44 protein-coding genes, 1 tRNA gene and 12 pseudogenes (1 of these 57 running past the window's edge) are annotated in these 57,671 nt (G+C 61.3%); 30 read left to right on the top strand and 27 right to left on the bottom strand.

Annotated elements, in window-relative coordinates:
* Together EOA75_RS34815 and EOA75_RS34820 are read right to left on the bottom strand one after the other, a co-directional pair.
* Nucleotides 1-211, bottom strand: a pseudogene (locus tag EOA75_RS34815) (multicopper oxidase family protein); the annotation flags it as partial.
* Nucleotides 212-471: 260 nt separating this feature from the next.
* Nucleotides 472-759: a multicopper oxidase domain-containing protein gene (locus EOA75_RS34820; protein WP_236473615.1), complete on the bottom strand. Its 288-nt coding sequence runs from the start codon at nucleotides 757-759 to the stop codon at nucleotides 472-474.
* A 482-nt stretch (nucleotides 760-1,241) separates the two neighbouring features.
* Here EOA75_RS34820 and EOA75_RS33865 point away from each other — a divergent pair, with 482 nt between their 5' ends.
* Entirely contained in the window at nucleotides 1,242-1,430 is a 189-nt protein-coding gene (locus tag EOA75_RS33865; protein ID WP_158302651.1) for a hypothetical protein, read from the top strand.
* A 152-nt stretch (nucleotides 1,431-1,582) separates the two neighbouring features.
* On the opposite strand, the gene EOA75_RS01635 is transcribed toward EOA75_RS33865, so the two are convergent.
* Nucleotides 1,583-1,804 carry a hypothetical protein gene (locus tag EOA75_RS01635; protein ID WP_127319836.1) on the bottom strand — a complete coding sequence of 74 codons (222 nt, stop codon included), beginning with the start codon at nucleotides 1,802-1,804 and terminating at the stop codon, nucleotides 1,583-1,585.
* Nucleotides 1,805-2,669: 865 nt separating this feature from the next.
* A complete protein-coding gene (locus EOA75_RS01640; protein ID WP_091600626.1) occupies nucleotides 2,670-3,599 on the bottom strand; it encodes a TauD/TfdA family dioxygenase in 930 nt (309 codons plus the stop codon).
* Nucleotides 3,600-4,210: 611 nt separating this feature from the next.
* On the opposite strand from EOA75_RS01640, the gene EOA75_RS01645 reads away from it, so the two are divergent.
* From EOA75_RS01645 to EOA75_RS01665, 5 genes and pseudogenes are all read left to right on the top strand, one after another.
* Nucleotides 4,211-4,468, top strand: coding sequence for a hypothetical protein (locus EOA75_RS01645; RefSeq protein WP_091600625.1), 258 nt, complete (start codon nucleotides 4,211-4,213; stop codon nucleotides 4,466-4,468).
* Between the two features lie 8 nt (nucleotides 4,469-4,476).
* Nucleotides 4,477-4,749, top strand: a pseudogene (locus EOA75_RS01650) (pyridoxal-phosphate dependent enzyme); the annotation flags it as partial.
* Between the two features lie 293 nt (nucleotides 4,750-5,042).
* Nucleotides 5,043-6,155 (top strand): TlpA disulfide reductase family protein, encoded by a 1,113-nt coding sequence (locus tag EOA75_RS01655; protein WP_126095612.1) that lies wholly within the window; start codon nucleotides 5,043-5,045, stop codon nucleotides 6,153-6,155.
* 356 nt (nucleotides 6,156-6,511) lie between these two features.
* Nucleotides 6,512-11,260 (top strand): glutamate synthase large subunit, encoded by a 4,749-nt coding sequence (gene gltB / locus EOA75_RS01660; RefSeq protein ID WP_127323440.1) that lies wholly within the window; start codon nucleotides 6,512-6,514, stop codon nucleotides 11,258-11,260.
* Between the two features lie 143 nt (nucleotides 11,261-11,403).
* Nucleotides 11,404-12,858 (top strand): glutamate synthase subunit beta, encoded by a 1,455-nt coding sequence (locus tag EOA75_RS01665; protein WP_023798073.1) that lies wholly within the window; start codon nucleotides 11,404-11,406, stop codon nucleotides 12,856-12,858.
* A gap of 15 nt (nucleotides 12,859-12,873) precedes the next feature.
* Here EOA75_RS01665 and EOA75_RS34825 read toward each other — a convergent pair.
* A pseudogene (locus EOA75_RS34825) lies at nucleotides 12,874-13,118 on the bottom strand (hypothetical protein); the annotation flags it as partial.
* A 276-nt stretch (nucleotides 13,119-13,394) separates the two neighbouring features.
* On the opposite strand from EOA75_RS34825, the gene EOA75_RS01675 reads away from it, so the two are divergent.
* Entirely contained in the window at nucleotides 13,395-13,991 is a 597-nt protein-coding gene (locus EOA75_RS01675; protein WP_091600473.1) for an omptin family outer membrane protease, read from the top strand.
* 377 nt (nucleotides 13,992-14,368) lie between these two features.
* Here the strand turns inward: EOA75_RS01675 and EOA75_RS01680 are convergent, their stop codons facing one another.
* On the bottom strand, nucleotides 14,369-14,677 hold the full coding sequence (locus EOA75_RS01680) for a helix-turn-helix domain-containing protein (RefSeq protein ID WP_236473435.1): 309 nt from the start codon (nucleotides 14,675-14,677) through the stop codon (nucleotides 14,369-14,371).
* Nucleotides 14,678-15,488: 811 nt separating this feature from the next.
* Between EOA75_RS01680 and EOA75_RS01690 the strand changes: the two are divergent.
* Nucleotides 15,489-16,310 (top strand): annotated as a pseudogene (locus EOA75_RS01690) (class I SAM-dependent methyltransferase); the annotation flags it as partial.
* A 440-nt stretch (nucleotides 16,311-16,750) separates the two neighbouring features.
* On the opposite strand, the gene EOA75_RS01695 reads toward EOA75_RS01690, so the two are convergent.
* The 11 genes and pseudogenes from EOA75_RS01695 to EOA75_RS01745 form a co-directional block, all read right to left on the bottom strand.
* The gene (locus EOA75_RS01695; RefSeq protein WP_127323441.1) at nucleotides 16,751-18,181 is read right to left on the bottom strand and encodes an FAD/NAD(P)-binding protein; all 1,431 of its coding nucleotides are present in this window, start codon (nucleotides 18,179-18,181) and stop codon (nucleotides 16,751-16,753) included.
* A pseudogene (ssuD, locus tag EOA75_RS01700) lies at nucleotides 18,178-19,353 on the bottom strand (FMNH2-dependent alkanesulfonate monooxygenase). Before ssuD ends, EOA75_RS01695 begins: the two are co-directional and overlap by 4 nt.
* 32 nt (nucleotides 19,354-19,385) lie before the next feature.
* On the bottom strand, nucleotides 19,386-20,633 hold the full coding sequence (locus EOA75_RS01705) for an SfnB family sulfur acquisition oxidoreductase (protein ID WP_095517101.1): 1,248 nt from the start codon (nucleotides 20,631-20,633) through the stop codon (nucleotides 19,386-19,388).
* Nucleotides 20,630-21,421: an ABC transporter ATP-binding protein gene (locus tag EOA75_RS01710; protein WP_091600476.1), complete on the bottom strand. Its 792-nt coding sequence runs from the start codon at nucleotides 21,419-21,421 to the stop codon at nucleotides 20,630-20,632. The genes EOA75_RS01705 and EOA75_RS01710 overlap by 4 nt, the downstream gene beginning before the upstream one ends.
* Nucleotides 21,422-21,487: 66 nt before the next feature.
* Nucleotides 21,488-22,819: an ABC transporter substrate-binding protein gene (locus EOA75_RS01715; RefSeq protein ID WP_091600477.1), complete on the bottom strand. Its 1,332-nt coding sequence runs from the start codon at nucleotides 22,817-22,819 to the stop codon at nucleotides 21,488-21,490.
* Nucleotides 22,820-22,872: 53 nt separating this feature from the next.
* Nucleotides 22,873-23,921: pseudogene (locus EOA75_RS01720) on the bottom strand (branched-chain amino acid ABC transporter permease).
* Nucleotides 23,922-23,924: 3 nt separating this feature from the next.
* Nucleotides 23,925-24,821 carry a branched-chain amino acid ABC transporter permease gene (locus tag EOA75_RS01725; protein ID WP_127318264.1) on the bottom strand — a complete coding sequence of 299 codons (897 nt, stop codon included), beginning with the start codon at nucleotides 24,819-24,821 and terminating at the stop codon, nucleotides 23,925-23,927.
* Nucleotides 24,821-25,655 (bottom strand): annotated as a pseudogene (locus EOA75_RS01730) (ABC transporter ATP-binding protein). The gene EOA75_RS01725 and the pseudogene EOA75_RS01730 overlap by 1 nt, the downstream one beginning before the upstream one ends.
* Nucleotides 25,656-25,777: 122 nt before the next feature.
* Nucleotides 25,778-26,878, bottom strand: a complete 1,101-nt coding sequence (gene sfnG, locus EOA75_RS01735; RefSeq protein WP_127323442.1) for a dimethylsulfone monooxygenase SfnG — start codon at nucleotides 26,876-26,878, stop codon at nucleotides 25,778-25,780.
* A 25-nt stretch (nucleotides 26,879-26,903) separates the two neighbouring features.
* Nucleotides 26,904-27,473, bottom strand: a complete 570-nt coding sequence (gene msuE / locus EOA75_RS01740) for an FMN reductase (RefSeq protein WP_236473434.1) — start codon at nucleotides 27,471-27,473, stop codon at nucleotides 26,904-26,906.
* 565 nt (nucleotides 27,474-28,038) lie between these two features.
* Nucleotides 28,039-28,536, bottom strand: coding sequence for an amidohydrolase family protein (locus tag EOA75_RS01745; RefSeq protein WP_342028483.1), 498 nt, complete (start codon nucleotides 28,534-28,536; stop codon nucleotides 28,039-28,041).
* Nucleotides 28,537-29,138: 602 nt separating this feature from the next.
* Between EOA75_RS01745 and EOA75_RS01750 the strand changes: the two genes are divergently transcribed.
* The 7 genes from EOA75_RS01750 to EOA75_RS01780 all read left to right on the top strand — a co-directional run bounded on the left by EOA75_RS01750 (nucleotide 29,139) and on the right by EOA75_RS01780 (nucleotide 38,148).
* On the top strand, nucleotides 29,139-31,286 hold the full coding sequence (locus EOA75_RS01750; RefSeq protein WP_091600481.1) for a S46 family peptidase: 2,148 nt from the start codon (nucleotides 29,139-29,141) through the stop codon (nucleotides 31,284-31,286).
* A gap of 1,437 nt (nucleotides 31,287-32,723) precedes the next feature.
* Nucleotides 32,724-32,918, top strand: a complete 195-nt coding sequence (gene yhhA, locus EOA75_RS01755; protein ID WP_127323443.1) for a YhhA family cyclophane-containing RiPP — start codon at nucleotides 32,724-32,726, stop codon at nucleotides 32,916-32,918.
* Complete coding sequence (gene yhhB / locus EOA75_RS01760) at nucleotides 32,915-35,134, top strand: cyclophane-forming radical SAM/SPASM peptide maturase YhhB (protein WP_127323444.1); 2,220 nt, start codon at nucleotides 32,915-32,917, stop codon at nucleotides 35,132-35,134. Before yhhA ends, yhhB begins: the two co-directional genes overlap by 4 nt.
* Nucleotides 35,061-36,056, top strand: coding sequence for a hypothetical protein (locus tag EOA75_RS01765; protein WP_127323445.1), 996 nt, complete (start codon nucleotides 35,061-35,063; stop codon nucleotides 36,054-36,056). The genes yhhB and EOA75_RS01765 overlap by 74 nt, the downstream gene beginning before the upstream one ends.
* An 88-nt stretch (nucleotides 36,057-36,144) precedes the next feature.
* The gene (locus tag EOA75_RS01770) at nucleotides 36,145-36,513 is read left to right on the top strand and encodes a GNAT family protein (protein WP_127323446.1); all 369 of its coding nucleotides are present in this window, start codon (nucleotides 36,145-36,147) and stop codon (nucleotides 36,511-36,513) included.
* On the top strand, nucleotides 36,513-37,076 hold the full coding sequence (locus EOA75_RS01775) for a hypothetical protein (protein ID WP_127323447.1): 564 nt from the start codon (nucleotides 36,513-36,515) through the stop codon (nucleotides 37,074-37,076). The genes EOA75_RS01770 and EOA75_RS01775 overlap by 1 nt, the downstream gene beginning before the upstream one ends.
* Nucleotides 37,042-38,148 carry a glycosyltransferase gene (locus EOA75_RS01780; RefSeq protein WP_127323448.1) on the top strand — a complete coding sequence of 369 codons (1,107 nt, stop codon included), beginning with the start codon at nucleotides 37,042-37,044 and terminating at the stop codon, nucleotides 38,146-38,148. Before EOA75_RS01775 ends, EOA75_RS01780 begins: the two co-directional genes overlap by 35 nt.
* A 163-nt stretch (nucleotides 38,149-38,311) precedes the next feature.
* Here the strand turns inward: EOA75_RS01780 and EOA75_RS01785 are convergent, their stop codons facing one another.
* Complete coding sequence (locus EOA75_RS01785; RefSeq protein WP_127323449.1) at nucleotides 38,312-39,220, bottom strand: ImmA/IrrE family metallo-endopeptidase; 909 nt, start codon at nucleotides 39,218-39,220, stop codon at nucleotides 38,312-38,314.
* On the bottom strand, nucleotides 39,220-39,546 hold the full coding sequence (locus EOA75_RS01790) for a helix-turn-helix transcriptional regulator (RefSeq protein ID WP_127323450.1): 327 nt from the start codon (nucleotides 39,544-39,546) through the stop codon (nucleotides 39,220-39,222). Before EOA75_RS01790 ends, EOA75_RS01785 begins: the two co-directional genes overlap by 1 nt.
* Nucleotides 39,547-39,700: 154 nt before the next feature.
* Here EOA75_RS01790 and EOA75_RS01795 point away from each other — a divergent pair.
* From EOA75_RS01795 to EOA75_RS01815, 5 genes and pseudogenes are all read left to right on the top strand, one after another.
* Nucleotides 39,701-39,921: pseudogene (locus tag EOA75_RS01795) on the top strand (DUF2188 domain-containing protein).
* 26 nt (nucleotides 39,922-39,947) lie between these two features.
* A complete protein-coding gene (locus EOA75_RS01800; RefSeq protein ID WP_120018640.1) occupies nucleotides 39,948-40,220 on the top strand; it encodes a multiubiquitin domain-containing protein in 273 nt (90 codons plus the stop codon).
* Nucleotides 40,195-41,370: a ThiF family adenylyltransferase gene (locus EOA75_RS01805; protein WP_127323451.1), complete on the top strand. Its 1,176-nt coding sequence runs from the start codon at nucleotides 40,195-40,197 to the stop codon at nucleotides 41,368-41,370. Before EOA75_RS01800 ends, EOA75_RS01805 begins: the two co-directional genes overlap by 26 nt.
* Complete coding sequence (locus tag EOA75_RS01810) at nucleotides 41,367-41,774, top strand: DUF6527 family protein (protein WP_127323452.1); 408 nt, start codon at nucleotides 41,367-41,369, stop codon at nucleotides 41,772-41,774. Before EOA75_RS01805 ends, EOA75_RS01810 begins: the two co-directional genes overlap by 4 nt.
* On the top strand, nucleotides 41,771-42,463 hold the full coding sequence (locus EOA75_RS01815; RefSeq protein ID WP_127323453.1) for a hypothetical protein: 693 nt from the start codon (nucleotides 41,771-41,773) through the stop codon (nucleotides 42,461-42,463). The genes EOA75_RS01810 and EOA75_RS01815 overlap by 4 nt, the downstream gene beginning before the upstream one ends.
* 38 nt (nucleotides 42,464-42,501) lie before the next feature.
* On the opposite strand, the gene EOA75_RS01820 is transcribed toward EOA75_RS01815, so the two are convergent.
* A complete protein-coding gene (locus tag EOA75_RS01820) occupies nucleotides 42,502-43,140 on the bottom strand; it encodes a poly-gamma-glutamate hydrolase family protein (protein WP_127323454.1) in 639 nt (212 codons plus the stop codon).
* Between the two features lie 192 nt (nucleotides 43,141-43,332).
* On the opposite strand from EOA75_RS01820, the gene EOA75_RS01825 reads away from it, so the two are divergent.
* The 8 genes from EOA75_RS01825 to EOA75_RS01860 all read left to right on the top strand — a co-directional run bounded on the left by EOA75_RS01825 (nucleotide 43,333) and on the right by EOA75_RS01860 (nucleotide 50,528).
* The gene (locus EOA75_RS01825; protein WP_127323455.1) at nucleotides 43,333-44,628 is read left to right on the top strand and encodes a DUF2130 domain-containing protein; all 1,296 of its coding nucleotides are present in this window, start codon (nucleotides 43,333-43,335) and stop codon (nucleotides 44,626-44,628) included.
* Between the two features lie 190 nt (nucleotides 44,629-44,818).
* Nucleotides 44,819-45,646 carry a DUF3800 domain-containing protein gene (locus tag EOA75_RS01830; protein ID WP_127323456.1) on the top strand — a complete coding sequence of 276 codons (828 nt, stop codon included), beginning with the start codon at nucleotides 44,819-44,821 and terminating at the stop codon, nucleotides 45,644-45,646.
* A 268-nt stretch (nucleotides 45,647-45,914) separates the two neighbouring features.
* A complete protein-coding gene (locus EOA75_RS01835; RefSeq protein ID WP_127323457.1) occupies nucleotides 45,915-46,397 on the top strand; it encodes a helix-turn-helix domain-containing protein in 483 nt (160 codons plus the stop codon).
* A gap of 6 nt (nucleotides 46,398-46,403) precedes the next feature.
* A tRNA-OTHER gene (locus EOA75_RS01840) sits at nucleotides 46,404-46,508 on the top strand.
* Nucleotides 46,509-46,653: 145 nt separating this feature from the next.
* On the top strand, nucleotides 46,654-47,856 hold the full coding sequence (locus EOA75_RS01845) for a toll/interleukin-1 receptor domain-containing protein (protein ID WP_127323458.1): 1,203 nt from the start codon (nucleotides 46,654-46,656) through the stop codon (nucleotides 47,854-47,856).
* 64 nt (nucleotides 47,857-47,920) lie between these two features.
* Complete coding sequence (locus EOA75_RS01850) at nucleotides 47,921-49,051, top strand: DUF4238 domain-containing protein (RefSeq protein ID WP_127323459.1); 1,131 nt, start codon at nucleotides 47,921-47,923, stop codon at nucleotides 49,049-49,051.
* Between the two features lie 191 nt (nucleotides 49,052-49,242).
* Complete coding sequence (locus tag EOA75_RS01855; RefSeq protein WP_023679075.1) at nucleotides 49,243-49,752, top strand: SLATT domain-containing protein; 510 nt, start codon at nucleotides 49,243-49,245, stop codon at nucleotides 49,750-49,752.
* Between the two features lie 38 nt (nucleotides 49,753-49,790).
* Nucleotides 49,791-50,528, top strand: coding sequence for a nucleotidyltransferase (locus tag EOA75_RS01860; protein WP_245466536.1), 738 nt, complete (start codon nucleotides 49,791-49,793; stop codon nucleotides 50,526-50,528).
* A gap of 384 nt (nucleotides 50,529-50,912) precedes the next feature.
* Here EOA75_RS01860 and EOA75_RS01865 read toward each other — a convergent pair whose 3' ends face one another.
* From EOA75_RS01865 to EOA75_RS34835, 5 genes and pseudogenes are all read right to left on the bottom strand, one after another.
* Nucleotides 50,913-51,620 (bottom strand): SMC-Scp complex subunit ScpB, encoded by a 708-nt coding sequence (locus EOA75_RS01865; RefSeq protein ID WP_127323461.1) that lies wholly within the window; start codon nucleotides 51,618-51,620, stop codon nucleotides 50,913-50,915.
* Nucleotides 51,621-51,625: 5 nt separating this feature from the next.
* The gene (locus tag EOA75_RS01870) at nucleotides 51,626-52,642 is read right to left on the bottom strand and encodes a DUF1403 family protein (protein ID WP_127323462.1); all 1,017 of its coding nucleotides are present in this window, start codon (nucleotides 52,640-52,642) and stop codon (nucleotides 51,626-51,628) included.
* A 253-nt stretch (nucleotides 52,643-52,895) separates the two neighbouring features.
* Nucleotides 52,896-53,243 (bottom strand): annotated as a pseudogene (locus EOA75_RS01875) (IS21 family transposase); the annotation flags it as partial.
* A gap of 133 nt (nucleotides 53,244-53,376) precedes the next feature.
* Nucleotides 53,377-53,517 carry a hypothetical protein gene (locus EOA75_RS34830; RefSeq protein ID WP_236473399.1) on the bottom strand — a complete coding sequence of 47 codons (141 nt, stop codon included), beginning with the start codon at nucleotides 53,515-53,517 and terminating at the stop codon, nucleotides 53,377-53,379.
* A 27-nt stretch (nucleotides 53,518-53,544) separates the two neighbouring features.
* A pseudogene (locus EOA75_RS34835) lies at nucleotides 53,545-53,682 on the bottom strand (hypothetical protein); the annotation flags it as partial.
* A gap of 63 nt (nucleotides 53,683-53,745) precedes the next feature.
* Between EOA75_RS34835 and istA the strand changes: the two are divergent.
* Nucleotides 53,746-55,147, top strand: a pseudogene (gene istA / locus EOA75_RS01885) (IS21 family transposase); the annotation flags it as partial.
* Nucleotides 55,148-55,163: 16 nt separating this feature from the next.
* Nucleotides 55,164-55,766 (top strand): annotated as a pseudogene (locus EOA75_RS01890) (ATP-binding protein); the annotation flags it as partial.
* 174 nt (nucleotides 55,767-55,940) lie between these two features.
* On the opposite strand, the gene EOA75_RS01895 reads toward EOA75_RS01890, so the two are convergent.
* Both EOA75_RS01895 and EOA75_RS01900 read right to left on the bottom strand, forming a co-directional pair.
* Nucleotides 55,941-56,177: a hypothetical protein gene (locus EOA75_RS01895; protein ID WP_091600251.1), complete on the bottom strand. Its 237-nt coding sequence runs from the start codon at nucleotides 56,175-56,177 to the stop codon at nucleotides 55,941-55,943.
* Between the two features lie 298 nt (nucleotides 56,178-56,475).
* Nucleotides 56,476-57,671: part of a KUP/HAK/KT family potassium transporter coding region (locus tag EOA75_RS01900; protein ID WP_206516952.1), annotated on the bottom strand (this coding region is incomplete at its 5' end). Its footprint extends 15 nt past the window's final position; the window shows 1,196 of its 1,211 annotated nt.

Genomic DNA, 57,671 nt, shown 5'->3' on the forward strand with positions numbered 1-57,671 from the left:
ACGCTGTATCGAGGTCCGGCTCCGGCAGCGGAATGGTCGGCAGGGTCAGCGGCCAATCAGGCACACGTGCCCTAAGCGGAGTGTCGGAATAAACAAGATCGACGAGCTCATATTCCAGCCCCTCGTAGAACTGGTCGAAGATCGAAAGCCGGCTGCCCGGCTTGCCCGTCATGTCGAGGATCAGATCGGTGCGCATTGCGGGACCCAGCACCACCCGCCTCCGGCGCGTGTGGCGTCACCGGCTGGCCGTCGAGCGCGATGACGGCCGGCCTGAAAACCCGTGAAGTCGGGACTGAAGATGCGTGCATTGGCGGCGTTGATCAGCCGCAGCCGGATGCGCTCGCCCTTTCTGACCGCAAAGGTATCCGGCACGCGGCCATTGATGGTAACCGTGTTGCCGACGCGGCCATTGTGGTGAATGTCGTGCCGGTTGCCGAAATCCTCGCTGATTGCGCCAGATTTCGTCAGCCCTCAGTCACCGAGCATCCAGGTCACCTCGCGATCGGCCCGCACCGCCTTCGGTTCCTCGATGATCAGCGGACCATAAAGTCCGCGCCCGACCTGTTCGAAGCTCCGCTGGTGCGGGTGATACCAGCAGATGCCGACGTCGACGGCGTCGAACTCGTAGACGAAGCGCTCGCCCGCTCCAATCGGCTTCTGCGTGAGGTGAGGCACGCCATCCATGGCATGTGGCACACGCACGCGATGCCAGTGCACGGTCGTTTTCTCGGCAAGGCCGTTCTCTACCTCGACCCGCACGCGCTCGCCCTGACGGACCCGGATTTCCGGGCCTGGAACGGGCCTTCGGCGCGCAATCGAGCCCGGTTCACCCGGCCCAATGGCGTCCACTTTGGGGGCGCATGCACTGCAGACCCGCTGGACCTGATCCGGGAGAGAATGGGCGCGGCGATTGGAATAGCTATGAAAGCGCATCGGACCGTGGAACTGCGCGCGCAGACTTTCGGAGGAAGGCTCGCTTTTAAGCGTTATCGTGCAACTCTGACCGTTCTTCGCCTTGGCGGGTGCCGCGGAAGAATCCCGGGTTCTGCGAGCGCTCCGAGAACACCTGCGGTCGATCCTGTACCACAATTTCGCGAAGCTCGATGCTCTCTACAAACGATGTCTTGGATTCTCACGCCCTTATTTCAGCACTTCGCTCGCTTGCCCGACTCGGCCGCGGTCAGCCTTCACCGCCAATTTTATTGGCGCAGCGACGTTCCTATCGGGTCAGGCGAGGCTTCTTGAACCTGCCGCTCTCTCGTTGCCCTGGCACGATTAATCGTCCTCTCAGTCTCGTCATTGGCGGAGTCGCTCCTGAGGCGCGCGCCGGCGAGTTCGAGGAGCGCGTGGCTATCTCCTCGGTCCAGCCGGATTCCGCTGCGCGCTCAGCCAATTCCTGGAAGGCCGATTCCAAGGCGAGCTGGCATTGAAGGCCGCGGTCCGGATGGTCGACTGGGCAGCTTGGTTCCACGATCGCAATGCTTGATCGCTTCATTGCAGGCCATGGGCTCTCGCCCTCTCCTTTTGCCACACGAGGCGCCAGCTCACGTGTTGTTGTTGGCGTGCGCCCCGGCAACCGCTTTCACCAGCCGCTCCGGCGATCCCGCGCGCTCCAGCTCCGCAAAGAATGATGCGGCGTGACGCTACCCAGCCGGTGCTTCTCGGCCAATTTGCACACATAGGGATAGTCGACCATGAAATCGGATCGAGGCGAGGCGTTGGACGTTTCAGTCTTGGTCTGAATGCCGCCGCCCACGAGCCGATCGGCCTTCTCGATGATTTGGCGCACCCTCGTTGTCGACAAGCCATGTTCCTGAGCCAGGTCGGCGAAACTCTTGCCCTTCAGAAAGCCGTCGACCAGGGCTATGTTCCTATCGACGGTCGGCTAAATCCCAGCAGGCGCGCAGTTTTCCAGCATCATTCCGTTTGTTCATCCGCTTGTCCGCGCCCCCTGCAAATCCTACCGGGCCAAATCGGTGCTTGGAAGACCCACTCATGTCATGGCCTCGGGAAAGTACCAGGCCGACGGTCATGTGAATACGAAAGATGCTGGCGATCACCATGATCGTTGGTGACCGCTGACCTCCCGAATGTCGGCTTCGACGGCACACCGGGAGCTCTCGGCAATGTTGAATAATTCCGTTTGAAGATGGTTGACTTCGTCGTCGAGGCTCGATCCATCAGGATCGGTATCGACGATTCTATATTTGAGGAACCCAAATTCGTTTGACTCGCGCAATTCGCTGTACGGCGTATCATCGCAAGCGCGGGATTGCGACATCCTGCGAAGTGCCCACGTTGCTGGAATCGATTTTGCGGAAGTAAAAAGGCCCCGGCGCTGGGTCGGCGCGCAGGGCCTTCAGGCATGTACGAGCTACCAGCATGTCCAGTTATGATCGTGCGCTATCATAATGAACAAACGGTGAATGATCGCTATCCGAGGTGCAGGGCGGGCGAGATGGTGGGGCGGTGGGGGACCTGTACCGCTGCAGCGGGGCCACGAGCAGCGACTCGAGCCATGCGCCACGCTGCAGGACCTCGATTTCGGGCCAAGCCTCGAGCCCGCAACTCGCCTTGCTTCTCGGAAATCATAAGGCTTTGTGGGGCGGTTAAGCAGCGCGATATGGCCGCGGCGATACGAAGTTTTCATCTTTACCCTGTTCAGACGGTCAGGCTGCCTTCGCCGCCGGCTTGGCTGCCTTGACACGGGTTATACTGCGGCGACCGTCGACGCCGATCGGAACGTCACCGTCAACCGTAGCGCGACGCACAACCCGGTGCTGGTCGCCATAGTCGTTGACCGCATAATGCTGGGTAGCACGGTTGTCCCAGATAGCGACGTCGCTTACTTGCCAGCGCCACCGCACGGTATTTTCCGGGGCAGTGACGTAGGACTGGAACACCTCGTAGAGTTTGGCGGAATCGCTCTTGGAAAGGCCGACGAGGCGCTGCACGAAATTGCCGAGCAGCAGCGACTTCTCCCCGGTTTCGGGATGGACGCGCACGACCGGATGCTCGGTCTCGTAGATCGTCGATGTGAAGACTTCCTCGAAGTGCCTCTTCTCTTCGGCTGTGGCGCGCGGGCGCACGGCTGCGTAGTCGTAGGCATTGCTATGAATAGCCCACAGATTGTCCGCCAATATTTTGAGCGGCGCCGGCAGATTCTCGTACGCGGCGTGCGTGTTGGACCAGATCGTGTCGCCCCCCGCCGCCGGAATGACGACGCCACGTAGGACCGAGAATTTCGGATAGGCATCGACGAAAGTCACATCGGTATGCCACTGGTCTGCCCTGCCACCGCCACGGCCGGAATCGAGATTGAGGATTGAGGCCGTGCCGGCTGCCGGCCCCTGCGTGGGATGAGGTACAAGGTTACCCAGACGCCGCGCGAACAATTCCTGCTCCGCATCGTCGAGGTGCTCCTGGCCGCGGAAGAAGATCACCTTGTGTTTTAGAAGAAGCTGGTTGATGGCTGCTATCGCTGCGTCCGAAAGGTCTCCGCCAAGGCGAACGCCTCTGATTTCAGCTCCGACACGGCTGGTCAGCGGTACAACGTCGGAGTCAAGAATGGTCCGGTTGACAAGGACTGGATTGCTCATGGGTTCTCCTGTTTGATCTTGAAAGGGATAGCAAGTCACATCCGGCCAGCGGATGTCCGCGCTGCGTTGAAAAGTCTCATCGCTAGTCGACAGAGCTATCGAACAGGATAATTGACGTAAACTATAGAAAGAATGTTCTAATTTAAACTGGCTCGACGAAAGAGCAGTCTCCGTTGCTCCGGTCTCGGTGTTGAGTTCTCTAAGGCTGCGCCACACCTTGGTCCCCACGCCGGCATATGATCTCATTGTGCAGCCCCGTGCTCGCACGCCCCGTACTGGCGAAACTAATTGCAAGCTGCTGCAACACGCCCCCCTGGCGGCCTGCACCGAAACGACGACAGGGGTGCATCTGATTAGCCGTGAACCCAGGTCTCAAAAACCATCCGGCGTGACGAGCGGACGCACCGCACGTGTGACACCCGCCTTGTGGGGCAGGGTTGCCTTTCTCAATCCCGGCGTTGGTCGACGTCCCAATGAGCAGCAAGCTATTATCGGCCGCCGAATCTTAGTGGCTTCGTCGAGAGCCTCAATCAACCAAGCGGCGAAAGCCTCGCTAGAGTCTCGCCCGCCTGTCGCTATGAAGCAGTTGCAGGCAGCGCTGCTTCAGGCGCATGAACTCGCCCGATGCAATGATTTCCGTTGCCCTGGGTCTTTCGAAGGGCACTGTTTCGATTCCCTTCTTCTTCGGCGCGCGGCTTGATGCCGACATACGGTTTCTTGACCTGCCGCCTGAACGGCTGCCGAAGCGGGTGCCCCGCCAGCGACCCCGACAATCCACTGTTCCGCAACTGCTGAAGAGCCGACTGCGCTCGCATCCCGATGCTGCGCAACGGCACTATGCCGACATTCTGGAGACCGCAGCCGCATGAGCCTCGAGATGTTCCGCCGACCGTCGACAAAGGCGTCCTCTCGCCTGCGTCCGCCATTTGCGTCAGTGCTCGATCTGATTGGGGAGACGCCGGTCGTCGAACTGAAGAGCTTCGATACCGGCAGGTGTCGTCTCTTCGTCAAGCTCGAAAGCCAGAATCCCGGCGGATCGATCAAGGATCGCATTGCGTTGTCGATGATCGTTAATGCCGAACAGCGTGGCCAGCTCGCGCGGGGCGGTACAATCATCGAAGCGACCGCTGGCAACACAGGGCTCGGCCTGACCTTCTGGCGGCACGAAGCGCGTGATCGCGTGTCCAAAAGCTGACAGCGTCAGACAAATGTCAGGTTCATTACAACCAACATCTGGGCACTGTCGAGGTTTTTCGAAGCAATGGGCGCTAACTGCGCGCTGAGCGCGTTGGCATGGTTTTTGAGACTGAGTGACTGTGACTGCACTCAATGGGGCAAGACGAGCGATCCGCTCCTCCCTGAACCCGTGTGCCGTCTCTGAGAGGAAACCAGCTCGTGCAGAAACCTTTGGAAATAGCTTTGGACCGCAACGTGGTATTGCAGATGGAGTCCCCGGCTCCTTCGATTAAAGTCGAGAACTGGCTGCGTGGCGAGCCCCTCACCAGCTTTGAGCCCGGCAAAGTGTGCATAGTCGAATTTTGGGCAACTTGGTGCGGCCCATGTGTGGACGGGATGCCCCATCTGATCCAGCTGCAGGAGAAATACAAGGACAACGGCGTTGAGATCGTCGGAGTCGCGGCTTCTGAAGACGCTCCAACGGCCGACGAGGCCCGAAGCACGTTGGACGCTTGGTTGACCGAAAAATTCCCGAATCTGAACTATCGGATCGCATTCGACTCCACAGGCGAAATGGACAAGCTTTGGATGGAGCCCAGCTTTTCTTACGGGGTCCCGACCTCGTTCGTGGTCGACCGAGACGGCCACATCGCCTTTATCGGTCATCCGACGCAACTCGATGAGGTTTTGCCGAAGGTGCTTAACGGCAGCTGGCGCATCAGCGATCAGGCAAAATCCGCCGATACGGAGCGGATTGCGGAAGGCGAAACCATAGCGCGCGAACAAGCGCTGACCAAGCCCATATACGACAAACTTCGGCCGGCAATGGAGGCCGAGGATTGGAAGACGGCGCTCTCGGCGATTGAAGAAGGCCTCGCATTGATACCGGACAAACTCAACTTCCGCGTGAGTCATGTCAATCTGTTGCTTCACAGAATGCGCGACATGCAGGCCGGCTTGCCCGTAATGCGCCAATTCGTTCGCGACGCGATCGACAGAAAGTCCGAGGGATGGATGTATTGGGCGCTATACCAACTCTTCGCGCCGGGCTTTGATTATTCCGGCTTTCCGTCTGCTGAGCGCTTCGCGATGGGCGAAGAGCTGTCCAAACACATCGTGGCACTGCCGCAAGGCGGCGGCTCTAAGTTCCTGTCTTATCCGGTGGTCGCTCAGTACTATCATGAGAGCGGCAACAAAGATCGCGCCATCGAGTTGGTCGAGCAGACACTGAAAGCGCTGGAGGGTCCGGAGCCTATCTCGGACGACCTGAAACAGCACCTTCTACCCGAGTTGCTGCAGGCTCTGGCCAACTACAAGGGTGAGAAGGTTTGTTACGGCGCTCTCTGTGTGGCTCCGCAAGAGGATTCTCCCAAAAGGTGAAAGGGGCGGCCAAGGAGGAAACCAAAGAGGGGCGAATGGCTTACTGGCCAATTCGTCCATTTCCCTGACGTGGATGTACAAATAGGTCGGCCCAGGCGTCCAGCCCAGCCTCGCCGTTACCGCAAACACGTGACCGAGCAAGGAGAAGACGTGCCTGATCAACTCACCAAAACATACTGCCGCTAAGGGTCTCCCGGACCCGTCAAAGATGGCACTGGAGTAAGGCTGGCAACATGAAGAAGGTTACTCAGCCAGCTCGGCGCTGCCCACCGATCCACCTGCGCCCACAGGCGGGGAAGACGGGGGACGCAGCCGACCGCCTGTCTCTGCGCCAGGCAAGAACGGAGGACAGGACGATGACGGAAGTGACGCCATCTGCGACGAACGGCCCGGCCGCGCAGACGAAAGCGCCAGCCGTCAAAAATCCGTCCATCGCCACTGGCCTGACCAAGATCGGGCGGACCCCTACCGGGTTCGCCGCCCACGGCCTCTACGATCCGCGCAACGAGCACGATGCCTGCGGCGTCGGCTTCATCGTCAATATGAAGGGCGTCAAGTCGCATCAGATCGTCACGGACGGCCTGGCGGTGCTCGAAAATCTGACGCATCGCGGCGCCGTCGGCGCCGACCCGCTGATGGGCGACGGCGCGGGCGTGCTGGTGCAGCTTCCCGACCGCTTCTTCCGCGAGGAGATGGCCAGCCAGGGCGTCGAACTGCCCAACCCCGGCCATTACGCCGTCGGCCATGTGTTCATGCCGCGCGATCCTGAGCTTCAGGCGCATATCGAAGGCATCATCGCCGAGGTCGCGCAGCTCGAAGGCCAGCCGCTGCTCGGCTTTCGCGACGTGCCGGTCGACAATTCATCGCTGTCAAAGGCGCCTGATATCGCTGCTTCCGAACCGGTCCAGCGGCAGGTATTTCTGGGTCGCGGCGCCGAGATCGAGAGCGACGACGATTACGAACGGCGGCTCTACATCCTGCGCAAGGTCATTTCCGGTCGTATCCACGAAGAGACCAAGGGCGTCGACAATGGCTTCTACGTCGTGTCGATGTCATCGCGGACCATCGTCTACAAGGGCATGTTCCTGGCCTATCAGGTCGGCGCCTATTACAAGGATCTGACCGATCCGCGTTTCGAGACGGCGCTGATCCTCGTCCACCAGCGTTTCTCGACCAACACCTTCCCGTCGTGGAAGCTGGCGCATCCCTATCGCATGGTCGCCCACAATGGCGAGATCAACACGCTGCGCGGCAACGTCAACTGGATGGCGGCGCGGCAGGCCTCGGTCGATTCCGAACTGTTCGGCAACGACATCTCCAAGCTGTGGCCGATCTCCTATGAGGGGCAGTCGGACACCGCCTGTTTCGACAATGCGCTCGAATTCCTGACGCAGGGCGGCTACTCACTCGCCCACGCAATGATGATGCTGATCCCCGAGGCCTGGGCCGGCAACAAGCTGATGGATCAAGATCGCAAGGCCTTTTACGAATACCACGCCGCCCTGATGGAGCCGTGGGACGGGCCGGCGGCGGTGGCCTTCACCGACGGCCGCCAGATCGGCGCCACGCTCGACCGCAACGGGCTGCGCCCGGCGCGCTACATCGTCACCGACGACGATCGCGTCATCATGGCCTCGGAAGCCGGCGTGCTGCCGGTGCCGGAGGAAAGGATCGTCAAGAAGTGGCGGCTGCAGCCCGGCCGCATGCTGCTGATCGACCTGGAGAAGGGCCGCATCGTTTCCGACGAGGAGATCAAGTCGGAGATCGCGACCAGGCATCCCTACAAGAGCTGGCTCGCCAACACCCAGCTCATCCTCGAAGACCTGAAGCCGGTCGAGCCGCGGGCGCTGCGCAGGGACGTCAGCCTGCTCGACCGCCAGCAGGCGTTCGGCTTTACCCAGGAAGACACCAAGCTGCTGATGTCGCCGATGGCGACCACCGGCCAGGAAGCGGTCGGCTCGATGGGCACCGACACGCCGATTTCGGCGATGTCGGACAGATCGAAGCTGCTCTACACCTATTTCAAGCAGAACTTCGCCCAGGTCACCAACCCGCCGATCGACCCGATCCGCGAGGAACTGGTGATGAGCCTGGTGTCGTTCATCGGGCCGAGGCCGAACATCTTCGATCTCGTCGGCAATTCGCGTCGCAAGCGGCTCGAAGTGCGCCAGCCGATCCTGACCAATGGCGATCTTGAGAAGATCCGCTCCATCGGTCACACCGAGGACCGTTTCGACACCAAGACGATCGACATCACCTATGCTTCGAACGAAGGCGCGGCCGGCATGCAGGGCGCCATCGACCGGCTGTGTGAGCGCGCCGAGGCGGCGGTCGCCGGCGGCTACAACATCATCATCCTGTCCGACCGTCAGCTCGGGCCGGACCGCATCGCCATCCCGGCATTGCTGGCGACGGCGGCGGTCCACCATCATTTGATCCGCAAGGGATTGCGCACGTCGGTGGGGCTGGTCGTCGAGTCCGGCGAACCGCGCGAGGTGCATCATTTCTGCTGCCTTGCGGGCTATGGCGCCGAGGCGATCAATCCCTATCTCGCCTTCGACACGCTGCTCGACATGCACAAGCGCGGCGAGCTGCCGGCCGAAGTCGACGCCAATGAGGTCGTCTCCCGCTACATCAAGTCGATCGGCAAGGGCATTCTCAAGGTGATGTCGAAGATGGGCATCTCGACCTACCAGTCCTATTGCGGCGCGCAGATCTTCGACGCCATCGGGCTGAAGACCGACTTCGTGCAAAAATATTTCACCGGCACCGCGACGCTGATCGAAGGCGTCGGGCTGGAAGAGATCGCGGCCGAAACGGTCAGCCGCCACGCCGACGGCTTCGGCAACGACCCGGTGCTGCGCAACAGCCTCGAGGTCGGCGGCGAATACATGTTCCGCATGCGCGGCGAAGCGCATATCTGGTCGCCCGATGCGGTGGCCACCCTGCAGCACGCCGTGCGCCAGGGATCGTGGCAGACGTTCAAGGACTATTCCGCTCAGATCGACAGCGAGACGGCGCGGGCGCAGAGCATTCGCGGCCTGTTCAAGATCAGGCTGGCCGAAGAAACCGGGCGCAAGAAGGTCGCGCTCGACGAGGTCATGTCGGCTGCCGATATCGTCAAGCGGTTCTCGACCGGGGCGATGTCCTTCGGCTCGATTTCCAGGGAAGCGCACACCACGCTGGCCCGCGCCATGAACGCCATCGGCGGCAAGTCTAACACCGGCGAGGGCGGCGAAGAGGCTGACCGTTACCTGCCGCTGCCGGACGGCGGCAAGAACCCCGAGCGTTCGGCGATCAAGCAGGTCGCTTCCGGGCGTTTCGGCGTGACGGCGGAGTATCTGGTGAACTCCGACGTGATGCAGATCAAGGTGGCGCAAGGCGCGAAGCCCGGCGAGGGCGGTCAGTTGCCCGGTCACAAGGTCGATGCCACCATTGCCAAGGTCAGGCATTCGACGCCCGGTGTCGGCCTGATCTCGCCGCCGCCGCATCACGACATCTACTCGATCGAGGATCTGGCGCAGCTCATCTACGACCTCAAGAACGTCAATCCGGCGGCTGATGTCTCGGTCAAGCTGGTCTCCGAAGTCGGTGTCGGCACGGTTGCGGCCGGCGTCGCCAAGGCGCGCGCCGATCACATCACCATTTCCGGCTATGACGGCGGCACCGGCGCATCGCCGCTGACCTCGCTCAAGCACGCCGGCAGCCCGTGGGAAATGGGCCTTGCCGAGACGCACCAGACGCTGGTGCTCAACGGCCTCAGGTCGCGCGTCGCGCTGCAGGTCGATGGCGGCCTGCGCACCGGGCGCGACGTCGTCATCGGCGCGCTGCTTGGCGCCGACGAATTCGGCTTCTCGACCGCGCCGCTGATCGCGGCCGGCTGCATCATGATGCGCAAGTGCCATCTCAACACCTGCCCGGTCGGCGTCGCGACGCAGGATCCGGTGTTGCGCAAGCGCTTCAAGGGCACGCCGGAACACGTCATCAACTTCTTCTTCTATGTGGCGGAAGAGGTCCGGGCGCTGCTCGCCGAGATGGGCTACACCCATCTCGACCAGATCATCGGCGACACCGAACTCCTGGAGAAGCGGGCGCTGATCCAGCACTGGAAGGCGCGCGGGCTCGATTTCAGCAAGATGTTCTTCAAGCCGGATGCGCCGCATGAGGCGGTGCACTGGACCGAGCGGCACAAGCATCCGATCGACGACGTGCTCGACCGCAAGCTGATCGAGTTGGCCAAGCCGGCGCTGGACGCCAGGCAGCCGGTCAGCATCGAGCTGCCGATCCGCAATGTCGACCGTTCGACCGGCGCCATGCTGTCGGGCGAAGTGGCAAAGCGCTTCAAGCACAAGGGCCTGCGCGAGGACACGATCTCGGTGAAGCTCACCGGCACCGCCGGCCAGTCCTTTGGCGCCTTCCTGGCGCGTGGGGTTTCGTTCGAGCTGGTCGGTGCGGCCAATGACTACGTCGGCAAGGGCCTGTCGGGCGGCCGCATCGTCATCCGCCCGCCGGAGAACACGAAGATCGTCGCCGCGGAGTCGATCATCGTCGGCAACACGGTGCTCTACGGCGCGACCGAGGGCGAGGCCTATTTCTGCGGCGTCGCCGGCGAGCGTTTTGCGGTTCGCAATTCGGGCGTCGCCGCCGTCGTCGAAGGCGTTGGCGACCATGGCTGCGAGTACATGACCGGCGGCATTGTCGTCGTCATCGGGCAGACCGGCCGCAACTTTGCCGCCGGCATGTCGGGCGGCGTCGCCTATGTGCTCGACGAGGTGGGTGATTTCGCCGAGCGCTGCAACATGGCGATGGTCGAACTGGAACCCGTTCCCGAAGAAGACGACCTGATGGAGAAACTGCTCCATCATGGCGGCGACCTCGATCACAAAGGCCGCGTCGACGTGTCCGGCGACATGACCAGCCATGATGAGGAGCGGCTCTATCAGCTGATCTCGAACCACGTCCATTACACGGGTTCGGTGCGCGGCCGCGAGATCCTCGACAACTGGGCGACTTTCCGGCCGAAATTCCGGAAGATCATGCCGGTCGAATACCGCCGCGCGCTGATCGAAATGGAACGCATGCGCATGGGCGTTGCGGCGGAATAGGTATTGGGATTGCCGGGAAGCCAAGCTTCCCGGGCGACGCCTTCATCAACAATCCTGGCCTCGGACTGAAGGTTGCCATGGCTGCCTTATGAGGTTAACGGGTGCGTCGTCGAGCGCGCCATCTGGACAGCAGGGACTGGACTATGGGCAAGGTAACAGGGTTTCTCGAGATCGACCGGCAGGTGCACAAGTACCAGCCGGCTTCCGACCGCATCCGGCATTTTCGCGAGTTCACGCTGCCGATGTCGGACAAGGAGGTCGAGAAACAGGCCGCGCGCTGCATGGATTGCGGCATTCCGTACTGTCACGGGCCGACCGGCTGCCCGGTCCACAACCAGATCCCGGACTGGAACGACCTCGTCTACAATGGCGACTGGGACAATGCGATCCGCAACCTGCATTCGACCAATAATTTCCCGGAATTCACCGGCCGCATCTGTCCGGCACCTTGCGAGGAAGCCTGCACGCTGAACCTCGAGGACATTCCGGTCGCCATCAAGACGATCGAGCAGGCGATCGCCGACAAGGCCTATGAAACCGGTCATATCCGGCCCTATCCGCCGGAAAGGAAGACCGGCAGGCGCGTCGCAATCATTGGCTCGGGGCCGGCCGGCATGGCGGCCGCCCAGCAGCTTGGCCGCGCCGGCCACGACGTTCACGTCTACGAGCGCGAGAGCCGGCCGGGCGGGCTGATGCGCTACGGCATCCCCGACTTCAAGATCGAGAAGCACTACATCGACCGGCGCATCGAGCAGATGCAAGGCGAGGGCGTGAGCTTCCATTGCGGGATCAATGTCGGTGTCGACAAGCCGGTGGCGGAGCTGCTCGCCGAGTATGATGCGGTGCTCTATTGCGGCGGTTCGGAAACGCCGCGCCCGGCCAACATTCCCGGCGACGATCTCGACGGCGTGCATGACGCGATGCCTTACCTGGTGCAGCAGAACAAGCGCATCGGCGGTGAGCCGATCCAGTCGGTGGCGTGGCCGTCGCCGCCGATCGTCGCGGGCGGCCAGCATGTCGTCGTCGTCGGCGGCGGCGACACCGCGTCCGACTGCGTCGGCACCGCCTTCCGCCAGGGCGCCGTTCGCGTCACCCAGCTCGACATCCGGCCGCAGCCGCCGGAAAAGGAAGACAAGCTTTCGGTCTGGCCCTACTGGGCGACGAAGATGCGCACCTCGTCCTCGCAGGCGGAAGGCGCCGAGCGCGAGTTCCAGGTGGCGACGCTCGAATTCATCGGCGAGGACGGCGCGTTGACCGGCGTCAAATGCTGCGAGGTCGATGAAAAGCGCAAGCCGATCGCCGGCACGGAATTCGTCATCCGTGCGGATCTCGCCTTCATCGCTATCGGCTTTGCCGGGCCGGCCGCCGTCGGGCCGGTGTCGGAACTGGCTGGCCAGATGAAGATCGCCATCGACAGCCGCCGCTCGAACAACGTCGAGGCCAATGATCGCGACTACAAGACCAGCGTCGAAAAGCTCTATGCGGCGGGCGATGTGCGCCGCGGTCAATCGCTGGTCGTCTGGGCGATCCGCGAGGGCCGTCAGGCAGCGCGTTCGATCGACGAGGCGCTGATGGGATCGAGCGTGCTGCCGCGCTGAGACCGTTTGGAAACGCTACTCCCGCGGCCATCTGAGGGCGCTTTGCCCTTCAGGTGTCCCGGGGGCAGGTTTACGGACGATCGCCGTGGTCGTTTCGGTTGTGGCCGCGGCCGCAGGCTGCCGCCTTGGCGGCCAAGAAAAATCGTCGGCGCGGCCGGGCGAAGCAGCGGGCGCCTTGCCCTCGACGACGAATTTTTCACCGGGCCCGGCTTGGCCGGCGCTGCGGCACCGAGGAGTTCCGAACCGCCGTCGAGTGCCGGTGATTTCGAGTCGGCGTCGGTAGCCGGGGCGGCGGCCTCAGTCTTTTCGTTCGAGGGTGGACTACGCTACTGGCCCAGTACCGGCAAGCATCGAAGGACCTTTACAATCATAAAGGTACGTCACCGGTCTCGCGGCTCACCTATGACGATCTAGACGCGCATTCGAGTGAAGTCTTCTTCAACGCGATCCACAATCCGACTGGCATTTTCGTAAAGGCCTCCTCGGTGCCGGCGGCATCAGGGAGGGTTTTCTCATGACGAGGACTTCTTACGGAAATGGGGGGCTACTCAAACACATTCAGTGATCAGCGCGGGGGCGGCGTCAGCTATTTCACCGCCGATCTTGGATATAATTTCTTGAACGCGCCGCGCTACCGCATCGGTGCTTTTGTTGGCAACAATTTCTGGCACGAGAGCTACGACGCTTTCGGTTGCACGCAGCAGGCGACCAACTGGAGGACCTGTGTGCCAACCGTCCCGACCTACGTCAACCTCATCAGCCAGGACAACGATTGGCATTCGCTGCGACTCGGCTTGGCCGGGCAGACGCAACTCACCGCGCGACTCAGCCTTTCTGGTGACGTGGCGTTCCTCTTCACGCGGCTCGACGGCAAAGATCAGCACCACATGCGCCCCAAGATCAAGCTAATTCCCGAAGACGGCGATGGGCATGGCGTCCAGCTCGAGGCGGTGTTGAACTACAAGGTCACGGATTTGTTCAACATCGGCGTCGGCGCCCGCTACTGGGCCGTGGCGAATAACGGCACGGCTCATTTCGAAGAGGCAATGGGCGGTCGTGGTTCCCCGCAGGCCGACGATTGGAAGGCAAAGCGCTACGGCGTGTTCGTGCAGGCCAGCATCAAGTTCAACTGAGAGAGCAAGAACCGGGGAGAGCGGCGATGCCACTCCAGCTCATTACGATCATTGGATCAACAGAAGGAAGTTTTCCGAAGAGTTCTGCAGGCGTGCGCAAAGTCGCCAGACAAAGTTCTCTGGTCCATAGTGTACGTGCCGTCACGCCCGTTCTCGACATGGTTGAATGATACGTCCCGCGCGATAGATCAAAGTCGTTCTTCATTGGTTTTCCGGAAATCGCGGGAGCACAGCGTGCAGTGACCCTCGGCTGCTGGTTTTCTGTCAACGCGCAGATGAGGGAGAATGAGCGTACAGCAAAAATCATCAGTGCTGTCGCTTTCGCCAAAGCCCGCCGCAGCTAAACGGGGCCCCACGTCCGGTAGCGCCCCTGCCGGTCACCTCACGGATGCCGAGTTCGGCACCAGCCCGAGCGCAGCACGCTGGCTAATTTTCAGCTCGGCCGCGACCAGACCTGCCGACACCAGCGGCCGCGCCAGCACCAGCTCGATCAGCGCCGGCAGGCTCGAGTTTTTGCGCCGGTTCCTGAGCCGGCGCTCCATCTGGCTTTTGGCCAGCGCCTGGATGATTGCAAGGCTGAAACAGTCGATGGAACGCCCCTCCAGCGAAGCCGAACCGGACGAGGCGCGCGCGCCAGGTCCTTCGGCTGCCATCGGCACGCTGGGTTTAAGTGCTTGGGGTGACACGGCGTGATCTCCGCCGTTGGCGGGAACAGGCGGTAGAACAGCTGGATGTTCTCAAATGCATGCGGGATTGCCCAGATCTGGCCGCCCTCCCCCGTTGCGATCTGACCGGCTTCCATCTTCCAGGTAAGCGCCGCACGCAGGCTCGGGAAGGAGTCGTTGTAGTCGTATCCAGCATCGGGTAAAAACGGGTAACCGGCACTTAAAGGCGTTGTAGTGTCGCCACCAGAAATACTGCTCCGTGGTGCTGGCCTTTGCGTGGGGGCGCAACACGGCAACTACCCGCTCAAAACGGTTGGTCCTCTACCTCTTATTCACCGTCGCTTTCCTCGCGGCCTAACCCGGCCGGAATATCCGTTGCCAGAAAAAGGCCTCGCGGCCGGTTCGAGGCGCATCCCTCCTCCGAAGCAGCACGCTCAAGTATCGTCACAAGCCCCGAGCGCTTCGCGTTCGGCGATGTCCAAATTCCGACAATGTCGGATACAGTCAGATCTACTGGATTGCGTTTGAATGGTTTTCTCATTTGGCACAGTACATGCGGGTCATCCGCAAAACACGTGACCGACCAACAAGAATTCGCATGATCACCTTACCACAACATACAGCCGCCTCGGAACAATCACTTGGCCCCTGATCGCCCGCCCCGGCACCACAACCGGAGTCATCGATGTTCTGACGGGCTGCCCTAGGATACCTGCTGCGACAGGGCTTGCCCTGGTGACGACCACTCCGGCTCCGCCGGTTACCGACGAGGGCAACGTGACGGATTTCCTGCTTTTCAACGGCATGGAGGTGGCTGTCATTCCCGACCACCGAAGCGAGCGACAAATTCTATCTCAACGCCGAGCAAGAGCTGGTGTTCGCCGATGAAGACAGCCCGGCCTTCATGGCAGGCGCATTCGAGTTCCTGTCCGCGCTGTGGCTCGATGAAGAAAAGGTGAGGCAGGCATTCCGTCCGGCAATGGCGTCGGGTGGCACGATCATAGCGCGTGTCTGTTTCGCGGTACGGAACGGTTCTTCCGTCCAGGCTACAATGCCAATCTGATCGACTCCTGGCTGCCGGCCTTGGAGGGCGTCGTCGAGAAGCTCGAACGCGGCGTGGACGTCGCGGATGTTGGATGCGGTCATGGTGCATCGACCGTGCTCATGGCACAGGCCTTCCCCAATTTCGCGCTTCGTCGGCTTCGACTATCATGCCCCTTCGATTGAGCGCGCCCGCAAGGCGGCCGAGGTAGCCGGCGTCGGCGTCAACACGCGGTTCGACGTCGCCGCCGCCAAGAGCTATCCCGGAACCTACGACCTCGTCACATTCTTCGATTGCCTTCACGACATGGGCGACCCGACGGGCGCCGCCACCCATGTCCACGGATCGCTCAAGCCGGATGGCACGTGGATGATCGTCGAGCCGTTCGCGCATGATCATCTGGCGGCGAACCTCAATCCCGTCGGACGCGTTTACTATGCCGCTTCCACGTTCGTGTGCACGCCCGCGTCCGTGTCGCAGGAAGTCGGGCTCGCGCTTGGAGCCCAGGCCGGTGAGGCGAGGCTGCGCAAGGTGGTGACCGGTGGCGGCTTCAAGCGATTGCGTCGCGCCGCGGAGACACCGTTCAACATGGTGCTGGAGGCCCGCCCTTAGCGTGGCCGTCGCCAGAAATTGCAGCTCATCGCATTTGATGAAGATCACCGCCAAAATCCGGACGCATCGGGCTTTTCAAGGCGTCTGGGTTCACGCAGAGGTCGCTGCCGAGCCGCCTTCTCTAAACCACTGAAGTCGATGTCCGGCGGCAGATTCTTTCCCTCTCTGCGGCCACAAGGCGAGCAGCCTCGCTGTAGGCGTCTTCCCGCCCAGTGCTTTCTCGACCCGCCGCGGTGGGCTGATCGTCTCGGATCGTCATCAAAGCGGTGGACGCCGGTGCGAAGTCTGGGCATGGAGATCGGCACCTCCGAGGTCGAGCTGATCTGCTAAAAGCGCCAGGAGCGGCACGCGACCAGTGGCCTATTTACGACACGATGGGCTTCCACCTTCGCAATACGCTCGGTGAGTGTCATCTGGATAGCCTCATCGTGTTTGCAGCTTCACGACGCCTTACGACGCAACGCCGTTTGGTATCCAAGCCATTGGTGGATTTCAGCGGCTATACGCTCGGCATGCGCGGTGACTTCGGGAATTCCCATCAATTCGCCAACGCTGCCGCGCGCCAGCGGCCCGCTGACGAAAATGCTGTCGGTCGGTCGGCCGGAAGTGCTGACCGCACGGCCTTGGCTGTCGGTCGCCAGGCCAAGGCCAATCGGGTCTAGCCGGACCAGTCCCATTCGCCCGAGATCGGCAATTGCTGTGTTGGTCCGGAAAATATCGGCATGCGCCGGCCCGGTCGTGACGACCACCCTGTCGAACGTCTCGGTTGTCTGAGTGGGTTGGCGCCTTGGCCGCAGCGTGACCCGAATGCGCCCGTCGACCTGCTCGGCGCCGACGATCGATGCGGCGCGATAGGCGAGCATGCCTTCGGCAACGCGGCGATCGAGCACGTCCGCGACCTGTGGCGCGATGCGGAAGCGATGCACATCCCACAGCGTGCGCAAATGGCGCACGAGGCGGCGCTGCTCGTCGAGCGGCAGGGCCTGCCAGATGATTTGTCCCTGACGTCGGACGGCATCGAGGACCGGGTGCCAGTCTTCGCCCCGACGCTTGGCATCTAGGATCGTGGCCCGGATGCGTCTGAGCATCACTGTTGCGCTGCGTGAAGGCAGACTGATGAAATCACCAATCGGGTCGACCGGGAGCACCGCGTGGCTGCGCGAACGATAACCATGACGTGATAGCGCGAGGATGCGGCTGCGATGCCCATTGCGGTCCAGCGTGGCAATGATATCCGCCGACGTCAGTCCAGTGCCGACTACGAGCACATGGTCGTCGCGGCCGATCGCTTGCAGCCCTCCGAGATCATAGGGATTGGCCACCAGCCGGGCTGCAGCAGCCACAGACCGCAGGGCCGATGGCAAGGCCGGTGGCGGATGCGTCGCCGCAATCACTAGGGCGTCGGCTGCGAGCGTCCTTCCATCAGCGAGAATCAGGATGTAGCCCTGGCCACTGAGCTCGACTGACGCGACGGCGGACCTGACATGACGGATCACTTTGCCGGACAGAAAGGGTTGGAGATAAGATTCCACGTAGCGCCCGAAAACGCGTCGCTGTGGGTAGAGTGCTCCATTTGCGGCAATAGCCTCGGCATCGTCGAGAATCGCGCCGGTCTGCTCCAGCCAATCGGCAAAGTGGCTGTCCTGGCCGGAGATCAGCGTCATTCTCGACGCCGGCACATTGATGCGGTGTGAAGGATCGGCCGTCGAGTAGGCCAGACCATAGCCGAGCCCCTCTCTGGGCTCGACGACCACGATATCGGCAGCACCGGCGGGCAGCAGCCGCGCAAGATGAAACGCGGTCGCCGCACCGGAAAAGCCGCCACCGATGATGGCTACGACCGGTCCCCTGCCCAAGTCTCTGGCGCTCAAGACTGACTCGCGCGCAGTGCCGAAGGCCGATGGTCGCCGGCCACCGTTTCGCCGAACGGTCCCATGTTCACTGCCGTCGGGCGCGTCGAGATTTCATGATCGAGCGGCAACAACGGCAACACCAGTTCGCCGAAGCGATAGGCCTCCTCCAGATGCGGATAACCAGACAGGATAAAGCTATCGATGCCAATGCGCCGGTATTCGTCGATCCGTTCCGCAACTGTCGCCGCATCGCCGACCAGGGCGGTGCCGGCGCCGCCTCGGACCAGGCCAACGCCAGCCCACAGGTTCGGACTGATTTCGAGCTTGTCGCGGCGGCCGCCATGAAGCCGGCTCATGCGCGACTGGCCGACGGAATCCATGCGCGCGAAAACCTTCTGCGCCTCGGTCATCGTGTTGTCGTCCAGGCGGCTGATCAGGCGGTCGGCATCGGCCCAGGCCTCATGATTGGTCTCGCGGACGATGACATGCAGCCGGATGCCGAAGGTCACCTGGCGCCCGGCTTTCTCGGCAAGACCGCGCACATGGGCAATCTTTGCCGCGACGTCCGCCGGCGGTTCGCCCCAGGTCAAATATTTGTCGATCTGTTCGGCGGCGACCGCGTTAGCGGCATCGGACGAGCCGCCGAAATAGAGCGGCGGATGTGGCGTCTGCACGGGCGGAAACAGTAGGCGACCGTCCTCGATACGGAAGTGCTTGCCTGCGAACGCTACGGTCTCGCCGCGAAGCACCGCCTTGTAGATGTCGAGGAATTCCCGCGTCACCTCATAGCGCTCGTCATGGCTGAGGAAGATGCCGTCGCCCTTGTTCTCGACCGGATCCCCGCCGGTGACGACGTTGATGAGCAGCCGTCCGCTGGAAATGCGGTCGAGCGTCGAGGTCTGCGCGCGGCTAGCGTCGGCGATTGCAGGCCCGGCCGGACGGCGACAAGGAAGCGAAGCCGCTGCGTCAGCGGTGCCAGCGCCGACGCCACGACCCAGCTATCTTCGCAACTGCGTCCTGTCGGCAGCAGCGCGCCATAGTAGCCGATGGCATCGGCGGCTTTCGCGACTTGGGTGAGATAGGGCAAGTCGACCGCCCTGCCCCCCCTCTGAGGTGCCGAGATAGCGGCTGTCGCCATGAGTCGGCAGAAACCACAGGACCTTGATCCTGTCGGGAGTGGCAATGCTCATGAATGGTCCTCTGTGATTTGGAGGCGCTTCGCTCAGCTCCAGGCATGGAGCGGCGGATTTACGTCGTTGAGGTAGTAGTTGCCGAGGATCGCGTATTTCCAGCGCACCGGATCGTGCAGCGTGTGGGTGCGGGCGTTGCGCCAGTGCCGGTCGAGATTGTGCTCGGCCAGCGTCGAGCGTGTGCCGGCGAGCTCGAACAGCTTGTTCGTGGCAATGATGGCGATCTCTGTCGTGAGGATCTTGGATTCGGCAACCGCGATCTGCGCTTCCGCGACGGTCTTCTCGTTCGGGTCGGCCACGGCGCGATCTACCGCAAGCCCGGCCCTTTCCAGAACCGCCTCTGCCGCGTTGGCCCGCAGGCGAAGGTCGCCAATCGCCTGGATCGTATAAGGATCCTGCCAGGCATGATCGACGCCGCTGTCGATCCAGGCGCGCGACTTGGTGCGCACGAAGCCGACAGTCTCGTCGATCGCCGCCTTGGCGATGCCGAGATCGACCGCGGCCTGGATGATCTGGAAGATGGCGCCGTCGGCCGTCGGCCTGTCATAGCCCTTGTAGCCGGGGACAAGATGCGTTTTGGGCACCTTGACATTGTCGAGCAGGACCGTGCCGGACAAAGTCGTCTTCTGTCCGAAGCTCGACCAGTCGTCGATCACCGTCAGTCCGGGCGCGCCGCGATCGGCGATGGCATACCAGGCGCGCCCCTCGTCATCGAGCGCCACGATCGGAACCAGATGGGCAAGCAGAGCACCGCTCGAATAGAATTTCTGGCCGTTGACCACGACATGGTCGCCGGCGTCGACGAACTTTGTCTCGAAGTCGGCCGCGCGCTTGGAGCCGAACTCGGAGAACGCGTTGCCGAAGCGCGTGCCGGACAGCACCTCAGCGAAAAGCAGCTTCTTCTGCGCCTCGTCGGAGACGGTGCGGATAGCGGCGACGACGCCAAGATGGTTCTGCGGAATCTGGCCGAGCGACGGATCGGCCGCCGAGATGATGGTGATCACCTTCGACAGGGTCACATAGGAGAGCTCCGGCCCGCCATAGGCTTTCGGCACGTTGATCGACCACAGGCCGCTCTGCGAAAACGCATCGAGCTCTTCCTTCGGCCAGATGCGTTCACGATCCCGCTTGGAGGCATCCCTGGCGAATTCGGCGGCGAGTTTTTCGGCGACAGCGATTGCCTCGGCATCGGCCTTGATCACATGCGCCTTGGCAGAGGGTCGTTCGACCGGCGGGACGGCACTGCGGCTATCCGACGCCTGCCTGGATTGGATGGTCATGCTGCTGTCTCCTTGGGAAAATGTTGCGGTGGAAGCGGCGCGCCGCCGAGGTAGTAGGTTTTGATATCGGTGCGCTGGCGCAAGTCGGCAGCCGATCCTTCCAGCACGCTGACGCCGTTCTCGAGCACGGTGGCGCGGTCGGCGTATTTCAGCGCGACCGCCGAATTCTGTTCGGCAACGAGGATCGAAAGGCCTTCGTCGCGGTTGAGCCGTTTCAGGGCGCTGAAGATCTCGTCGACGATCAGCGGTGCCAGCCCCATCGACGGCTCGTCCAGAACAAAGAGTTTCGGCCGCGACATCAGACCCCGGCCGATAGCCGTCATCTGCTGCTCGCCCCCGGAAGTGAGGCCGGACCGGGTTCGCCGCTTCTCGGCGAGCCTTGGGAAAAGTGAATAGACACGATCCAGGTCCGCCTTGACGCCCGTGCGAGAGGACGAGCGTCCGAGCGCGCCGGTGAAGAGGTTCTCTTCGACCGTCAGCGAGCGGAAGCAATGCCGGCCCTCGAGGACTTGGACAAGGCCGCTGCGGACTAGGTGCGAGGGGCTTGCCCTTGAAACATCCTCGCCACCGAAGGTGATCCGACCGGCGGTAATGGCGCCGCGCTCGGCCGGGAGGAGATTGGATACGGCGCGCAGCAGTGTCGTCTTGCCGGCACCGTTGGAGCCGAGCAGCGCGACGATCTCGCCCCTGCCAACCAACAAGTCGACGCCGTGTAGGGCGGCGATGGCGCCGTTGTAGACAGCCTCCACGCTGCTAACTGACAGTATCGGGTATTCCGGGATGGACATCGATGACTCCGCTCGGGAAGGTGGATGGCGCGGCCGGCCAGATTTGTCGGCCGCACCATACCAAATTCAGTTGCTGACCACCGCGTCGGCGTCCTCGGCCGTGCGGATCTTGATGCCCTTTTCCTTGGCATACGCCTCGGACGACTTCTCGATGATCGGACGCAGCAGCTTCCAGTCGGGAGCGATCCAGTCGGAGACGACATTCCACTTCTTGCCGTCCCATTGCTGGAAGGTCACGTAGCCGTCACCCTCGTGATTGTCCCAGGAGACGTTGATCGAGTGGAACAGGTCCTTGGCGCCGAGTGCCTCGACGCGCGCCGGATCGAGCTTGAGATGCTCGAAGCCCCAACGCACTTCGTCGCCGGTCAGCGTGCGGTTGCCGAACTTGGCCTGTGCGATGCGGACCGCCTCGACATTGAGGATGCCATTGACGATGCCGAGATTGTGGTAGACCGAGCCGATGCGGCTTTTGTCCTCGAGATTGCCTTTGCCGTCGCCGTAGACCGTTTTGACGATCTCCTGGACCACCGGATACCGCTCACCCGAGGCCTGGGTGGTGATGGCCGTATAGCCCTTGGCGGCATCGCCGGCGGGGATGACATCCTCTTCGGAATTCGACCAGACATTGCCTATGATGTGATCGGCCGGGAAGCCTGTCTTCTGCGCGGTCTTCAAGGCGACGGGGTTCATCACGCCCCAGCCGCGCAGCACGACATAGTCAGGATGCTCGCGCCGGATGGTCAGCCACTGCGCCTGCTGCTCGTTGCCGGGATGCGGCACCTCGATCTGCGACAGCTCGAAGCCGTATTTCTGCGACAGCAGCTCATAGATCGGGATCGTCTCCTTCCCATAGGGCGAGCCGTGATAGAGCACGACGATGTTCTTGCCCTTGAGCTTGTCGAGGCCTCCTTCCTTGGACGCGATGTAGTTCACGATGCCGGAGGTCTCGCTGTAAGGATTGAGCAGCAGCGGGAAGACGTAAGGGAACACCCGCCCGTCGGTCGTGTCTGTGCGGCCGTGGTTGATGGTGATCAGCGGCACCTTGTCGTCGGTGATGCGATCGATCATGGCATAGGCGATGCCGACCGAGAGTGGATTCCAGGCAGCGATGCCGGGATTGCTCTTCAACCGTTCATACACCTCGACGCCCTTCTCGACCTCATATTGCGTCTCGCCTTCGCTCCAGGCCAGCTTGGCGCCATTGACGCCGCCGTCGCGGATGTTGATCAGGTTGAGATAGTCGATGAAGCCACCGAAAAAGCCGGTTCCGCCGGCCGCATACGGACCGACACGGTAGCTCTGCAGGGGAAAGTATTGTTCTTCGGCGTGAACCGCCGTCGCGCCGAGCACGAAGGCCGTGGCGATCGCCGCTTTTCTTAGGTGACTGAAGAAGGTCATTGCTTACGTCTCCTGATGGGTTGGTCCGAGCGGAGGAGGAAGTTGAGCGGCAATCAGCTGGACCTTGAGCCGATCCGTCGTTTGAGGCGGTCGAAGAGGGCCGACAGCCCGCTCGGTTCCGCGATGAGGAAGATGATGATAATGGCGCCGAGCACGATGCGCTGGCTCATGTCGAGAACGCCCGAATCGAACAGGCCGCCGAACAGGAATGCGCCGAGCCGGGACAGAAAGAGCGGGAGGACAACGATGAACGCCGCACCCAAAACGCGCCACGGATCGAGGCCAGCCCGCCGATGATGATGATGAACAGGATCTGGAATGAGCGGTCGAGATTGAAGCCTGCCGGCTCGACGGTGCGCAGATAGGTGAAGGCCCACAGCACGCCGGCGATACCGATGATGAACGACGAGATGGCGAACGCCAGAAGCTTGGTTCGCAGCACCGGCACACCGATGACGCGTGCGGCGGTTTCGTTGTCCCGCACGGCGATGAAGTTGCGACCGGTCGCGCTGTTGACCAAGCGCCAGACGAGGGCCGTCAGCACCATGACCGTGGTGACCGAAAGCAAATAGCGGCCGGTCGCGCTGTCGAGCGAAAGACCGGCGACGGCCAGGTGCGGCGCCGAGATCACCCCGGACGGGTTGTCGTTGGAGAACCAGCCGAACTTGGTCAGCGCCCATTGCACGAAGAACTGGGCGGCGAGCGTCGAGACGGCGAGGTAGAAGCCGCGCAGCCTGAGACTGGGCAGGCCGAACACGACGCCGAAGCCGGCGGCGGAAATTCCGGCCAGGATCATGGTCACCGCCAGCGGCAGGCCTTCGACCCTGAGGTTGAAATTGTAGGCGCCGAACGCGCCCACCGCCATGAAGGCGGAAGAGCCAAGCGAGAGCTGGCCGCAATAGCCGGTCAGCAAATTGAGGCCGACCGCCGCCAGGCTGAGCGCCAGGAATGGCAGCAGGATCGCCTCGACCAGATAGCCCGAAGCATAGGCAGGGACCACGCCGTAGGCGACGACGAACAGGGCGGTCGCCAACGCCAGCTTCTGAACGAGTTTCGCCCAGTCGACTGGAAGCCTTGCGGCGTCGAGAGCTTGCACGGCCATGGTTCAGACCCTTTCGACGGTTTTCTGGCCAAACAGGCCGGAGGGGCGCACCAAAAGCACAACCAGCGCCAGCGCATAGGCGAACCAGCCCTCGATGCCGCCGCCGACGAACGGGCCGAGATAGACCTCGGCCAGCTTCTCGCTGGCGCCGATGATGAGGCCGCCAACGATGGCGCCGAGGATGGAATCGAAGCCGCCAAGCACCAGCACCGGCAGCGCCTTCAGCACGATCAGCGACAGCGAGAACCGGACGCCGAGACGCGCGCCCCACAACAGTCCGGCGACCAGCGCGACGAAGCCGGCCGCCGTCCACACGGTGCCCCAGATGCGAGGCAGCCGCAGCCCGACGGCGAGGGCCGCGAACTGATCGTCGGCGACGGCGCGAAACGCAAGGCCGATCCGCGTCCAATAGAAGAAGGCGCTGAGGCCTGCGACCATGGCGGCGGCGATCGCCGCCGCCAGCAGGTCGAAGGATGAGATCAGTATGCCGCCGACCTCGAAGGGGGTGTCGTCGATGCCGAGGTCGAGCCCGTGCACCTGCGTGCCCCAGATAAGCTGGGCGGCACCTTCGATGATGTAGGAGAGCCCCAGCGTCGCCATGAACAGCGTCATCGGCGAGCGGTTGACCAGTGGCCTGAGCACGGTCCGCTCGATGGTGAAGCCGAGCGCGACCATGACCGCGAAGGTGATGAGCAGCGAAAGCGCGAAGGGGATGCCGCGTTCGACGAGGCTGACAAAGGTGAGCGCTGCGAACAGCACCATCGACCCCTGCGCGAAGTTCAGCACGCCCGACGTCTTGTAGATCAGCACGAAACCTATGGCGACAAGCGAATACATGACGCCAGAGAGCAGGCCGCCGACCAGCACTTCGATGACGAAGAGGAAATCATAGTAGCTCATCAGATGTCCTCGCCATTCTCGCCCTCGGCGGTGCCGATATAGGCCCGGATCACTGCCGGATCGGCCCTGACCTCGGCCGGCGTCCCGTCTGCGATCTTGCGGCCGTAGTCGAGCACGGCGACGCGGTCGGAGAGGCCCATGACGACGCCGATGTCGTGCTCGATCAGGATGATGGTGACGCCGTGCCGGTCGCGCGCGGCGCGCACGAAGCCGGCCATCTCGGCCTTCTCGGTCGCCGTCATGCCGGCCATCGGCTCGTCGAGCAGCAGCAGCTTCGGCTCGGCGACCAGCGCGCGCCAGCTCGACCCGCTTCTGCAGGCCGTAAGGCAAGGTGGCGACGAGGCGGTCGGCGACGCTTTCGAGATGCAGGAAGGCGACTATCTGATCGGTCTTTTCGGCGATTCCCGCATCTTCGCTCCGGGCGCGTGGCAGACCTGCAATATGTTCGACGAAACTGGCGCGCCTGGTGTGGACGCGGCCGCACGCGATGTTGTTGCGCACGGACAGACCGCCGAATAGCGCCAGGTTCTGGAAGGTTCGCGCAACGCCGAGCCGTGCTAGACGGCTCGCCGGCACCCGGGAGAAGGACTGCCCGCCGATCGCAATCCTGCCGCGGTCGGCGTGATAGAGGCCGCTGATGATGTTGATCAGTGAGGACTTGCCGGCGCCGTTGGGGCCGATCACCGCGCGGATCTCGCCGACTTCCACTTCGAGATCAACATCGCTCAGCGCCTTGACCCCGCCAAAGGAAATGCCGATCCCGCTCAGCGCGAGAACCACATCCGGCCGTGACGACAGGCGTGCCAGACGCCTGTCGCCGACGGGGTTAGCCACCGCGAGGATGGCGGAAATTTCGGACGCGCGCTCGTATGCGGCCGCTCCCAGCGAAGCACCAATCATGAAACATTCCTGCTTTTGAAGGCGTGTCGGCTGCGGCCCCGTGGGCCGCGCCCGTCCTATTCCGCGGCGACAAGCTCCCTGTCGCGAGCTGCTTCCAGTTCGCGCACCAGAGGAATGACGCGCTTGCCGAAGAACTCGACCTCTTCCTGGAAATGCAGGAAGCCGAGCAGGATCAGGTCGGCACCGGCGTCCTTCAGTTTCAGGATGCGTTCGGCGATATGTTCCGGCGTGCCGATGAGATTGCTGCGGAAGCCGTCATTGTACTGAACGAGATCCTCGAGGGACGACTTCGCCCAATTGCCTTCGCCTTCCGGCGAGGCCTTGCCGGCATTCTTGACCTGATCGGCAAAGCCCTGCACCGCCTCCGGATTCGCCTTGGCGATGATCTCGTCGAGCACGGCGCGCGCTTCCTGCTCGCTCTCGCGGGCGATGGCGAAAGCGTTGACGCCGATCCTAACCTTGTGGCCGTTGGCTTTCGCCTTGGTGCGGATGTCGTCGACCTGCTTCCGGATCTCCTCCGGGGTATTGCCGTTGGTGAAATACCAATCGGAGACACGAGACGCCATGTCGCGAGCGGCTCGCGACGAGCCGCCCTGGAATATCTCGGGCAAGGGCTCGATCGGCTTCGGCTTCATGGAATAGTTGGTGAAGCGGTAGAAATCGCCCTTCAGCGTGAAGCTGTCTTCCGTCCAGATGCCGCGCAACGCTCGGATAAATTCCTCCGACCGGCGATAGCGCTCGTCATGATCGAGCCAGAGTTCGCCAATCGCGGCGAACTCGCCTCGGAACCAGCCGCTGACGACATTGACGGAGACGCGGCCATTGGTCAGGTGGTTGATGGTAGCGATCTGCTTGGCCGCCAGCGCAGGGTTCCACGGACCGGGCAGGATCGCTGCGATGACCTTCAGCGTTGTGGTCGCGGCAAGCAAGGCATGGCTGAACGAGACTGATTCGTGCTGGTTGTCGGCCCCATAGCCGGCTGTGAAACGGATCTGGCTCAGCGCATAGTCGAACCCGTTGGCCTCGGCAATCTGGGCGAGCTTGCGGTTGTAGTCGATATCCCAACCCGTCCGCTGCTCGATGTTGGAGATGACCAGGCCGCCGGAGACGTTCGGGACCCAGTAGGCGAATTTGATGGCGTCGGAATGCGAACTCATGTCGTCGTTTCCCCTGTTGATTGGCTCAGCCGACGCGGGTGGCGACGGCGGCATTTGCGTGACTTGAGTTGAGCAAGGAGACCGCGTCGGTAGCGGCCCTTGCAATACGCTCGATGATGGCTGCGCCGACGATTTCGCCATCGACGAAATCGTCGGGCGTGCCGTAGACGCCCGTAGGGACGGTGACAGAGCCAAAAAAGCCGAACAATGGCCGGAGCTGATGTTCGAGCACCAGGCCATGGTATGGGCTCCCGCCGGTCGCCGCGAGAAGCACGGTCTTGCCCGTCAACGCGCGATAGTCGACCAGGTCGAACAGGTGCTTGAGAGCGCCAGTGTAGGAAGCCCTATAGACAGGCGTTCCGACCACGAGCAAATCGGCCTTCTCGACACGCTGGATAATCGCTTCTCCAGATGCGCCAAGTGCGCCGCGGGATAGTCCGGCGAAAAGCGACGGTGCTGCCTCCGTGATCTCAATCAGACCGGTGTCGGCAAGCAGGCGCAACGCGACCGCCTTGACCAGCGCATTGACGACCGCCGTGGTGCGGGACGGGTTGCTTACACCGCCGGATATTCCAAGAACCGATAATCGTGCCAAGTCATCTATCTCCCACACATGCGCCATAGGCCACCACCGAAACCAAACGATATTCTACGAAATCTGTAGACATAAGGTACTTTGTTCTGATGTTTTCACGTCAATGGGAAAAACGGCGCTGCTAGGAGCGGCACGCCCACCGCATTCGATCTCAAATGGGATTAACTTGGCAGGGGCCGTAGGCGTCACCCGCGAGTTCGACTTTGGTGAAAACAGGCTCCGCCGGCGCGATATGAGGAATGTCGTCCAGCCGTTTGTGACAGCGCTCTCCACCGATGCCACGCAATCAAATGAGCGCGTGTATTATGACGGCTAGGCGTGCGAGAAACGTCCTCAGGCATTGCCCTACGAAGGAGCCGATATTAGCGCCGAGATTTCAAGGCTGGTCAGGGACGATTGAGAGTTTTGAGCACCGGCAGCACGAAGGCGGCAATCGCAGCGTCATGCCTTCGGAACCATCGGTAGCTGCTCAATACGTTCTGTTGTGCTCCTGCCTATATATGTGTTGCGTAATTCCCCTGAATGGCAACGGATTACCTGCGTCTGGTTATTCATTCTTCACCACTCACCCGCCCTTGATGATCTTTCGAAGCCGGGCGGGATCGGACAAAATCGCGAGGTCCTTCAACGGATTGCCGTAGACGGCGATGAGATCTGCGTGAGCGCCAGGCGCGATGGTGCCGATGAGGCCTTCCATGTTGAGCACGCGGGCAGCATCCACCGTCGCGGATCGGATCACGTCCCGAGGCTTGAGAACGCGGCCGCGCAGAAGAAATTCCTCTGATTGGTGCCTATGCATCTGGCCAAGCAGATCGGAGCCGTAGCCCATGGTCACGCCAGCGCTTTGAAGCGTTTCGAGCGCCGACAAGCCGGCATCGAGAACGAAGCTCACCTTTTCAAGGGATTCGGCGGACATGCCGTATCTGGCTCCGTCCCGAGCGACGACAGCAAAGGTGATGTTCGTCGGGACGACGAACGCGCCTGCCTCGCGAACCCGGTTGGCGGTTGTCGCTTTGATGAGGTTTCCATGCTCGATTCGGATGGTCGACGTTTCATCCCAGATTTACTTTCGCGCCTCACGCCGGCACTCGCGCACATAGTCCGCCGGGTTATGTCGCCAAGCGCCGAGCGGATTTGCGGCAAGGGGAAGTCCGGGCACTCCTCGCACCCTCGTCCTCGCGCAACACCGCACGTAACAGAAACGATAGCACGCATTCTCACAATTAACGACGGCTGTTCGGCAGTGGGCTTCGTCGCGAGCGAGGACGAGAGTGTCGGGTCTACAACCAAATGTCGGAGGTCGGACCCAAATGTCGGAGGTCGGACACGCAAGGCCCTTACCACGTAGGTGATTGAAAGCTTTATTGACGAGGCGCTCCAATGGCCGGCCCGCAATGCGGGAGATATTGTTAGAGGCGTCTCGAATGACTTCTCCGCGGGACCCGAAGGGCGTCTCAGGCATCCTTTGGCACGATTAGTGCAACGGATGATCCGCAAACGTTGCCGATACAATGTGAGGGGAGCGTCACCCAGATTTTTGTGTTGACCGTCCACTCACTCTTCACCCAGTGGCTGCCGCGCAGGCGCTTGCGGACGCCGGTCAGCCCGATAGCTCATCGATCCAGATCAGCGGAGAACAATACACAGAATGGGAACGAGATCAGCATGAACTCGAATTTTAGTCGTTTGGCCCAAGCCACCGCTATGAACTTGCTCTGGACGTCGGCGAACGAAGGCATGTGGATGCCGGCCCAGATTACGGAACTTGGCGCGGCCATGCGCGCGAATGGACTCCAGCTTGATCCCGCGCAGCTCAGCCGTCTAGACACTGCCCCGCTCAACGCGATCGTATCACTGGGCGGATGTTCAGCTTCCTTCGTCAGTCCGCAAGGACTGGTTGCGACCAACCGTCACTGCGTGCTGGAATCGATCCAGTACAACAGCAAGGAGAGTCAAGACTATCTCACCAAGGGATTTCTAGCGAAAAGCCTTGGTGAAGAATTACCCGCGGTGCCCGGCAGCCGCATCTATGTGATCGAGGATATCCGTGATGTGACCGCCGACATGCTCAAGGGCGTATCGGACAAGCTGAACGGCTTTGCCCGCTATGAGCGGCTCGACAGGAACCGGAAGGCGCTGATCGCCGCATGTGAAGAACAGCCCAATCGCCGCTGCGACGTGGAGTCCTATTATGGCGGCGCCTCCTACTATCTCCAGCAGAAGCTCGAAATTCAGGACGTGCGCCTAGTCTATGCGCCCGCGCTCGGCATCGGTAACTTCGGCGGCGAAACGGACAATTGGACGTGGCCGCGCCACACAGGCGACTTCGGTTTTTACCGCGCTTATGTCGCTCCTGATGGTTCCTCCCGGCCTTATGCGCGCGACAACGTGCCCTACCGGCCGAAGAGCTGGCTGCGCATTGCCTCTAAAGGCGTGCAAGACGGCGATTTCGTCATGGTCGTCGGCTTTCCCGGAGAAACCAATCGGTTCCGCACGGCGGATGAAGTACGGTTCAATTTCGCGCGGTACGAACCGCTGTTGCAGCATTTGCTGTCGGATTATGCGGCCCAGATAAACCAAACCACGGCAGGCAATCGAGAAGCGCAGATCCGCTACGCCTCCATCCTGCAAGGCGTGGAAAACTACAAGAAGAAGTTGGCGGGCGATCTCGCCGGGGCCAATGCGATCGGGCTCGACGTGCGCAAGGCGATCGAGGAGAAAGCTTATCTCGACTGGGTCGCCGACGATCCCGCGCGGCAGGCGCGCTATGGCGCAGCGATCGGCGAACTGGGCGCCATGGTGGACGAGAATAGCCAGGCCTCGCTCGAGGGGCTGCGCCAGGCGCTGCTGAACCGCGCGCAAATGCTCTCATCCGCGCGCACTCTGTATCGCTGGGCCAAGGAGCACGAGAAGCTCGATGAAGACCGCGAACGCGGCTTTCAGGATCGTGACCGTAACCAGACCGTGGATCAACTGACGCAGATCGAACGCGGTTACCTGCCCGACATCGATCGCAAGCTATTTGAGGCCGCGCTCGATGAATATCGCCGGCTAGACGCAAAGGACCGCGATACTGCGTTCGAAACGGCTCTGGACCAAATCGGCCTTGACCGACTTTATGCAGAAACCAAACTCGCCGACACGGCCACGCGGCTCGGCTGGCTCGACAAGCGGGCTGCTGCCTTCGAGGCGTCGGACGATCCTTTCATCAAGCTGGCGGTCGCGCTCTATCCCGGCGACATAGCTGCGGAGCGCGCGGCGAAGGACCGCGCTGGCCGAGCGCAGGCGGCGCGCGCGACTTATATGCAGGGCCTGCGCGCCTACTGGCAGGCGATTGGCCGGCCGGTGTATCCCGACGCGAATGGATCGCTGCGCATCACCTGGGGCAAGGTGTCGGGGCGAACACGCGACGGGCAGATCTGGACGCCATTCACCACGGCTGAGGGACTTCTGGCCAAGCACACTGGCAAGGGCGAGTTTGATGCGCCCGCCGCCGCCGTCGCTGCGATCCGGGCCAAGAATTATGGCCCCTATGTCGCGCCGGAGCTGGGCACTTTGCCGGTCGACTTCATGTCCACGGTCGACATTACCAATGGCAATAGCGGCTCGGCCACGCTGAATGGGCGCGGCGAGTTCGTCGGTCTCGCCTTTGATGGCACGCTCGATGGAGTGATCTCCGATTGGGCATATGCCGCAGACCGCAGTCGAAGCATCCATGTCGACAGTCGCTTCATGCTTTGGACCATGGACAAGATTGACGGCGCTGCCTGGTTGCTCAAGGAGATGGGAGTGCTGCCGGCGTCGCGTTCATGAGCGGGGTAGTCTGGCGGTAGGCGGCCTGTCGGCGTCATACCTCCACAAATCCCCCTTGGAATTTTAGACAAATCCCGTGTGGAAGCGCCGCCTCAGCCGGTCTTGCAGCGCCTGCCGGTCGGCGACGAGGTCGTCGCAGCGACCCGGCGCCGCTGCCCGGCCATCAATTGTCCAATCGGCGCCCACGTGCCAACACAAACACGCCGCAGTCATAAGCATTCGGCTGTCGGGTCATGGGGGCTGCCTCGAAGGTGCCGTTCAGCACCCTTGCGAGCTGGTTTGCAGGCTCGTCGTTGTGGCCCTGTCCGGGAGGAGTCGTGGTGATAGGCGACCCGCTCCGGGTTGCGGCCATCAACGAGCAGCAGCGAGCAATGGGTGCTGTCGCTGGTACGATTGCCATTGCTCACTGGCACGAATAGGAAGTCGGCTGGGCCGACAGCTCGATTATAGATGACCTGCAATGTCTCTTGCGCGTTCTGCGACCCTGCGTAACGCATTTGATCCACCTCGCGACCCAAGTTCCATGTTCCAGTCTGCCATTTATGCGACTTTCGAAGCACAAAAGGCGAACGTTGAGAGGGCGTTGTGTGTTTTCGACGTCAATAGGCCGTGCCCATTCCGCAGTTCCGCGAGCATTAGCAATGGCTGGAAACTGTGATTGATCGGAGAAGACTTGAGAAGGCGCTGGGACTGCCAAGGCGAAATTCCCAGGCTCTTCACTCATCTAACTTGTAGCAGAGCAATGATTCAGAACACCAACAGCCAATCGCACTAAGCTGAGGTTATAGAGCAGCCCCTGTCTTGGTCGCTTGCGAACGGTTTTGCGATCCGAGGGCTCAAAGTTGTCGTCACCAACGCCCCAGTCCCACCTTCGTCGCCAGCTCCTCGCGAAGGTCTCGCATATCGTCCGCGATTGCATCGGCGGTGCCCGTTTCATCCAAAGCCCGATAGAGTTTCTCAGCTTCCTCATAGGCCCAGAGAACCCGCGCGGAACGCGTCGTTTTCGTCCATCCTGGGTCTCACCTGGGTTGATCGCTAACATTCGACGTTTATAATTGTGCATAGTTTGTCTACAGCGCTTCGATCGCGCTACCGTATATCAAAATAGAAGCGCCAAGATCACGTCGGAGTCGAGATCACTTTACCTGCATCTCACGCGGATTTATCGAGGCGAGTCGTGGTCGCTTACAATGTTGTCCACCGCGAAGCGTTCGAAAAGATCGGACCGTTCTGTCTAAATGACGTCAAACGACGCTGAATCGCTATCGTAGAAGCAGTGTCCCATCACCAATCGCCAATTTTACCTTGCCGTCCGTTTGTCAATACAGTCTACATCTTGGATTTTTGGCCTGTAAACAGAATGCTTGCCTGAATGAAATCAGCTAGCATCTGTCTTTCGGTGTGCTATGATAGCTTTGCCAAAAAATGGAGACTCCTATGTCGAATCCCAATCCACAGGAGGCTCCCGCCTCTGTCACCGTCCCGAATCGCGATGTCCGCGCAGCGCTGCTGCGGGGCCGCCTGGCCAATCCGGCGCTGCAGCGTCTGCAGGGGCGCGTCCTGTCCCAGGCGGAGCCCAGCGATGTCATCACCAGCTATGACAGGATGCACCACCGCCACAGCCGGTCATGACAGTTAGCGAGGCGCCTCCCCGGATTACATCGTTCCTGGTCAAGGTCGCCTCGCGCTGCAACCTCGATTGCGACTATTGCTACGTTTATCATCACGCCGACCAATCCTGGCGCTCCATGCCAAAATTGCTGTCGGCGGATGATCGTTTTGCTTTTGTGGAAAGGCTGGCGACGTATTTGTCGGAAGAATCAATCAAGCGCTGTACGGTGATTTTCCACGGCGGGGAGCCTTTGCTGGCTGGCGTCGAAACGCTTGTGGCCTTTGCCGACCAGATCCGGGCAGCCACGCCCTCATCGGTCGATATCGGGGTGCAGACCAATGGCCTCTTGTTGAGCGAAGCCGCGCTCACCGCGTTCGAGGCTGCAGACATCAGCATCTCGCTCAGCCTGGACGGGCCGAAATACGCCAATGACAAACATCGGAACTCGAAAAAGGGCCGTTCCAGCTTCGAGCGCGTCCAGGAAGCGCTCGGGCGGCTGAAACGGCATTCGAAGATTTTCGCAGGAGTGATTGCCGTCATCGACCCGACCACGCCCGCAGAAGACCTCCTGGCGTTTTTTGCCGCGCATGATGTGCCCAAGCTCGACTTCCTGCTGCCGGACGCGCACCATTTGCGACCGCCGGCCGGTCGAAGCGAGCAACCTGATTTGTACGAAGCCTGGCTTTGTCACGCCTTCGATGTCTGGCTCGACGATTACCCCCAGCTGCCCATACGCACATTCGAGGCTTTGCTCGACGCGGTCGCGGGGCTGCCCTCGAGTACCGACGCCTTCGGCTTGGGCGATGTCAGCCTTATCGGGATAGAAACCGATGGCAGCTATCATGATTTGGACGTGCTGAAAGTCACAAAGGATGGCGCAACGCGAATTGGCGGCGCCGTGACAGACACTGCGATTTCATCGATCGCTTCATCCGATCACCTGGCTGCTCACAGACAATTGCTGAGTAAGCCTGGTCTCAGTGTCACATGCCAGGAATGCGCGATTGTCGATATTTGCGGTGGCGGTTCGCTCCCACACCGCTATGGCGCCAACGGTTTTGACAACCCGACCGTCTACTGCGGAGAAATGACCGCGCTGGTCGCGCATATTCGGAGGCGGGTCCAAGGTTTGCTCGACAGCAGTGCTCGACCAGCACAAGCGCTCTCCGACGCCTTCAGGTTTGACCGATACGAATCGGCAGAGTTCGGCGCGGAGGAGATGGCGCATCTGTGCGCAGCCTCGCGTCAGGCGTTGCAAAGCGAGTTTCTTGAAGCCGCGCGTTTTCTGCCGCCGGACGAATTTGAAAAGGTGGCAGATCTCGGCGTGACGGACCCGGAACGGCTGGCGGAACTTTGCCAGCAGCCTGGAGCGGTCGCATGGCAGAGAACCCTGTCCTCCCAGAATTTGGGGCGGGTTGTGCATACGGTGGATGGGCAACCCCTGTCGGCGGACGCGGATTATCTCGGCGAGATGCTCGATCGGCCTGCAGACAAATTGTCCGCTCTGGCGGTTGCCCGGGAGGACAGTTGGCTACGCAAACCGTTCGGCGACGCCATTTATTTCGAGACCGAGGCTGCGGCCGCGCAGGCGCGGCCGGTTGTCGAGGAGGCGCTGCAGATCGTTGAGGCGTGGCGTCCAGCGCTGGCGGCTGAAATCCGCATGGCCTGCCGCGCCGTTCAATTTGTTCGCGATCCGCTCGCCCATCCCGAAAAAATTGTCTCCTTCAGCGACAATACAGTGCCAGGGGCCCTTTACGTGTCCGTCTGGCAAGGAGACCGGCTGATCGACCCTTACGATTTGGCCGACTCCTTGATCCACGAGCATCGCCATCAGAAGCTCTATCTTCTGGAACGCATCTCCCCAACAGTAGAGCCGACCGAAATGCGGGTCGTCTCGCCTTGGCGTGAGGATTTGCGTCCCCCCTCGGGACTCCTGCATGCCGTCTTCGTATTTGTCGAGCTGCGCCGGTTTTGGGAGTTTGTCCGCCAGGACGGACCGGCGCGCCTGCACAATCGGGCGGTCAACCAGATAAGGGACACTGATGAACATCTCGCTGAAGCGTTCGCGACGCTTTTGAGCTGCCCGCTAACGCAGACCGGCCGCTCCCTGACCGAGGTTCTGAAGAAAGCCTCCGAGCCGGCGCTTTGGCGGCGTGAACAGGTTGCATCTTCCTGTCGACCGCTTGCCGGCCTCGCCATCGGGACGACACGCCGCACTTCGCGACTATTTCTGTGACAAGGACGCCCGCGCCGTCCGGGAGGATGCCGGCTGGCGACTCACCCTGGCCTGGCCCGACGGGATCGATCGACATGTCGATCCGGGACTTGATAAGGGTCTGGCCTGGTGGGGTGGAAACATCACCCGGCCAACCATGGCCACGGCACGCCGCCGCGGCGGCAACGTCTTGAGCGCCCTCTACGACAGCTGGACCCTTCACAGCTGGAGCGAGCGCGTCCAGGAACTGGGCATCGGTGCTCAGGAGGAGGTGCTTGTCCTCCACGTCGACGATCACCGGGATCTCGCCAGCCCCCGGCTATTTGAGGAAAATGGCCAGTGGGTGGATCCGATCAGCGGGTCATCCTGTAGCCTCGACGACCCCGAAAGCATACGCGCGGCCATCGAAAGCGGCGCCATCGGGATGGGCAGTTTCCTGACCCCATTTCTGCACGCTTTCCCGCGCACCGAGGTCCGCCACCTTTGCCAACCGCCGAAGATCCGATCGACCCAGGACTTTGCGATCGAACGGTATGAGCAGGCGGACGACCTGCTGGATCCTGGCCGCAAGCGGCCGGCAGTAAGGCTCGTTGCCTCCTCACGAGGGACAGGACCGGGCAGTTACCGCCTGACCCCCAATCTCGATGATTGGCTTGAGTTGCTGCCTGAGCGGCGAACCGTCCTCCACATCGATATGGATTTCTTCAACAACCGCTTTGACGGAGACACCGACTGGCAAAGCAGGGGCGATCTTCTCGATCCACCAATCGAGCGCATCCTGAGGCAAATCGATGGGCTTACGGCGGCGCTTGCTGGATCGACTGTCGGGGCCCAGCTGATCGATATTGTCGTCGCCTACTCACCGGGATTCTTCCCGGCCGAGTTCTGGGAGGCGGCCTCAGATAGGCTGATCCCGGGCCTGGAGCGCATCTATGAGCGCTAAATCCGCACCGAGGCCTGGCCCGCGCCGCAAGCCGAAGCGCCCGACACCCAAGCCCAAGCCCACAAAGGTCAAACCGAGCAGTGCGTTCGTGCAAGCCGATCAGGTGGTGCTCGTGCCTACCAAGGGGACGGCAAAACGCGGCGGTGGACCCGGTGGCGAAGCCTGGCGCATCGAGGCAGAAGGCAAGCGGGCCGGCGTGGTGTTCATCAACCTTATCGACGAGGCGCCGGTCGGCCCGCATGCGTCCATACAAATATATCTCAACACACTGAACCAGGGGCGCCGCATCGGCAGGGTCGCTTACAAAAAGGCCTGTGAGGCGAGCCGTTACGATGTCATCTATGCCCATATGCGCAAATCCAACGAGGCTTCGCGCCGCGCCGCCGAAGAGGCAGGTTTCAAGGACGATACAAGACCGTCAATGATGCAACTTCTGCTCGTGTGGCGGCGCTCTTGATGAGATTTTGGCCGCAATGGCTGAAGCCATCGGCGATGGTGGATCTGCGCCAAGTCATGCTTGACCTGAGGCCTGCCTTGCGCACGGAAATTAGCGGTGCGGTGGGCGAGGCGGAGCTTGGTCGCTGGGCGCGCCTGAATGGGCTCTATTATTGTCGTGACAGCGATAATTTCATTGTCTTTTCAAAGCGGCCGGCTTTGGCCAGGCGGGTCTTGACCATCGACCAGACTGTTGGCGAGCACAGCGCCTGGCTGGGGCATTGGCTTGGCTATCCTCCTTGTTGCGTGCGCGCAGCGCGGCGGGTCGGTGAGAAGAACCTGGATTCATGGTCCAGGCAGTTGGCCAGCCGACATCACGTCGGAAATTTTGCTTCTATCATGGTCGATGGGTATGCGGCGGGCCGCGCCCTTATCAGCCATATACCTTGCTCGCCTCACTGTTCTGCGTCACTGCGGCTGGCCTCCCAGCTGGTAAAACCGCATTCTCCTGCACAGCGGCCATCGACCCTGGCCAAATTGCGAGGCTTTCATGCAGACGGCCGTCGTCATTCCCTGCCTCAATGAAGAAGCGTCCCTGACCGAGACATGCCTTTCGCTAGGCTTCGGCGGCAGTGCGGCATTGCCAGGCAGCGTCCTGGTGCTGGTCGACAACGGGTCGAGCGACGGCACCCCTGCCGTGATGGAGGCCATCAAGAAGGCCAGCCCAACACCTGTCCTGCTGGGACAGACGCTGGAACGCGGCTATGTCCCCCCACGACATCTCGGCGTGCTCATGGCCAAAGCCTTTGCTGCCGAGCAAGGGCTTTCTGATGACGAGCTTTTGATCCTCCAGGCCGATGCCGACACGGTCTATGCGAGCGACTATCTCGCCGCCATGCAGGCGGCGGCTCTTTCGGCGCCGCTCGATTTGATTGAAGGGGTTGCCCGCCCGTCGGAGAATTTTTTGAACGACCATGCCGGTTACGCCGCTTGCTGCGCAATGGCCGATGAAGCGGTTTCCAGCCTGTTTGTGGCCGAGCAGGACGAGGTCATTGTTGACGACAAGGTGGCGGGATTTCGCTTGTCACAGTATTTGAGATGGGGCGGGCATCAGCGGGAGTTCGATCGCCACGGTGACGAGATCCACGCGGAGACGTCGCGGCTCTTCCTGCGGGCAAAGACCTATGGCGCCGGGCGTACCCGTTCCGCAGGGGCTGTGGCGTATCCGTCGCGCCGCAAGATCGAGGCCGATCCGCTCGCAGCATTCGCAACGGCCGGCTTTCCGCGGGAACGCCGTTGGCGCGAGCGATGGGCAAAAACCCATCCCGTGTATCCGTCGTTGGCACAGTTTGATTGCACACCATTGGGCGAGGCGTTTCTTCAGCCCATTTTCATGCGCCAAATGCACGACATCATTCTGTTCGCGTTGATGCCGGCGCAGGTGCAGTTGGCCCTTGGCCAACGGTCGACAATCTCGCTTGTACAGTCTCCTCTCGCCCCCTTGCTTGAAAAAGTGGACGTCAGCGCCGAAGTGTTGAGGATGGCCCCCGGGCGGATTTTCGAGGCCTTCTTCACATTGGCCGAGCTCCAACCCGGTCTCTTCTCGGATTGCATCCGCAACGCCCCGCGCGACCTGTCATCGAATGATACGCGATGAGACTTCGACCAAAGCCACGTTTAAGGCGAGTTGCGGCGGGCGAGCTTTCACCGGCTGACGCGCGCTTGATCTCCTCGTCGCTAGTTTGACGACACGGCCCCTGGCAACGCGGCGTTGCGCCCAATTGGGTGGATCGCCTCGAGAAAGGGATCGGGTAGCCGCCTTACCGGTCAGGATATAGGCGGCGCTTGAGCCGCTCAGCCGAGGTCATTTCCGCTTCTTCGTCAGCCTCGTCGTCATCGCCGGAGGCTGCCTCTCGCGATAGCATGATCAGCGCGAAGCCCTGAGTTTGTAGCAGAACTTGCTCGTAGAGCGGCGCGGCTTGGCGACCTCTCTCCACATGGAGCCACACGCCGGCGTCGGTTTCGTCGATCTCACTGGGAACGCCCGTCTCATGTTTCCGACGCTGCAGCAGCGAGTGCGCGGGAACCATGGCCCCAGTCGGGATTGAAAGTTTGGGAAATTTGAGCGCGTCGCGATAGTCGCGCAGCACCTTGCCGTTCTGCGTGACCACAATGGCCACAGGTTCCTCGCGGAACTTGACGTAAGCGCGGCCGGCCGCCTCTTTGCTGACGTCGTACTTCTTGGCGATGGCCGACAGTTGGCGGATGTCGGGATCCTTACCCACGGCAACATCGACCCGGAATTTTGGGGGTGGCATCAGGAGCTGCGAGGCAAAGCGATTGGCCTCGACCTCCATTTTCAGGCGCCGATCCGACTTCCCGCCCTTCAGAGCCCGCATGTCCTGGAGCCTGCAAAGAAAACGTCCTTCGGCCGACGGCACATGCGACGGCATCAGGAAGTGCCCAAGCTCGTGGGCTATGGTGAAGCGCCGCCGCTCCCTAGGGCTCGCTTCGTTGAACAGAATTGTTCCGTTGAACTTGTCGGCCGAGGTCAGAAGGCCGCCTTCGTAGCCGTCAGTGGTCAGGGGGACGATCTCGAGAATATCGAGGCGCAGGCACAATTCCTCAATGGGCACCGGAATCGCCAGCTGCGGCTCGTGCTTCAGGATTTCCAGGACGAGGCGTTCGGGGCTGGCTGCATCGGCCAGATCGATGCGGCTGATGTTCATCACTTAGTGCGGCTGGCCTTGAGACGCTCGGCCAGCAAGGCGATGGTTTCCCGGTCGGCCGGCGAAAGCTCACTGAGATTGCGGTAGAGCGCCACGAGTGCGGGTTCCTCCTGACCCGCGGCCGGATTTTCGCCAACCAGATCCGCGACGCCGATCTTGTAATAGTCAGCAAGGCCTTTGAGCAGGACAAGGGATGGGTTCTTGCTGGCGCCGCGTTCAAGGTCCCAGATATGCGCCTTGGAGGCCCCGACTGCGTCGGCGACCTCCTGCAGCGATTTCCCGCTGCGCACACGCAGCTGCTTCAGCTTGACGGCCAGTTCTACCATTCAGTCCTTCTCCGGAATCATTTTTGGCGCGCACGCTTTCGCGGCACGCCGTCTGATCAGGCACTACAACATCATACCATGGGCATTGACGCAACCCGCGCCGTAAGATATAGTTGTACGCACTTGTAGCAAACGAACCTTAACAGAGATTTTTATGGGCAAAAATCGGCATGTCGTACCTCGCGACGGTCAGTGGGCGGTGCTCGGCGCCGGCAACACTGCGCCACTTCCCTTCATCCGACCCAGGCCGATGCGATTGCCTCGGCAAGGGATATCGCCATCAACCAGCAAAGCGAGGTGGTGATCCATAGCCCGAACGGACAAATCCGTGACTCGAACTCTTACGGCAACGATCCCTTCCCGCCGCGCGGTTAGCGGCTTCAACAAAAGGATACTCCAAAATGCAGACCCAGGAGAACGAAAAGGACAAGGACAAGACCGTCACCATTATCGTTGACGGCAGCCCCTACGAGGTCCCGAAGAAGGACACTATCAGCTACGCCGAAGTGGTGACGCTGGCCTACCCCGATTATCCGCAGCACCCCGAGATCACCTACTCGGTGACCTACACGCGCGGCGATGGCCACAAGCCGGAAGGCATCCTGGCTCCGGGTGGCAGCGTGAAGGTCAAGGAAGGGATGGTCTTCAGTGTTAATCGAACTGGCCAGTCATAACGATGATATCCGTCGCCTGCTCGAAAAGGGCTATGCTCTGAGGGTGGACACCTTGCACCTCGTGGTCCGGGACATTCCTTACCTCGACCACGAGGGCGTGCTTCAGACCGGGTCCATTGTCGCCAAACTCGTCCCTGTCGACGAGCATCACTTCGTTCAGGATGACCACCAGGTCTATTTTGCCGGATCGGCGCCATACGGCCTCGAAGGTCAACCCGTCCCCAACCTTGCCGGCGGTGCAACAACCATTCCGTTGTCTCACGACGACGTCGTCGTCCAGAGGTCATTCTCCAACAAGCCGGCGACCGGGTTTGCGAATTTCTTCGCCAAAATCGAACACTATGTCGCCCTGATTTCCGGACCGGCGATAGAGCGGTTTCCGCAGGCCACCCCCCTCACCTTTCGCGTCGATCCCGACATCGTGCCGGACTCCGTGTTCAAGGTTCATGACTCCCTGACCAGCCGCGCCGAGATCGCCGATCTCGCCAACGTCTTTGTCGACGACGTCGTCGCCATCATCGGGCTTGGTGGCACGGGCTCCTATGTTCTGGATTTCATGGTCAAGACCAGGGTCAAGGAGATCCGCGGCTTTGACGGTGACCTGTTTTACCCGCACAACGCGTTCCGGTCGCCTGGAGCCCTGGATCCCGAGGACTGGCAGAAGTCGAAAGCCTCGGTCGCCGAAAGGCGCTACGCGAACTTTCGGCACGGACTGTCGATGCGGCAGGTCTACATCGATGCTTCTTCCACGGCCGAGCTTGAAGGCGTGACGTTTGCTTTCGTTTGCGTGGACAAGGGCTCGGCCCGCGCCGCCATCTTCGAGCTTTTGACGGGGATGGGAATACCTTTCATCGACGTCGGCATGGGCCTCAATCGCAAACAGGGTCCCTTGGCTGGCACACTGCGCGCGACCTATTTCAGCGTCGAAAAGGCGGCAGAGGTCCGAGCCATGAACTTGGCCGAAACCGTGGATGACCCCGACAACGCCTACCGGCAGAACGTTCAGATCGCGGAGCTGAACGCCATCAATGCCGCCCTTGCCGTGATGATGTACAAGCAGCGGCGCGGCTTTTACGTCGACGACAGTTCGGCGTACCATTTGCTTATGGACACGACCACTCTCAGGATTATGTCGGAGCGCGACCCGTGAACGATCTGACGCTCCAGCATGTCCAGTACGTGCCGAAACAACTCGAGCCGGGCATTCTCTACGTGTCGAAAGAGTTTGCCGTGGCCGCACATCTCTGTGCATGCGGCTGCGGCAACAAGGTGTCGGTCCCGCTTGGACCCGCCGAGTGGACGCTGACTGAGCGCAGCGGCCGTGCAACACTGCGCCCATCGATCGGCAACTGGCAGCTGCCTTGCCAGTCCCACTACCTGATCACCGACGGTCGGATCGACTGGGCGCCCCGCTGGGGCGAGGAGCAGATCGCTGCCGGCCGCCGGGCGGAAGGGAGGCGGCGGGAAGCTTACTTCAAGACACGTGAGCCGAAACGCAGCCTTGTCGGGCGCCTTTGGGACGCTTTGCTCAAACTGCTCGGATGGCGCGGATGACGATGACATCGTCCGAAGTTGTGCGGTCAGCTTGGACGGACGGGCTGGTCCCGATGGTTCATTGTCCGGGATGTCACGGGCTCTACAAGGACGTGCACCAACCGTGTCCGGTTTGCCAGCGTCAGATGCAGCCGGACGCGTTTCCCGAGCCGAACGGCCGCGACGGCGTCCCACGGTACACTTTGCCGGGGGCGGCTCCCTACACGATCTTCGTGCTGCTCGACTTGATGCGGAACGAATGGGAGCGGCCGCTAACCGCCACGAATGGGATGGCTGGGCGCGTTTCCCAGTGCCTGGTCATCGTGATCCTGTTCTGGACCGCCTTTGAGGTATTGATGGAGCGGTTTTTCGAGGCCGCCTTCGCGGACGATCCCGAGAACAAGGAACTTCGTCGGACGCCCAACATCGGGCAAAGGCTGGACCGGGTCTATCGCGATCGCTGGGGCAGAACCTTCTGGGACGATCTGACCGACATCGGCTACCCCGAGGTGGCGCGGCACCTCCAGACCGTCCAGCATCGGCGCAACGCGTTCATCCACGGCGACGCCGAAGCGATCGACGAGGCCTTGGTAACCTCGGCGGTCGCAAACTTGCTGGACGTACAACTGGCTTGGATCGCGCTGTTCAACAAGCGCTGTACCGGCAAGCAGAACAAGATTCCGGTGTGGGCGTTCAAACCGAAGCCGTGATCCGTTGCCTTGAACATTTGCCCGCGAGCGTCAAATTTTCAAGCGTTTCCCGGTTTGCCGAGATGTTCCAGAACGGCTTTGCGGACCGCGCCGGAGAACAGTGCGCGGCGCTCGGCATTTGCGACGAGCGCGTCCCGTAGCGTTTTTGGCACCTCAAGTTGCACGCCTGCCCGGCCGATTCCGCGGTTGCAGATGTTGTTTTTGTGCTCGCCAGGCAGGCGATGGCCGGAGATGATGGCCTTGAACCCTGAGGCCTCTAGAGCCAACGCGATAGCGTCGCGCAACTCCTTGCCCCGGCCGCCGAGCCAGATCGTCTCCGGGTCGTCGCCGTCCGCGCGTCCGTGCATGCCGATCGCGATCTGGACCTTGCTGACTAAGCCGACGCATTGATTTTCGTCGAAATATTCGGACGGTATATGCAGCTCGCGATGCGGTCGTTTCGGCTTGAGCCCTTCAAACAGGTATAGCGAGAAATCATCTCCAGCGACGGCAGTGGCCAATTGGGACGTGCCATGCTCAATCCAGCCGCCATGCGGCGCGACAATTGCTACGGTCGAAGCTCGATCCAGAACCAGGAAATCGTAGTCAACGCCCTGCAGCTTCTCGGCTGCCAAGTCAGCGAAAGCCATGTACTCGCCGTCTTTGGTCTTCGGCACAATGCCTGGAGATCGATTCATCGCTAGCTCCCTGTCTATCTATTATATTCTCCGGAGCGCAACGAAGACGGCCAATCGCCGGTTCAGTTCCGGTCAAGCCACCTCTCCGGGGGATAACTGGCAAGTTCACTCTTTGTTCTATCCGGCCGCCCTGCAATCCTGTATACTTTGAGGCGTTCTTTTGCACCATGTTCCCTTGCGAGGATCTGCCTGATGACTGTCCAGCCCAGGACTCTCAATGAGCCGACAATCAGCTGCCCGAGCTGCAAGACCGACATCAAGCTCAACGAGTCGCTCGCGGCGCCGCTGATTGCGGCCACGCGGGAGGAATATGAACGGCGACTGGCGCAGAGCAACGCCGCCATGACGGCCAGGGAGGAGGAGCTTCAACGCAAGCAGGCGGCTATCGACACCGCCCGGGATGACATCGACAGCCAAGTCGCCGAAAAACTCAAGCTCGAGCGTGCCGCCATCGCCACCGAAGAGGCCCGCAAGGCAAAACTTCTGGTCTCTACCGACCTTGAGGACAAAGACAGGAGGTTGGGCGAGATGGAGTCGACGCTGAGGGCGCGGGACGAAAAGCTCGCCGTAGCGCAATTGCAGCAGGCCGAATTTATGAAGCAGCAGCGGGCGCTCGACGATGAAAAGCGCGAAATGGCGCTGACCATCGAAAAGAGGATCCAGGAAGGGTTGGACGCCGTCCGCGTTAAGGCTAGGACCGAAGCCGAAGACGGCCTCAAGATGAAGGTGGCCGAGAAAGAGGAACAGATCGCCGGCATGCAGCGCCAGATCGAGGAGCTGAAGCGCCGCGCCGAGCAAGGATCTCAGCAGCTTCAGGGCGAGGTCCTTGAGCTCGAGTTGGAGTCGCTGATCGCCAGCCGTTTCCCAATGGACATCATCGAACCCGTCGCCAAAGGTGAGTTCGGAGGTGACGTGCTGCAGCGCGTGGTGGGACCGGCCGGCCAGCCCTGCGGCGCGATCCTGTGGGAATCAAAACGCACCAGGAACTGGAGCCAGGGCTGGCTGGGCAAGTTGCGGACAGACCAGCGCGCCGTCAAGGCTGACATCGCGTTGATGATCTCCGAGACGCTGCCTGCGGGGGTCGAAACGTTCGATCTTGTGAATGGCGTCTACATCGCCCATCCCAAATGCGCGATTCCGATCGCGATCATGCTCCGGCAGTCCCTCATCGAGCTCGCCAACTCCCGCCTCGCCCAGGACGGCCAGGCCACCAAGATGGAGCAGGTCTACGGCTATCTGACTGGCCCCAGGTTTCGCCACCGGGTCGAGGCGATCGTCGAGAAATTCTCCGATATGCAGGATGACCTTGCCAGGGAAAGGAAAGCCACAATCCGCCTGTGGGCCAAGCGGGAGGCTCAGATCCAGGGTGTTATCGAGTCGACCGTCGGAATGTACGGTGATCTGCAGGGCATCGCCGGCAAGGTGATGCAGGAGATCGCGGGCTTGGAGGTCTTGGCCATAGAAGCATCCGCATCCATCCCCGATTGAGAAAGGCTAATCTAAACCGGATATCGGGTTTGAGAACGAGGGCGAGCTGGTCTTTGTTACGGATGATCCGTCAAAGGCGGAACGCAACGCAAGAAGCCGCCGCGCTGAACCCACTCGCCCGGCCGGGTCATCAGATTGCTATGCAGCCTCCGGTTTTGAGCCAAGCTGTGCGGACAATGAAAGCCTGCCCGTGACAGATCGCGAAATCCACCTCTACCTCGACGACAGCGGCAGCCGCGAGCCAGACCGAGAGCCCAAAGAGAAGCGCCGGGACGAAATGGATTATTTCGCCCTCGGCGGCATCCTCATCAACGAGGAAGACGTCGATGAGCTCTATGCCCGCCACAGGGCCTTCTGCCAGAAACACGGCATCACCTATCCGCTTCACTCCTGGGCGATCCGGGGCGGTCGTGGTGACTTCGGCTGGCTGAAGAAGCCGGAGGCCGCCTATGAGTTCCTGGGAGATCTGCAGGGGATGCTGCTTGCGCTGCCCGTGATCGGCATCGCCACGGTGATCGACCGACCCGGCTACGTCGCCCGCTACCGGGACCGGTATCAGGACCGCCTGTGGTTTATGTGCAAAACGGCCTACTGCATCCTGATCGAGCGCGCCGCCAAATATGCCCGCAGCCAGGACCGCAAGCTGCGCGTGTTCTTCGAGAGGGCCGGCAAAGCCGAGGACCGCGACCTGATAGCCTACACGCGGATCCTGAAGACGCAGGGGATGCCGTTCGACGGTGCCAACTCCGCCAGCTACGGGTCGTTAACCGCCGAGGAGTTCAGGGACATCGTGCGCGGGGAGCCGCGCGGCAGAACCAAAGCCACACCGATGTTGCAGATCGCCGATCTCTACCTCTATCCGATGGCCAAGGGCGGCTATGACCCGTCCTACCGGCCCTACAGGGCCCTGATGGACCACAAGCGTCTCATCGACGCGCACCTGCCGCCCGAGGACCTGGCATCCTGCGGCATCAAATACAGCTGCTTTGAACGGATAAAAAACAAAGACCCGGACTAGCCGGGCCTTCGTTTTGAAAAGTTCGGCTGGCGCCTGGCGCCAACCCCGGAGCGATGCTCACGTCCAAAGTATGGGTATTGACGCTCTCTTTGTCAACACCCCGGGTGAACCTTTGGGTGCAGCGCGGTTCCCCGGCCCCTGAATCCAGGGACACAGGCCGGACGAAGCTTGAAACACCCTCCCCCTGAATGCAGAACCGTCCCCAATGCCCTTGCGTCATCACGGGAAACCACCATATCTGGATGCAGTTCACCACAGGGAGCCTCAAATGGCCCAGCCAGAAACCGCCAAAGCAGACGTCGACAAGCTACGCACCAACGAGAAGAAGTGGACCAAGGCACTCATGGCCACGGGCTGGAGCGCTTTCCCCAACATCATCATCGAGAAGCAGCAGGCTCTCGGCCTCGATGCGCTCGACATGAACATCATCATCCACCTGGTCCAGTACTGGTGGCTGCCCGACAACCTGCCCCACCCCTCGGTCGAGACGATCGCCAAGGCAATCGGGGTGACGCCCCGCACCATTCAGAAACGCATTGCCGCCCTCGAGGCCCTTAAACTTCTTGGCCGGGAGGAACGGCGCAACACGACCAATGGCAGCATGACGAACCGCTATCATTTCGATGGCCTGATCGAGGCCGCCAGGCCGTTTGCCTTGGAAAAGGCCGCCGAGATCAAGAAGGCGGCCGAGGAGAGATCGAACCGGTTGAAGCGCAAGAAGCCGCAGCTGGTCGTGGACAACGATGCATAGGCAGATCGTGGCGTAGCTCAGAGGATAGAGCGCCTCGCTTTCGACCTGGGTGGTGCGTGACACCGCTATCTAGGGGCGAGGAGGTCGCAGGTTCAAGTCCTGCCGTCACGCCATTGTCCTCGATATGGATCCCTCGGCTCCGGAACTCGAAAGATTTCCGGTACCGGACCCATAATCTACCGTGGTTTTTCAATGGCCTCCCTTTGATATTTGTTCTGCGTATGTTCATATCAAGGGACCAACACGAGGACTCAATATGGGCATGCGATACAATGGCCGGCCGTTTGATTCGGGGGATTTTGCAAAGGATTTTGAAGCTGCGGCTGTCGAGAGCATCAAGGAACAGCTGTGGGAGAGGTTCAGTGCCATTCGCCGTCCTGATACAGGCAAGTTTCCCACTGTCCTGGTCCTTGGAGAAGCCCTTGACGATTTGCGGCTCAGTATTGAGGGCTCGCCGCAGCTTCTCGCGCTGGTGAAGGACAAGATGAGCGACAATGAGCAGGCGTCGACTGTGTTCCTGCCCCTGCAACAGGGCTCCCCGAAAGCCTTTCTCAGCTACTCGTTCGCCGATCGCGAGCTAGCAGAGACGGTCGCGCGCGCCCTGATGGCGGATGGAATCGATACCTGGTGGGCGGAATGGGAGATCCGTTCCGGAGATTCCTTGCGCCGCAAAATCGACGAGGGACTGGGCAACTGCACGCATTTCATCGTGCTGCTGACTCCGAGCGCCATGCAGAAGCCGTGGGTCCAGCAGGAGATGGATGCCGGCCTGGTCCGCCGCATCTCTGGGCAGGCGCGCTTCATAGCCCTTCGCTACTGTGTCGCGGCACGGGAATTGCCGCCGCTTCTGTCGGGCATGCTCTCGCCAGAACTTGATGCCGCGCGCCTAGACGAAGGCGTGCGCAATCTGGTGAACGACATCCATGGCGTGACGCGTGAGCCGCAGCTCGGCCCAGCGCCCATTGCGGCTGTGCAGCCGGCGACGGGTTACTCCAAGGTCGCAACGGCAATTGCCAAGATCTTTGTTGAGGAGACGTCGGATGCAATGTTCTCGCACCCTCAGAAAGGGGTAGATGAGCTGGCGGCCACCATTGAAGCGTCAGAGGAGGACATCGAGGACGCTCTGCACGAGCTGCGCGATCTGGTTTCCGTCAGCTTCGGCCGCGTCTTGCCCAAGGAGGACCTGTTTGCCACATTCGACAAATATTTCATGGATTGGTCGCCCGAAGATGACGCACTGCGTATCGCTGCCGACCTGATCAACGACCCGTTAATGCCCCACGATACAGGCCAGGTCGCCGAGCGGTACGGCTGGGAGCCGAGGCGCATAAACCCCGCTCTGGCCTATCTGATGGCCCGCAAGCTGATCGTCGACTACAAGGTACTCGCCAGCCAGTACAATTCGATCCGGGTGGTGAAAACGGACGCCACGCGGCGCTTCGTGAAGAGCCGAAGCTGAGGATGCCAATCCGCAGGGTCATGCCCGACAAGGTGCAGTGACCGGAGAGCCCGACCACAGGACCATGGAGCAGTCACCCTTCTATTTTGGCAAATGGGGAGACGTCCCCATCGACGGCGATGTGAGGCCATTTAGCATCTTCAACCCGGTCCGCAGCGGGGCGGGACGGACGAACCGAAAACACCACTTCATCTCGGTCACCTATATGGAAGGCTTCGCCGATGACCGCGGCCGCGTCCAAGTCTATCGGGCCGAGGCGCCAGAGGCACCGCTGCCGAAGCAGCCGAGGGCAACTGGGTACGAGAACTACTATTACTCTCAGAAACTCCCCGGTGGCGGTCAAGAAAACCATAGATTCGAAGACCTCTGGAATCCGATCGAGACCGTTTGGCCGGAGACCGTCCGTGCGCTTCAAGCACGTCGTCTTTCACCGGCTTTATCCTTCAATGTCCAAGGCATGCAAACGATCATGCGCACGCGCGTTCCGGCGACCCGTGATCGCATTGCGCTTATGCTGGAGGCTAAGCTGCGAAGCGAATGCAAGGTGCTCGAGGAAATCGGTAAACTGCCCCCAGACTTGGAACGCTACGCCGGTCAGTTCGACACAGTCCCGGTCGGCATCAATCCGCAAGAAACTCTGCTCGCGATGGAGGACGAATTCCAGACGTTCGGCGATCTCTGCTTTAGGCTTGGCTTCGAGGTTCTTCACAACAAGACCGACATCCCATTCCTCACCTCCGACAATCCGGTGTGCACCTATGACCCGCGCAAACCGCTGCTCGCACGCACCCCCTACGATCACTCCAGTGACATCGAGCTGATCTTTCCCCTGACCGCCCGCATGCTGGTGCTCGGTTCAAACAAGCGTCAGCCGTTTGGCGTCCTGTCACGGCACCGCGACGTCACGGATAAGCACAAAGTTCGCCGGTTCAATCGAACAATCGCTCAATTCGCGTACCGGATGACCGTCGGCCAGGACCGGTCGAGCGATGCGCTGATTTGTGCCCATGCTCGTCTCGTACCGACGATCAGCACCGAGGTCCGCCGACACAACAATGAAATCCAGATCGTCTGGCGGCATATCTTCGGGTCGAAACCTGCTCTTTCTCAGTACATTGACACTCCGAAAAAGGCCTCTCGGCTAGAAGCGAAAATGGCCTCAGCCGCATCGAGCCCCGTGTCCGACGGGAGCTAGTAGCGCAGGAAAGAGACGTCTGCACTGCGGCGCGTCAAGCGCCTCCGGCAGCAGTATTCCCTAACCAAGCCGCGGCTGTTGCTTCGACAGACCGTCCCAGATTAACTCGCTGAAAGAAGGGGATAGATTGAAATTCCGCAGCTTGACCATGCGAGGTGTGCTAGTTCTCTCTGCTCTGCAAAGGAGACATCATGTCCGACGTGACGCGGGAACGCGTGACAGACGAACTTCTCCGCATGGAAGAAGATTGTATTCATTCCGGCAAAGCGCACTTCAACGCTTCAGCGCGCTGGGCGGTGTGGAACTATGTCTTCGGCATTCCCTCGGTGATCCTCAGCACCGCAGCGGGCGCTGCTTTTTTCAAGGACTATCCTGTCGTCGCGGGTTCCATGGCGCTTTGCGTTGCCGTCCTCACGTCGCTGATGACGTTCCTGAAACCCGGTGAGAAGTCGGCTGACCACAAGAGTTCGGGCGACCAGTACCTGGCGCTACGCAACAATTCCCGCGTTTTCCGCGAGGTCGAACTCGACAACACGCCCGATGCCGAAACCGTGCTGACCGCCCTGAAAGGCTTCACCACGCGGCGCGATGAACTGAACCAGGCAAGCCCTGCTTTTTCAGACCGCGATTTTAAGAAGGCCCGCGACGGCATTAACGCCGGCGAAGCCAAGCACGCGGTCGACAAAGGTTCCCACCAATGACAGTCAATAGCTACCTCGTATCCCGTGCAAGCGACGCGGTGCTCTCGGCCGACGAGAAGGCCTCGATCGCGACCTCGGTCACGACCTTGAGCTCCCGGCTGGCCAGTTATTTCACGGTCGCCGGTGATGGCCTAACGTCGCATTTCCGGTTCGGCTCGCACACCCGTGGCACGATCCTTCCCCGGAAGATGGATGCGCACTCGGACGTTGACTACATGATCGTTTTTGAAAAAGGCGGACTGAACCCACAGACCTACCTCACCCGACTGCGTAAGTTCGCCGAGCAGAAATACGCCAACTCCGAACTTTACCAATCGAGCCCCACGGTGGTGCTGGAGCTCAACCATATCAAGTTCGACCTAGTGCCCGCCTTGTTCTCGTGGGGCACGACGTATCAGATCCCCAAGGGTCCCGATGAGTGGCAAAGCACGAACCCGAACGATTTCAACAGCACGCTCGAGACTGTCAACGGCAACAATTCCTATTTGATCAAGCCAACCGTCCGCCTCGTCAAATTCTGGAACGCAGAAGCCGGCTATGTCTACGATTCGTACGGCCTCGAAAAATGGATCGTCGGCCTGGGCTTTTATGGCTGCTACACCCAGAAGGACTACTTCTTCAAAGTGTTCGACAACCTGTCGGCGAACGAAGTGGCCCAATGGCGCAACGACAAGATCACGCGCGCCAAGGACATCATCGCCAGGGTCCGCAAGTACGAAGCCGATGACATGCCGAATTCGGCTGAGATCGAGGTCAAGAAGCTTGTCCCGGCATAGCGAGCAACTCTTGTGATAGCTCTTCCGCTCCGACCAACGCGGCTGAGCCTGCTGTCCCTGTAAACGCGATCATGCGCATCAGTGATCGCAGGCCGGTCAAATGCCCTGTCCCCTCCCCGTCGTTGGAGTGAGCACCTTGAGCGAAGCCAGGTCAACCTGTCCAACGTGCCCCACGCCTCTGTGATTGGGACATGCGCCGACGCTCCAAACCACCTATCAGTCGCGTCGACCTAGCCTAGAAAACCTGTCGAGGCTCCGCGACAACTCGCGCTTCGGGCGGCGATTGGCGGGTTAACGCTGGGGACTTTGTCCGAACAATCTAGTCCTATTTCGGACGAGATCACGGTTGAGACGTCAGCAATATGCTACGAATTTCGGCCGCGGCTATTCGTCGAGTTCGCCTCCGACATCCTCTGGGCCGACGGCAAAGTCTGGCATGATGTCACCGCCCAGCAACTTCTCCTTCGACAGCAGCCCGGCATCCTCAAGCGCCTCGAAATCCGGCAGGTCGCGCAGCGTGTCGAGCCCGAACTCCAGCAGAAATTCTTTTGTCGTCACGTAGGTGTAGGGCGCGCCCGGCGTCGGGCTACGCGGACCGGAAGCGATCAGGCCGGCACCGCGCAGATGACCAATAAAATCGCGACTGATCTCCTTGCCGAAGAAAGACGACAACTCGGCGCGGGTGATCGGCTGGAAGTAGCCGATGCACATCAGCACAAGCACCTCCGACTGCGTGAGGTCCACCGCGCGCTCATTACCGCCGACTGCACTGCGGATAGCGTCTGCATAAGCCGGCCGGGTCAGATGCTTCCAGCCACCAGCGACGGCGACGAGGTCATAGGGTCGACCGCGGAGTTCTTCGCGGATGTCGTCGATCAGCAGGTCGATGCTGCAGTTTTTTCCGACGATCCGCGCGAGCGTCTCGCGGCCGACCGGTTCGCTGGCGGCGAAGATGGTCGCTTCGACACGGTTCTTCCATTCGCGCCAGCGCGCCTCCGGCGGCAGGTGATCCAGCTCCCGGTCAAACAGCTGGTCAGCTGATCGACGGTCATCTGGCCGATCCTTTCCGCGTCTGCGCACCGCTTCCACCATGGTCGTCACAGCCCGTAGATGCGAAAGGTTGGGCGGCCCGACAGCTCGCGGACGGCACCGAGTTCGACCAGCCGGTCGAACAGCCGGCGCAGGCCACGGTCGCTCATGCCGGCGATCTTTTCGGATGCGACGATCGCGTCGTCGGCCAAGAGCCGTTCGACAACAGCGTCCGCTGCCTTGGCCCTGAGTTTCGGCGCGACGCCAAGCAGTTTTTCCGCACGGCGCTCGAGTTCCGTAAAAAGATCGATGGCGCGCAGCGCAGCGCGGGCCTGGGCGGCAAGCAGAATTTTGGCACGCTCAGGATCTGTCTCAATGCCTGTCGCCACAAAACTGACTGCCGATCGACGCGGGCGGGCGCTTTTGCCCAAGGCGATCTCACCGCCCAGCAAAGGGACTGCATGCGTCCAGCCTAGCCGCTGCGCGAGCAAGGCATCGGCAAGCCAGGCTCCGAGAACGCGCCCGAAGCCGTGGCGTTCGGCGATCGCGATGGCGCCGGTTATCGTTCCGACCGTCCCGTCACTGGCGGCGAGCTGTCGGAGATCGTCCGTCAGATCGCTCGGGCTCTCGTCATTGCGCGCGAGACCGAGGTCTTCCAGCACCGAGCCGATGCTTGCCTCGGTCAGCAGTTTCTCCACCGGCATTCCGGCCAGCCGGCGCCAGGCCATAAGGATGCGGCCAGGGGGGCCGACATTGTCGCCCGGCCGGGTGAGCAGCACGGCATCCCGCAGGGCCGCCTCATCCTCGACGCGTCCCATCTGCTTTGCGGTCGTCGCGGCCGCCGAAAGCGCCAGGCGTTGCCGCCAGGCGCCGGCCCACGGCTCCTGACGGCGGACCACCGCGTCGAGCGCGCCGATCGTGGCGCCCGCGGCGAGCGCCACGTCCTCGAACTCGTTCCCCGCAAGGCTTTGCGCATCCGGGACGGCCCGGCGCAGCCAGGCCGGCACCGTTGCCATCGGCGCGGTTGAAGGGGCGCTGGCAAGCGTGGCGAAGTGGCGCGGAGAGGGTTTGGGGCGAAGAATCATTGAAAGCACGATGAATCACGGCGGCGCTTTTGGCAACTGAAATAGGCAAAAAGCGCTGCGCCTGTCGCGCCCCAATAATGAACGATAATGTTGCCTTATCAGTCGTTTAACTCTTCACGAGTTCGTCCCTGCTAACAAGTAAGTCTCGACAGGGCACCTTTTTGCGCAGCCGGACGAAATTCCGTTCGGTCATGTCACGAAACGCTCGGCCCGCTCCTCTGCCGGCCGATGGTCAACGAAATCCCCTCCCCTAGCTGCGGTTGATCTCGGGGTCGTAGAAGCTGGCGCTGCTGACGCCCGACTTCAGATTGTCGGGAACGATCAGCCGGGGAACGCCTCCGAAGAAACGAAACATCCGGACATGCGAGCCGATCCAGTCCGGGAGCGTTTGCGTCCAAGTTGCCTCCGCAAAGGTGAAGCTGGATGCGCCGAGCACTGCCACGAAGATCTCTGCCTCGCGGATCTCACCGGTCTTGCGATCAACAATCGGGATCTTCTTGCCGGAATAGTCGACGAAGACCTTGTCGCCGGCCGCATGCTCCTGGCGCATCATCGGCGAAAGCCGCTGCTCGAAACTGCGAAAGAGTTCGCAGAAGCGGCTAATATGTTCGGCATAACACTTCACCTGTTATGTTGCGGCCAAATTTATGTTGCGTCTCCGGGGGATGAGCCAAGGATGTCAGTGATTTCCTTGGCCCAAGCCGCCACATAAGAAGAACGGCGATGGTAGTTCGCTACAGGGCTTTCAGGAATGCCATTAATGACGGCAGAGATCGCTGCCGTGGGGGCTCTTTCAAGCCGCTGACTTCAACCTTGGCCAACGCCTTTGCCTTCATTTCCAGATCAACCTCGGCGTAGATGTGCGTGGTGTCCAACGACACATGGCCGAGCCAGGCGCGGATCGTGTCGATATCGACGCCGGCACGCAGGAGGTGGACGGCTGTCGTGTGACGAATCGTATGGGGCTGACGCGCTTCGTGGCCACGGCCTGACGCGCTTCGTGGCCACGGTCGGCACGGTTTTTCTCGCCATGGCGGCATATTGCGTCACGACGCGGTGTATTCCGAACCGTGTCAAAGGTTCCTTCATCCGCCCCAGAAAGACTGCATCGCTCCTATCCCGATCGGTCACGAGGCGAGCCAGCGATATCGCACGACGACGCGACACTTGAGCGGCTGCTGTTTGGCCGTGCCGGTCGTCCGCCGCAAGACCTAAGCGAACCGAACTTTGCGCTGATCGCCAGGGAGTTGAAGCGCAAGGGGGTGACGCTGACGCTGTTGTGGCAGGAGTATCGCGCCGCCAACCCCGACGGCTACGGCTACACCTGGTTCTGCGAGCACTTCGCCGCTTTCGAGCGCCGGACGAGCGCGACATTCCGCAACCGGCATGCGGCGGGCGCGGTGATGCAGACGGACTATGCCGGGCAGACGGTGCCGGTGATCGATCCGGCGACCGGCATCATTTACCCGGCGCACATTTTTGTCGCGGTGCTGGGCGCCTCCAATCTGACCTTCGCCTTTGCCAGCTCCAGCCAGAAGCTGCCGGACTGGATCGAGGGCCAGGTGCGAGCGCTCGCCTTCTTCGGCGGCGTCACCAGAGCGATCGTGTGCGACAACCTGAAGGCCGGTGTCGTCAAGACGCTGTGGTTCGAGCCGACGCTGAACGCGACCTTTGCCGCGATGGCCGAGCATTACGACACCACCATCCTGCCGACCCGCAGCCGCAAGCCGCGCGACAAGGGCAAGGTCGAAGGCGCGGTGCTGATTGTCGAGCGCTGGATTCTGGCGCGGCTGAGGAACCGATCCTTCTTCTCGATCGCCGAGCTCAACGCGGCGATCGCCGAACTGCTCGAGGAGCTGAACAACCGGCCGATGCGCCATGTCGGCCAAAGCCGCCGCGAACTGTTCGGGGAGATCGAGCGGCTGCCTTGAAGCCGCTGCCGGCGGCACCGTTCGAATACGCCGAGTGGAAGTCGGCGAAGGTCCATCCTGACTACCATGTCGAGGTCGACAAGACCTTTTACTCGGTGCCGCACCGGCTGATCGGGCGCACCGTCGAGGTGCGGCTCACGCATCGAGTGGTCGAGATCTTCCACGATCACCAGCGTGTCGCCAGCCATGTCCGTCGCTCACAGCGTTCCGGCCATGTCACCGTCAACGAACACATGCCCAAGGCGCACCAGCGCTACGCCAACACCACGCCGGCCAGCCTGATCAGCAGGGCGGCCAGGATCGGCCCCAACGCCGCCATCCTGGTCGAGCGCATGATGCGCGACCGGCCGCATCCGGAACAGGGATATCGCTCGGCCATGGGCATCCTGTCGCTGGCGCCGCGCTATGGGCCGGAGCGTCTCGATGCCGCCTGCGAGCGGGCGCTGCTGATCAACGCGATCGCCTACTCCTCCGTCACCGCCATCCTCAAAGCCGGCCTCGACCGGGCCAGCTCCGCAGAACCGGCAAAGCCGACACCCCAGACGCCAACATCCGCGGCTCCACCTATTACCGTGAAGGAAAAAGAAAGAATGCTGACGAACCCTACCCTCGACCAGATGCAGGCCCTCGGTCTGGCCGGCATGGCTGCCGCCTGGCGCGAACTGGCCGAACGCAACAACGCCAACGAACTCAGCCGTGACGAGTGGCTCGGCCTGATGCTCGACCGCGAGGTCGCCATGCGGGCCGACAAGCGCGTCCGGAACCGGCTCGCCTCAGCCAGGCTGCGCTTTCCCGAAGCCTGCATCGAGGACATCGACTTTGCCGCGCCGCGCGGACTCGACCGGCGCAGCACCATGGCGCTCGCCCAGGGCAAATGGCTGAAAACTCATGAGAACCTGATCGTCACCGGCCAGACCGGAACCGGCAAGTCGTGGCTGGCCTGCGCCTTCGGACGGCAAGCGGCACGGCTCGATCATTCCGTGCTCTATGTGCGCGTGCCGCGCCTGTTCGAGGATTTGGCGCTCGCTCGTCTCGATGGCCGCTTCCCACGCCTCATCGACAAACTCACCCGCGCGCAACTGCTCATCCTCGATGACTTCGGAACTCACAGCCTCACCGACCAACAGCGCTTCCATCTGTTCGAAATCGTCGAGGAACGCTATCGCCGCAAATCCACCCTGATCACCGCCCAGCTCCAGGGCGACGCGGGCCTTCCGTAACGAGACGAGCAGCCGCTCCAGTAGGACTTCATCCAATTCGGATGCTAGGCCCGAAACGCCGGTCGTGCTCAACGATCCGGTCCTGTATCGACACTACGGTTTCATAACGAGCTACAAGGCTCGTGAGGACTTCCTGATGATCGGAGGTCATACGCTGCCCGTTCTGGGCAAGGAGCGGGCATCAAGCTTAAGGCGTTCATAAAGAACGGCCTCATCGAACTCGCCGTCCGAGAACAGTGCCATTACGCTCACGCTCAGGCGCTCCGCCTGCATGCTACTAACGGAGATACCTGCCTCGGCGCAGACACGATCAAAGACCTGCTTCAACAAAGCCAGGTCGCTGGGATAGGCAATGCCACTCATTGAGCTGGTGTTACTGACCATAGCTGTTCCTCCCATTAGGGCGGAAGGGTGGCCGTCGCTCAACGGCGATGCCACATGTAAATCGCCGATGGAAGCAGGCTACTCCGATTCATGCGGAGAGTCTGGGAAAGGGCTGCTAGAGTTCTGCTCACCGAAGTCGCGCCTCCCGAGACAGAACCCAAGCAGCGATCCTTGGTCAATTCCAAGATATCAAGAGTTGGAAACGTACCAAACAGAGGATGGGGATGTTTGGTATTCAGTGAGGCGCTTTCTATGGACACGCTCAAGTGGCTTCTCAGCTGCTGAACTGCGGCATGCACTAAATCGCCACCTGTGTTCCGATCTCGACGACGCGTCCGGTCGGGATCTGGAAATATTCCGTTGCGTCGGCCGCCGTGCGCGCCAGCCCGATGAACAGCTTGTCCTGCCAGACCGGCATGCCGGAATTGGGCGAGGCCTTGAGCGAGCGCCGCGACAGGAAGAAAGAGGTCGTCATGATGTCGAACTTCCAGCCCTGCTTGCGGCAGATCGCCAGCGCGCGCGGGATATTGGGCTGCTCCATATAGCCGAAGGTCAGCGTCACCCGCATGAACAGCTCGTTGATCGTTTCCATCTTGACCCGGTCACTGTCGGGCACGACGGGTTGTTGCGCCGTCACCACCGAGAGGATGACATTCTGTTCGTGCAGCACCTTGTAGTGCTTCAGGCTGTGCATCAACGCGGTCGGCGCGCTGGCGGGATCGCTGGTCAGGAACACGGCCGTACCGGACATCAGCTGCGGTTTCCTCTTCAACAGATTGCCTGCAAGGGAATCGAGCGGAATCTCGTTCCTGCGCGTCTTGTCGAATAGATACCTGGTGCCTCTTATCCAAGTCCACATGGTCATCACGATCACTGCGGCAATGGCAAGCGAGGCCCAGCCGCCTTCGAATACCTTGACGATGTTGGCTGCAAAGAAGCCGGTATCGATGAAGACGAACACCGCCATTAAGGCTATCGCGACGCCGAGCGGCCATTTCCAGATGCGCGTCATGACGACATAAAGCAGTATGTTCGTCACCAGCATGTTGCCTGTCACCGAAATGCCGTAGGCCGAGGCAAGCTTGCTGGATTCGCCAAAGCCGACCACCAGCAGCATCACCACGAGCGCCAGTAGCATGTTGACGCGCGGCATATAGATCTGGCCGGATTGTCTTTCCGACGTATGCAGGATTTCCAGGCGCGGCAGCATGTTGAGCTGCACTGCTTGCCTGGTCAGCGAGAAAGCGCCGGAGATCACCGCCTGGCTGGCGATCACGGTCGCCGCCGTCGCCAGCACCACCATCGGGATAAGCATCCGGCCTTCGTTCATCTCGAAGAAGGGATGACCGACGACACCGCCATTCGCCAGCACGAAGGCGCCTTGCCCGACATAGTTGAGCAACAGGCAAGGAAACACGATGGCCAGCCAGGCAAGCACGATCGGCTTGCGCCCGAAATGGCCGAGGTCGGCATAGAGCGCCTCAGCGCCGGCGA

Source organism: Mesorhizobium sp. M1A.F.Ca.IN.022.07.1.1 (assembly GCF_003997575.1).
Taxonomy (GTDB): Bacteria; Pseudomonadota; Alphaproteobacteria; order Rhizobiales; family Rhizobiaceae; genus Mesorhizobium.

Coding starts and splice junctions, on each gene's coding strand:
- EOA75_RS01640 (WP_091600626.1), bottom strand. CDS start 3,599: ATGAGCAATCCAGTCCTTGTCAACCGGACCATTCTTGACTCCGACGTT.
- EOA75_RS01645 (WP_091600625.1), top strand. CDS start 4,211: ATGAACTCGCCCGATGCAATGATTTCCGTTGCCCTGGGTCTTTCGAAG.
- EOA75_RS01655 (WP_126095612.1), top strand. CDS start 5,043: ATGGAGTCCCCGGCTCCTTCGATTAAAGTCGAGAACTGGCTGCGTGGC.
- gltB (WP_127323440.1), top strand. CDS start 6,512: ATGACGGAAGTGACGCCATCTGCGACGAACGGCCCGGCCGCGCAGACG.
- EOA75_RS01665 (WP_023798073.1), top strand. CDS start 11,404: ATGGGCAAGGTAACAGGGTTTCTCGAGATCGACCGGCAGGTGCACAAG.
- EOA75_RS01675 (WP_091600473.1), top strand. CDS start 13,395: ATGGGGGGCTACTCAAACACATTCAGTGATCAGCGCGGGGGCGGCGTC.
- EOA75_RS01705 (WP_095517101.1), bottom strand. CDS start 20,633: ATGACCATCCAATCCAGGCAGGCGTCGGATAGCCGCAGTGCCGTCCCG.
- EOA75_RS01710 (WP_091600476.1), bottom strand. CDS start 21,421: ATGTCCATCCCGGAATACCCGATACTGTCAGTTAGCAGCGTGGAGGCT.
- EOA75_RS01715 (WP_091600477.1), bottom strand. CDS start 22,819: ATGACCTTCTTCAGTCACCTAAGAAAAGCGGCGATCGCCACGGCCTTC.
- EOA75_RS01725 (WP_127318264.1), bottom strand. CDS start 24,821: ATGAGCTACTATGATTTCCTCTTCGTCATCGAAGTGCTGGTCGGCGGC.
- sfnG (WP_127323442.1), bottom strand. CDS start 26,878: ATGAGTTCGCATTCCGACGCCATCAAATTCGCCTACTGGGTCCCGAAC.
- EOA75_RS01750 (WP_091600481.1), top strand. CDS start 29,139: ATGAACTCGAATTTTAGTCGTTTGGCCCAAGCCACCGCTATGAACTTG.
- yhhA (WP_127323443.1), top strand. CDS start 32,724: ATGTCGAATCCCAATCCACAGGAGGCTCCCGCCTCTGTCACCGTCCCG.
- yhhB (WP_127323444.1), top strand. CDS start 32,915: ATGACAGTTAGCGAGGCGCCTCCCCGGATTACATCGTTCCTGGTCAAG.
- EOA75_RS01775 (WP_127323447.1), top strand. CDS start 36,513: ATGAGATTTTGGCCGCAATGGCTGAAGCCATCGGCGATGGTGGATCTG.
- EOA75_RS01780 (WP_127323448.1), top strand. CDS start 37,042: ATGCAGACGGCCGTCGTCATTCCCTGCCTCAATGAAGAAGCGTCCCTG.
- EOA75_RS01785 (WP_127323449.1), bottom strand. CDS start 39,220: ATGAACATCAGCCGCATCGATCTGGCCGATGCAGCCAGCCCCGAACGC.
- EOA75_RS01790 (WP_127323450.1), bottom strand. CDS start 39,546: ATGGTAGAACTGGCCGTCAAGCTGAAGCAGCTGCGTGTGCGCAGCGGG.
- EOA75_RS01800 (WP_120018640.1), top strand. CDS start 39,948: ATGCAGACCCAGGAGAACGAAAAGGACAAGGACAAGACCGTCACCATT.
- EOA75_RS01815 (WP_127323453.1), top strand. CDS start 41,771: ATGACGATGACATCGTCCGAAGTTGTGCGGTCAGCTTGGACGGACGGG.
- EOA75_RS01820 (WP_127323454.1), bottom strand. CDS start 43,140: ATGAATCGATCTCCAGGCATTGTGCCGAAGACCAAAGACGGCGAGTAC.
- EOA75_RS01825 (WP_127323455.1), top strand. CDS start 43,333: ATGACTGTCCAGCCCAGGACTCTCAATGAGCCGACAATCAGCTGCCCG.
- EOA75_RS01835 (WP_127323457.1), top strand. CDS start 45,915: ATGGCCCAGCCAGAAACCGCCAAAGCAGACGTCGACAAGCTACGCACC.
- EOA75_RS01845 (WP_127323458.1), top strand. CDS start 46,654: ATGGGCATGCGATACAATGGCCGGCCGTTTGATTCGGGGGATTTTGCA.
- EOA75_RS01850 (WP_127323459.1), top strand. CDS start 47,921: ATGGAGCAGTCACCCTTCTATTTTGGCAAATGGGGAGACGTCCCCATC.
- EOA75_RS01855 (WP_023679075.1), top strand. CDS start 49,243: ATGTCCGACGTGACGCGGGAACGCGTGACAGACGAACTTCTCCGCATG.
- EOA75_RS01865 (WP_127323461.1), bottom strand. CDS start 51,620: ATGGTGGAAGCGGTGCGCAGACGCGGAAAGGATCGGCCAGATGACCGT.
- EOA75_RS01870 (WP_127323462.1), bottom strand. CDS start 52,642: ATGATTCTTCGCCCCAAACCCTCTCCGCGCCACTTCGCCACGCTTGCC.
- EOA75_RS01895 (WP_091600251.1), bottom strand. CDS start 56,177: ATGGTCAGTAACACCAGCTCAATGAGTGGCATTGCCTATCCCAGCGAC.